Raw genomic sequence first — 57,671 nt, forward strand, 5'->3', positions numbered from 1 at the left:
ACACCTTTGGTGAGGTTGTCGGCATCGCGCGGGTTGAGCACGCTGAACAGTGGTTCGTAGCCGTTGAGCAGGGTGCCGACGTCGAACGACGGATCGGTCTGTTCGACCGGGATGACGCTGCCGGCCGGAAGCGGGCCCGGATCACCGATATTGCCCAGCGACAGGCCGAGATAACGCTGCCCGACGATGTTCTGGTAGGTCACCGAGGCGGCGGTCCGGCCGTACATGGGCTGGTTGTCCTGCACCACGAACGACACCTTGGCCAGCGCGCCCTGCAGTTCGATCTTCTCGACACGCCCGACCCGCACCCCGGCCATCCGGACATCGTCGCCCTCGCGCAAGCCGAACACATCGGAGAACAAGGCGGCGTACGGCACGGTCCTGCCTGCCACGTCACGGCGCAGCGTGACGTACACCAGCCAGGTCAGACCCAGTGCGACCACCATGAACAGTGAGAGGCCGATCATTGCACCGCGGTACTTCATCGGCCTCCCTCTCCTGGAACAGGTTGTGCGGCAGCGGGTGCGGCCTCGGCGGGCAGCAGCGGGCCGCCCGGTGCGGGAGCCGATCCGGGTACCGAGGCCGCCGGGGGCGCGCCGGCCGGCCGAGGCGCCACCGGAGCGAGCGGCGACAGCGGCACGGGCGGCGGCGGCGTCGGCATCAGCGCGGGATTCGCCGTTCCCGGCACCGGTCCGGACGGCGGCATCCACGGCGGCAGCGGCGGATTCGGGTCGGCCAGGTTGGGGTTCGGGTTGACCAGCGGAGGGCCGACGGCGACCAGGTTGCCGTTGGCTCCCAGTGCCGTTCCGGGTGGTGGGGCCAGATCTGCCGGCGGCTGAAAGTTCTCCGGCAACAGCACATCCGGCAGCGATGGCCGGGTGGGGACCAGCGGAGCGGTGAAGCAGCTCGGCCCCTTGAGCCCGGAATACTGCGGGCAGTCGGCACGGGTGTAGGCGTAGCTCGGCGTCAGCGACAGGTTCACCCGCATGTTGCCGAAGTCATGTTCGGGTATCCAGACGTGCTCGAAGAACTTGCCGGACAACTGATTGAGCTTCACAAAGGCCGGCACCCAATTGTTGGAGGTGTCGGCCAGCACTCCCAGAACCGGCGTCAGGTTCGCGGTGGTCTTGACCAGTTGGTCGGTGTGGTTGTCCAGCGCCGTGTGCGTCGTACCCACGGTGTTGATCCCGCCGTTGATCATCGTGTTCAGCTGTGACCGTTGCTCGACCAGGGTCTGCATCGGCTGCACCGCCTTGTGCAGGGCGTCGAGGAGATCCGGCGCGGTCTGCTGCAGCCCCTGGGTCGCATCGATCAGCGCCGAGACCGTGGTCGAGTCGGGTTCGCTGGCCACCACCGCATCGAGCTGATCGATCAGCCGGTTCAATTGCGCTCCGCTGGTGAGTAATTCGTTGCGCCGGTTCTCGGTCGCGGCGTTCACCGCGGCCAGGATGCCCACGGTCTTGTCCTCGCGTCCACGCCCGGTGGCGGCCAGTACGTCGCGCAGCTTGCTGATCGTGGTCTGGAACAACACCGTCGGAAGCTCGGTGTCCTCGGGGATCTGGGCGCCCGCGGCGATCGGCGAGCTTGCCGTCCCATCGGCGGGGTCGACGAGTTGCACCGAGGACACCGCGAAGACGTTGCTGGGCACCACACGCGCGGTCACCGTGTTCGGGATGGACGCCGCATATTCGGGTTTGAGGTCGATATGCACGAAGTTGGGATCGCCGTTGGCGGCCGGGAAGACGTCGTCGACCATCCCGACGAGGACGCCGTGGTACTTCACGTCGGACCGCTGGGGCAGACCGTCACCGACATTGACCAGCGCGGCCACCACCGGCACCCGGGCATCGAGCCGCCCGGTCGCCTTCACCAGCAAGACAGTCGAAACCAGTGCTGCCACAACGAGAACCGCCGCGCCGCAGGCGATCAGCTGACGGTCGGACGGGCCCCGCCCATCGGTCTCCAGCGAATTACCCATCTAACCGCCGAACCTCGCTCCTGAATCGACCGTCCACAGGGCCATGGTGAGCAGCATGTTGACGATGATCACCACGGTGATGCTGGCCCGCATGGCATGACCGGCAGCCACACCGACACCCACCGGCCCACCCGAGGCGTAGAACCCGTAGTAGCACTGCACGGTGGAGGCGATCCAGACGAAGATGACCGCCTTGAGCACCGAGTAGAGGATGTCCTGGCCGGACAGCATGAGGCTGAAATAGTGCAGATAGGAGCCGCTGGAGCCACCGCTGATCAAGTAGACGACCACCTGGGTGGTCAGATAACTCACCGCGAGGCACAAGGCGTAGAGCGGAACCACCGCGACCACCGCGGCCATCAGCCGTGTGGTGACCAGATACGGGATCGGGCGGATGGCGATGGAATCGAGCGCGTCGATCTCCTCGGCGATGCGCATCGAGCCCAACTGTGCGGTGAACCGGCAACCGGCCTGGGTCGCGAAAGCGAGTGAGGCGGCGATCGGCGCCAGCTCACGCGTGTTCACCAGGGACGAGATGATGCCGGTGGCCGGCCCAAGCCCGAGCAGATCGAGGAAGTTGTATCCCTCGATGCCGACGAGTGCACCCACGGTGATGCCCAGCACCACCGCCACCCCGACGGTTCCGCCGCCGACCACGAGTGAGCCGTTGCCCCAGGCGATGTCGGAGAGCAGCCGGACGAATTCGCCGCGATAGTGGCGCAACGCGATGGGCACAGCCGTCAATGCCCGGACGAAGAACACCATCATGTGGCCCAGGCGCATCACCGGCTTGGAGACCCGCTTGTACAGCCGGACCCACGGTCCGAGCAGCGGTGGGACGAAAGTCGATGCCGTCATGTCACAGCCCGACTCGGGGGAACAACATGATGTAGAGCTGGCTGATCGCCACGTTGACCACCATCAGCAACAGGATCGACTCGACCACCGCCGCGTTCACGGAGTTCGCGACGCCGGTCGGGCCGCCCTTGGTCGACAGCCCCTTCTGGCACGACACCACGGCCACGATGGCACCGAAGATCACCGCCTTCAACAGCGCAACGATCATGTCGCCGGTCGTGGCGAACGAGGCGAAGGTTGCCACGAAGCTGCCGGGGGCGCCGTTCTGGAAGTAGACGTTGAACAGGAAGCTCGCCAGGAAGCCGACGAAACAGACCACGCCGGTGAGCGCGACGCCGATCATGATCGCGGCGACGAAGCGCGGCACCACCAACCGCTGAATCACCGAGACGCCCATGACCTCCATGGCATCGGTTTCCTCGCGCATGGTCCGCGAACCCAGATCGGCGGTGATCGCCGACCCGACCGCTGCGGCCATGAGAACGGCCGCGACCAGCGAGGCGGCCTGCCGGATCACGGCCAGGCCACTGGCCGCACCGGCCAGTGACGTCGCACCGACCTGCCCGGCCAGCAGGGCGAACTGAATAGAAAGGGTGACGCCGATCGGCAGGGCCACCAACACGGTGGGAAGCACGGCCGTACCTGCCATGAAGGCGCCCTGGCGGACGAACTCCTGCCATTGGAAGCGACCCGTGACAAGGTCGAGGAAGAGAATCTGGACGGTCCGGACTCCGAGCACGAACTGGTCCCCCACCGTGGTGAGCGACGCCAGCGGATGACGCCTGACATAGCCGGTGGCCCAGTTCTCGATGGCGTCGATTCCCCGCTCCGGTTCGACCCCATCAGACACGCTCTCGGGCGGCGCCGTCATCCTCTCTCATTAAGCAGCAGACCAGACAAGATCAATCCCTCCCGAAGCCGAGGCACGGCCGCCTTCGGCCGGATAACTCGCAGTGGTTGGCACGGTAGCGTCGGAGCTCATCCCCCGTCAACGTTTTGCCGAATAATCATTCACTTAGCGAGATTGGCTCATCAATTTCGAGCAAATCCGTCGTGGATGCCGGCGCACCGCCACTGCCGTCGATCGCGCGAGCGACGACTTGTCACTTCTCGTATCACGTGTAAATGCAGCGCATTCAGGCCACGGCGGGCGTCGATCGCATTGACGTTGACGTAAGGCCGTACCCCGACCAGACCGGGATCCGCGCCCGGCGGACGAAGTCGCCACGGAATCAGTGCCAGGTATGGGCATTAACTTTGCCGATCGTGCCCAGATCGGGGGAAGCGTGGCCGAATTTTGCCGACGGGTACCTCGCGCGCCGTTGGGCCGAAGTCTAGGTGACTACAGGCGATGTCAGTCGGGTTTCCGAACAAATCGTGTCCGTGCCGACCGACCCAGTTCGACAACTTGGGCTCGGCAACGGCGTCTCGGCAATACGCTGATCGCCATGGCACCAGCGCAACGCGAACCCAACGTCGTCGTCCTCGGCGGAGGATCCTGGGGCACCACCGTCGCCTCCATCTGCGCTCGGCGCGGGCCGACCCTGCAGTGGGTGCGCTCGGAGGAGACCGCCAAGGACATCAACGACAATCACCGCAATTCGCGCTATCTGGGCGATGAGGTGGCACTGCCCGAAAACCTCAAGGCCACAAACGATTTCAGCGAGGCCGCCAACTGTGCCGACGTGATCGTGATGGGTGTGCCGTCGCACGGCTTCCGCGGGGTGCTGACCGAACTGGCCCGCGAGCTGCGGCCGTGGGTCCCGGTGGTGTCCCTGGTCAAAGGTCTCGAGCAGGGCACCAACCGGCGGATGAGCGAGATCGTCGACGAGGTGCTGCCCGGGCACCCGGCAGGCATCCTGGCCGGACCGAACATCGCCCGCGAGGTCGCCGAAGGCTATGCCGCCGCCGCCGTGTTGGCCATGCCCGACCAGCATCTGGCCGCCAACCTGGCACAGCTGTTCCGCACCAAGCGGTTTCGCACGTACACCACCGACGACGTGATCGGGGTGGAGATGGCCGGGGCGCTCAAGAACGTCTACGCCATCGCTGTCGGCATGGGCTATTCACTGGGCATCGGCGAGAACACCCGTGCCATGGTGATGGCCCGCGCGGTGCGGGAGATGTCCAAACTGGGCGAGGCGATGGGCGGGCACCGTGACACCTTCGCCGGCCTGGCCGGCATGGGAGACCTCATCGTCACCTGCACCAGCCAGCGCAGCCGCAACCGCCATGTGGGCGAGCAACTCGGCTTGGGCAAGACGGTCGACGAGATCATAGAGTCGATGAATCAGGTCGCAGAGGGCGTCAAGGCGGCCAGCGTGATCATGGAATTCGCCGACAAATACGGGCTGAACATGCCGATCGCCCGCGAGGTGGACAGCGTGATCAACCACGGCGCCAAGGTCGAGGACGCCTACTACGGCCTGATGGTCGAAAAGCCAGGCCACGAGGTGCACGGCTCGGGGTTCTGACCTCAGCCGGTCTGCGCCGTTCACACCCGAGAGTGACGCCATGGTCGCGACGCCTCGCTTCGATTCAAGGGCTGACAGCGACCCTCACGTCACTTTCGCGGGAGCAGCGCTCATTCCCCGCGCACCGCGGCGCGGAAGTCCTCGGCACCGACCGGCGGGGCGATGGTCCAGAGCACCTCGGCCTCACCTTCGGTGGGGTTGTGCCAGTCATGCAGCTGGGTCGCACCGAAGGTCATGCTGTCGCCGGTGTCCAACAATGTGGTCTGTCCCTCCACGGTGATGCTGAGCTCACCCTTGAGCACGTAGACGAAAACCGTTGCGGCGTCGAGCCGGTAGGCCCCGCCGGAACCACCGCCCGGCCGCATGACGGTGTGCATCACCTGCACATGGTGTTCGGACTTCGGGGTCAGCAGCTCCTCCCGGACCCCGTGCCCACCCATCTCCAGCGGAGCCCCGGCTCCGCTGCGCACCACCGGCGCCGACGGGTACTCGAACAGGTCGCCGATGCCGATACCCAGCGCCTCGCAGATTCGCATCAACACCGGGACCGACACGTTGGTCATCCCCCGCTCGGCCAGGCTCAGGAAGCCCTTGGTCACCTCGGCCCGGGCGGCCACCTCGGTCAGGCTCAATCCGCGTTGACCGCGAACCTCACGCAGCCGTGCCCCGGCCCGCCCCATGCCGGTTTCCGTGCCGGTCTGCCGACCGTCCGCCACTGACGCTCCCCTTCTGTTGACGCCCACGCGTTTAGTGGTGTAAAACACGTTCAACGTTTTATAGCATTGAACACTACATGTGGGCGTGCCCCCCGAAGCGCAGAAAGGCAAGCGGTGTCTGCACCTGCAACCGAACCCAACGGCGAATCGACGCGGATTCAGGCCGCCGTCCTCGACGGCGACAGAACCATCAGCATCGAGCACGTCGACCTCGCCGCCCCCGGGCCCGGCGAGGTGCAGGTGGAGATCGCCGCGGCCGGCGTGTGCCACTCCGACCTGCACGTCACCACCGGGGCCTGGGACGTCCCGGCGCCGGTGGTGCTGGGACACGAGGGCTCCGGCGTGGTCACCGCCGTCGGCCCCGGCGTCGACGACCTCGAGCCCGGCGACCACGTGGTGCTCAGCTGGGTACCCGGCTGCGGCGAATGCCGCGCTTGTCAGGCCGGGCGGCCGGCCCAGTGCGCACTGGTGGCCTCGGTCGTGGCCACCGGAGGCACCCTGTACGACGGAACCACGCGGCTGTCCAACGAACGCGGCCAGATCCACCACTACCTCGGGGTGTCCTCCTACGCCGAGCAGGTCGTGGTTCCGCGCAGCGGCGCGGTCAAGGTCCGCAAGGACGCCCCGCTGCAGGACATCGCCATCGTCGGCTGCGCCATCGCCACCGGTGTCGGCGCCGTCCGCAACACCGCCGGAGTGGAGCCCGGTTCGACCGTCGCGGTGATCGGCTGCGGCGGGGTCGGCCTGGCGTGTGTCCAGGGCGCCCGACTGGCCGGAGCCGCACGCATCGTGGCCGTCGACGTGGTCGCCGAGAAACTCGACCTGGCCCGCACCCTCGGGGCCACCGACACCGTCGACGCCTCGGCGGTCGAGGACGTCGTGGCCGCCCTCCGCGAGGTGCTGCCCGACGGATACGACTACGTCTTCGACGCCATCGGCAAGATCGCCACCACCGAGCAGGCAATCGCCGCGCTGGGCCTCGGCGGGGCCGCCGTCATCGTCGGTCTCCCGCCGGCCGGCGAACGCGCCACCTTCGACCCGCTCGCGCTGGCCGAGGCCGATCAACGGATCCTTGGCTCCAATTACGGCTCGGCGGTGCCCGAGCGCGACATCCCCCAGCTGGTCGACGAGGTGATGGCAGGCAACCTCGACCTGGCGTCGATGATCTCCGCGCGGCGGCCATTGGCAGAAGCCGCGGCCGCCCTCGACGATCTGGCCGCCGGCCACGCATTGCGCCAACTACTCGTCCCGAACGCCTGAGAAGAATCGAGATCCCAAGTGACCGAAGATCTTCAGACCCGGGCCGAGGCCTCGAGCGGAGATGCCGGCCTGCGCCGCGGCGTGATGGGCGGCGGCGAACTCGCCGCACAGGCCATTGCCAACATCGCGCCCAGCGCCGTCATCGCGTTCACCGCCGCCGCCATCTACACCACCGCCAGTAACGGCACCTGGGTCTCGTTCGCGCTGGCCACCGTCGTCATCCTCTCGGTGGGTTACTGCATCTCGCAATTCGCCAAGCGCCGTTCGAGTGCGGGCTCGCTGTACAGCTATGCCGCGACCGCACTCGGACCTTTCGGCGCCTACCTGACCGGCGTCAGCCTCATCATCGGATGCTTCGGGATTGCCGCGGGCTCCCTGAGCGGCTCGGTGGCCTACACCGCCACCCTGCTCAACCAACTCGGCATCCCGGTCCACGGGGTGGCCGCACAGATCGTGCTGGCCGTCGTCCTCGGCGCACTGGCCACCTTGTTCACCATCCGCGGTATCCGGCTTTCGGCACGGGTTTCCCTTGTGCTGGAACTGATTTCGGTGTCCATCATCATCCTGTTGCTGGTCTTCACCCTGGTCCACCTCGGCGCGGACGCATTCGACGCCGACCAGTTCGACCTGAGTGGCGCCAAGCCGTCGGGAATCGCGGTGGGCATGGTGCTGGCGATCCTGGGCTTCGTCGGCTTCTCCAGCGCCGATGCCCTGGCCCGAGAGGCCAAGGACCCCTACCGCGCGGTGCCACGCGCCATCATGTGGAGCGCGGCCGGCGTCGGTGTGCTGTACGTCTTCGCCGCCTACACCCAGGTGGCCGCATTGGGATCCGGTCTCGGCGAATCCGCCCAGCCGCTCAACGATCTCGCGACCCTGGTGGGCATGCCGGGGTGGTTCAACCCGATCCTCAACTTCGGTATCGCCGCATCGTTTTTCGCCGTGGTGGTCGCACCGATGAACGTCATCGGCCGCATCCTCTACGTGATGGGCAAAGAGGGTGTGGTTCCGTCCGCGATCGGCCGGACCCACCCGACGCACCTGACCCCGCACCGCGCGCTGATCTCGGTCAGCCCACTCGTGATCGCGGTGCCCGTCGTGCTGTATCTGCTCGGCGTCGACGCGATGGATGTCGTGACCTGGGTGGACACCTACGGGACCTACGGTTACATGGTGGCCTACGCCGCCGCGGCGATCGCTGCTGTTGTTTTCCTACGCAGCATCAAGGTTCGCGTTCCGCTCGTGTGGCCCGCCGCCGCGTTGGCCATCGGATCGATGGCATATGTGTTCTACGCCAACGTTTATCCGGTGCCTGCGTATCCGCTCAACGTGATCCCGTGGCTGTTCCTGGCCACGGTTGCCGCCGCGCTGGCGTGGTACTGGATACTGCGCCGCCGGTCACCGGAAGTGATCGCGAAGATCGGGACCAGCGACATGGAGACGCTCGAAGGAATCGGCTGAGGCCTCCGAAGAGTGCGTGGCTCGGCCGGCGGTGTGGCTCAGCCGATCTGGAAGGTCGGCTTGAAGTCGGACTCCTGCTGCCCGATGACGAAGCTGCCCGCCGGGCTGATCACGAAACCGGACTGGTTGCGCCCGTCGATGCATGACGTCGACACGCCATCGGTGCCGCAGCTGATCGTCTGATAGCTGATCCGTGAATTGGGCGGCAACGGCTTGGGATTCTCGACCACGCCGAACACCGGTGCCGGCGAACTGGCGAAGCCGGGAACCCCGGGTCCACCGCTGACCAGGTTGGCCCCGTTCGGCGCTGCCGGGATCGGTCCGCTGCAGCCGTAGCTGCCGCTGCGCTGCAGTACGCAGGTGATGCCCTCGGCGATGCTGAAGGCGTACCAGTTGTTGTCCATCACCGCGTATTCAGACGTCTTGACCGGCGGATACGCGTTGACATTGGGGACGGCCGGCGCCGGATCCGGCTCCGCGGCCGCCAAGGGCGGCATGCTCATCGCTGCCGCCCCCGCGGCGCTCACCAGGCCAATCACCACTCTGTTCAGCACGCCGTCACCCTAACCCGGGGCGGTAGTGCGGTCCACCGCTCCGAGATCGTGTCAGCCGCAGTGCAGGTCCACGTAGACCGTGGTGTAGCGGACCCGCTCCTCGGTGTTGCCACGCGGCGCGGCCTTGAGTTCCGTGACGTCGCGGCCCGGCCGCACCGCACTGACCCGACAGTTCTCGATCGAGCCGGTACCGACCCGACTCTGGATGACGCGGTAGCCGTCGTCCTGCAACTGCTTGATGGTCTGCTGGGCCGATCCCGTTCCACTGGGTGCCGCGGCGGCCGGACCGGCCAGCGCGAGCGCACCGACGGCCAGGCCGGTGGCGGCGGTGGCGGCAATGACATTTTTGACGGAGTTCCTCATTGAACTACCTGCCTTTCTTGCTGAATTACTTTCAGCCTATGCAGGTATTTCGGCCAGGTCCACCAACTCATATTGAACACATACGAATGAGTGCATACGAATCGGGAGCCGGACAAAGGCCGCGAAAGTCGGCGAAAATCATTGAATATTCAGGCCGAATTCATATTGTTCGGTTACCCGCCGACGGGATCCGAAGCAGCTTCGCCCGCCAGCGGTATCCGCACAGTAAACACTGTCTCACCAGGCTTGGAAGCGACCGCCACGGTACCTTGGTGCGCCTCGACGATCGATGCCACGATGGCCAGACCCAGCCCGGTGCTGTCCAATTCCCGCGACCGCGATTTATCCGCCCTGACAAATCTCCCGAAAAGATTCGGCAACAATTCGGCATCTATCCCCGGACCGTCGTCGGTCACCGTCAATTCCGCGAATTCAGCGGTCTCGGTCAATGCGACCGTTACGGTCACACCGGGCGGGGTGTGCACCCTGGCATTGGTCAACAGATTGCTCACCACTTGGTGCAGCCGGGCCAGATCGCCGCGCACCCACAGCGGGTCGTCGGGCAGCTCGGCCACCCAGTGATGTTCGGGCGCGGCCACCGCTACGTCGTTGACCGCGTCGACCACCAGATCACTCAGGTCGATGTCGTCGGTCTCCAGATCCTGGCCCTCACTCAACCGCGACAACAGCAGCAGATCGCTGACCAGTCCCGTCATCCGCCGCGCCTCGGCCTCGATGCGGGCCAGCGCGTATTCGGTGGTCGGCGGCAGGGTCGCGCTGTCCTGCCGAGTGAGCTCGGCATATCCCTGGATGGCGGCCAGCGGAGTACGCAGCTCATGGCTGGCATCGGTGAGGAACTGCCGGGTGCGCCGATCGGAGGCGGCCAGCTCGGCCAGCGCGCTGTCGACGTTGGCCAGCAGCTGGTTGAGCGTCTCCCCCACGATGCCGACTTCGTTGTCCGGATCGGTGTCCTTGTCGCGCACCCGCGCGGTGATGCGGTGATCGTCACCGTCCAACCGCAACGTCGCGACCTTGGCGGCGGTGGCCGCGACCCGGCGCAACGGGCGCAGGGCGATACGGACCACCGCGACGGTGCTCAACGCGGTCGCGACGAGCGCGATGACGATCATCACCGCGACGGTCACCGTCTTGCGCGCGATCACCCGGTTTGCGCTGTCCAGCGACACCCCGGACACCAGCACATCGCCGTTGCCCGCCGATTGGCTGGCCAGCCGGTACGCGCCGAGCACCGGCAGCTTCACCGAGCGCGGGTGCCCGTCGGTCCAGCGGTACTGGTCGAGCGCGCGGGTCACCGCGACCGGCGCGGTACGCGGCTCTCCGTCGGAGAACACAGCCGACTGGACCACCTCACCGTCGTGCAGCACCGCGATCAGATTGCCGGGGGCCTGGCCGACGAATGCGGTGAGCGCCTCGGCGTCCGCGGTGAGCTCGTGCCCGGCCTGGGCTTCGCGCCACTTGTCGAAGGAGTGGCTGAACGCCGCGAGCGACCGCGACACCTCGTTGTCGCTCATCGTCGACACATAGGTGTGCAGGCTGTACACGGACAACGCCCCGACCGCGGCCAATGCCACCGTGACGATCGCACTGACGCCCAGCACCAGCTGCCGGCGCAGCGACCGGGGCCACCACCACCTGGATCTCGGTGGCATCAGCGGGTCACGGCGCGGGCCGCAGCATGTACCCCACGCCGCGAACGGTGTGGATCATCGGCTCGCGATCGGCGTCGACCTTCTTACGCAGGTACGAGATGTAGAGGTCGACGATGCTGGACTTGCCGCCGAATCCGTAGTTCCACACGCGATCGAGTATCTCTGCCCGGCTCAGGGCCCGGCGCGGATTGCGCATCAAGTAGCGCAACAGTTCGAATTCCGTCACGGTCAGGCTGATCGGCTCGCCGCCGCGAGTGACCTCGCGGCTCGCCCCGTCGAGCACCATGTCGCCGACCTTGAGCGTCTCGTCGGACGGCGGCGTGGTGTGGCTCGACCGGCGCAGCAACCCGCGCAGGCGGGCCACCAACTCCTCGAGGCTGAACGGTTTGGTCATGTAGTCATCGGCGCCGGCCGTCAGCCCGGAAACCCGGTCCAGCACGGAATCCCTGGCGGTCAGGAACAGCGTGGGCGTGTAGCCGTCGGCCTCGCGTACCCGCTGCAGAATCTGCAGTCCGTCGATATCGGGCAGCATGATGTCGAGCACCACGACATCGGGTTCGATCTCGTCGAACTTGGCCACCGCGTCATGGCCGTTGTGGGCCACGTCGACTTCCCAGCCCTCATAGTGCAGGGCCATCTTCACCAGGTTGGTCAGCGCCGGCTCGTCATCGACCAGCAGTACGCGAATCGCAGACCCGTCGGCGCGGTGGATCTTCGGCAACTGTCCGAGGATGGCCTGCCGCGGCTGCTGAGCACGGGGAGAAACCGACATCGTCGTCATATTTCCATTGTGCGGAGTACACAGATCGTTGTCACGGAGTTCATATGGAGTTCTAAGGGAATGCCGTTCATATGAGTCTTCTATGACGCTCGTCACCTTCGCGGGCCATGGTGATCCAGGCCAGAATTGTTGCAATACATACCGTTTCAAAACGAGTAGGTGAACACTTGGTGACACCACAAACTTCGATTCATCGATTTAGCCTGCACACCAGGCATATTCACGGTCAGACACCTCTATGAAACATTTGGGTTCTCTATGTGTGCGGCAAACTTCCTTGCGCCTGCTCACAGCGATAAATACTCTCGCTCAAAGTAATTGGGTGTAACCGAGCCACAAATGAGCCATAAGTCGACTTGTGTCGCACTGCGCTCCAACACCTTTCGAAGTTGCCCACCGGCAACGGCGTCAATATCTCCGTGCGGACCCGCAACGAGGCGAGTCCGCACATCACCAACTCCAGACGGAGGCGCACGATGCAGCAAACTACTGATTTCGTAGAACGGGCCCGCGCCGTTCTACGTTATGACCTACCCGCCTCACTGGTGGTGTTCCTGGTCGCCCTACCTTTGTCACTGGGTATCGCGGTGGCATCGGGCGCTCCCGTACTGGCCGGCATCATCGCCGCCATCGTCGGCGGCATCATCGCGGGCGCCCTGGGCGGATCGCCGCTACAGGTCAGCGGTCCCGCGGCCGGGCTGACCGTGATCGTCGCCGGCCTGATCTCACAATTCGGCTGGGCGGTCACCTGCGCCATCACCGTGTGCGCGGGCGTGCTGCAGGTCCTGTTCGGACTGAGCCGGGTGGCGCGCGCAGCACTGGCCATCTCCCCCGTCGTCGTGCACGCGATGCTCGCCGGTATCGGCATCACCATCGCGTTGCAGCAGGTCCACGTGCTGCTCGGCGGCAGCTCCAACAGCTCCGCCTGGGCCAACGTCACCGAACTGCCTGGTCAGCTGATCAACGCCCACGGTCACGGCGTCGTGCTGGGTGCGCTGGTGATCGCCATCCTGGTGGGGTGGCGCTGGGCGCCCAAGGCCGTCAAGAAGGTGCCCGGTCCGCTGGTGGCCATCGTCGGCGTCACGGCGCTGTCGCTGCTGGCGCCGTTCAGCGACGTCACCCGCATCCAGATCAACGGTTCCCTGCTGGACGCGCTGGCCCTGCCCAGCCTTCCCGAGGGCAACTGGGGCGCATTCGCCGCCGGCGTGCTGACCGTGGCCCTGATCGCCAGCGTCGAGAGCCTGCTCTCGGCCGTGTCGGTGGACCGCATGCACACCGGCCCGCGGACCAACTTCGATCGCGAGATGATCGGCCAGGGCACGGCCAACATGGTCTCCGGCGCCATCGGCGGCCTGCCCGTCACCGGTGTCATCGTGCGTAGCTCCACCAACGTCGCCGCCGGGGCCCGCACCCGGGCATCGGCCATCATGCACGGTGTGTGGATCCTGGTCTTCGCCGTGCCGTTCGCCGGCCTGGCCCAGATGATTCCGACCGCTGCCCTGGCCGGCCTGCTCATCGTCATCGGCTGCCAGCTGGTCAAGCGGGCTCACATCGAAACTGCCAGGCGCACCGGTGATCTCGCGATCTACGCGGTGACTGTGACCGGCGTGGTGTTCCTCAACCTGCTCGAAGGTGTGCTGATCGGACTGGCCCTGGCGATCGCCCTGACCGTCTGGCGGGTGGTACGTACCAACATCGTCTCCGAGCCCACCGGTGAGAACACCTGGCGCGTCGCCATCGAGGGCTCGTGCACCTTCCTGTCCCTGCCGACGCTGACCAGCGCCCTGGCAAAGGTGCCCGCGGGATCGACGGCGACCGTCGAGCTGTCGGTCGACTTCATCGACCATGCCGCTCACGAGACCATCGAAGAGTGGCGGCGCCAGCACGTGGCCACCGGCGGCACCGTCGACATCCATGATGTCGGTGCGGTCGAGATGGGCAGCGCCGTCACCGGTCCGCCGATGCGCGGCTTCACCCCGTTCGACAAGCGCTCCGGCGTGGTGCCGTGGAGCTCGTGGCAGCGTGAGGAGTCGGCTTCCGTCCTGCACGGCCTGGCCGCCTACCACCGTCGCACCGCCCCGGTGCTGCGCCCGCACATGCAGGAGCTGGTGCATGCGCAACGACCCGAGACGCTGTTCCTCACCTGCGCCGATTCGCGGGTGGTGCCCAACGTCATCACCAGCAGCGGCCCGGGCGATCTGTTCACCGTGCGCAATGTCGGCAACATGGTCCCCGCGGACCAGGCCGACGCCTCGATCGAAGCGGCCATCGCGTTCGCGGTCGACAAGCTCGGTGTCTCCTCGATCGTGGTGTGCGGCCACTCCAGCTGCGGCGCGATGACCGCGATGCTCGGCAAGACCGATGCGGGCGACAAACACCTGGAATCCTGGCTGGCCCATGGCAATCCGTCGGTCGAGGCGTTCGACGAGGGTCGCCACCCGGTTGCGGTGTCTGCGGCCGAGGCGGGATTCGGCACGGTGGATCAGCTGTCGATGGTCAACATCGCCGTCCAGGTGCAGACCCTGCAGGCACATCCCTTGGCGCGGCGGGTCAACGTGATCGGCCTGTTCTACGACATCGCCAGTGCCGGCGTGCTGCGGGTGACGCCCACCCATGTCGAGACCCTGGCTGACGCCGCTTAGCCGCACCTGACACCGCGAGCGACCGCGATGAACACGCGGTCGCTCGCGGCGCGGGACTAGAAGCGGCCGGGAGTCGATCCTCCATGGCCGGCCATGTCCTCCAGCCGGCGGATCCGCTCTTCCATCGGCGGGTGCGTCGAGAAGAGCTTGCCGATGCGCTCGCCGGCCCGGAACGGGCTGGCGATCATCAGATGCGCTTGATCGGCCAACTGGGGTTGCGGAGGCAGGGGCGCCGCCTCGACGCCACCGGAGATCTTGCGCAGCGCAGAGGCCAATGCCAGTGGGTCGCCGGTCAATTCGGCGCCGGACTGGTCGGCCTGATACTCACGCGAGCGTGACACGGCCATCCGCACGACAGTCGCCGCAATCGGGCCGAGCAGCGAAACCAGAAGCATGGCAAGCGGATTCGAGCCTTCACGGTTGCCGCCGAACATTCCCGCGAACATGGCCATGTTGGCCAGAGCGGTGATCACCGACGCCATCGCGCCGGCCACGCACGAGATCAGGATGTCGCGGTTGTAGACGTGGGAGAGCTCGTGGCCGAGAACCGCACGCAACTCACGCTCGTTGAGGAGCTGCAGGATGCCGGTGGTACAGCACACCGCGGCATTGCGCGGATTGCGTCCGGTGGCGAATGCGTTCGGGTTTGCGGTGTCCGAGATGTAGAGGCGCGGCATCGGCTGATGCGCCGTGGTGGCCAACTCCCGCACAATCCGGTAGATCTCGGGCGCTTGTACCTCCGTGATGGGCTGGGCGTGCATCGCGCGCAGCGCCATCTTGTCGCTGTTGAAGTACACGTAGGCGTTCATGCCGACGGCGAACAGCACCGCCAGGTACATCACGTTGCGGCCGAACAATGAACCGACGAACACGATCAGTGCCGACATTCCGACCAGCAACAAGAATGTCTTGATCCGGTTCGCGTGCGGGTTCCACGTCATCGCAGTTTCCTCCTAGGCACCTACTCGGCAACCATCGCTGATTAAACGCTCAGTTACCGTCCGTGGTTCCGGAATCAGCCGTGACGGTTCACCGTGTAGTCGACGAGGGTGGCCAGTGCGTCGCGCCCGGGGCCGGCCGGAAGGCCCGCCAACTCCTCCCGTGCCTGCGCCGCGTACTCGGCCACCGTCTCCTTGGCGCGCGCCATGCCGGCCGAGCGTCGCAACAACGTCAGCGCCTCGGCGACGTCCTCATCGCGCTCGACCGGGCCGGCCAGCAACGCGCGCAACCGATCGGAATCCGGGCCGGACTCACGCAGCGCGTAGAGCACCGGCAGGGTGTGCACGCCCTCGCGCAGGTCAGTGCCGGGAACCTTGCCCGATTCATCGGGATCGCTGTCGATGTCGATGATGTCGTCGGAGATCTGAAACGCGGTGCCGACGATCCCGCCGAGCCGGTGAAGCCGGTCGATCTGCTCGGCGTCGGCACCGGAGAAGGTCGCGCCGAACCGCCCGGAGGCGGCGATCAGGCACGCGGTCTTCTCGTAGACCACCTTGAGGTAATGGTCGACGGAGTCGACATGTTCGGCCGCGCCACGCGTCTCGCGCATCTGGCCGGTGACGAGTTGGGCGAACGTGTCGGCAATCACACGCACCGCATCGGGCCCGAGCAGGGAAACCAGCCGCGAAGCCGTGGCGAACAGGTAGTCGCCGGCCAAGATCGCGATGTTGTTGCCCCAGCGGGCATTGGCGCTGGGCGCCCCGCGACGCATCTGCGCCTCGTCCATCACGTCGTCGTGATACAGCGTGGCCAGGTGCACCAGCTCGATCACCGCACCGGCGATCGCGACCTGCGGATCGTCGGGCCGTGGGCCCAGCGACGCCGAAAGCACGGTGAACAGCGGGCGGAAGCGTTTTCCGCCGGCCTGGAACAGGTGCTGGACGGCCTCGGCCATGAGCTCGTCGGCTTTGCCCAGCTCATCAGACATCAGTTGTTCGATCCTGGCCACGCTGTCCCGGACGTCGGCGGCGAACGCCGCGTCCCCGAAATCAACGCCTGCCACCACAGTCGCTGGTGTCCTCATTCGTCCAACATACTGGGAGCAATGGATATCAAGGCAGACGTGGTCGTCGTGGGCGCCGGACCGGCCGGGTCGGCGGCCGCCGCCTGGGCGGCTCGCGCTGGTCGCGACGTGCTGGTGATCGACGCGGCGGAATTCCCCCGGGACAAGTCCTGCGGCGACGGACTGACGCCGCGGGCGGTGGCCGAGCTGGAACGCCTCGGCATGGGCCCATGGCTCGACACCCGGATCCGGCACCACGGCCTGCGGATGTCGGGATTCGGCGCCGACGTCGAAGTGCGGTGGCCCGGGCCGTCGTTCCCGTCCACCGGAAGCGCTGTCCCGCGCACCGAACTCGACGACCGGATCCGCTCGGTCGCCGCCGACGACGGCGCCAAGATGCGACTGGGAACCAAAGCCGTTGGGGTCAACTATGATTCGCGCGGTCGGGTCGAATCGGTGCTGCTCGACGACGGCGCCACGGTGCGCTGCGACCACTTGATCGTGGCCGACGGTGCGCGTTCGACGCTGGGCCGCGTGCTCGGCCGCGAGTGGCACAAGCAGACCGTCTACGGCACCGCGATCCGTGGCTACATCGCCACACCGCGCTCCGACGAGCCGTGGATCACCTCACACCTGGAGCTGCGCTCCCCCGAAGGCCAGGTGTTGCCCGGTTACGGCTGGATCTTCCCGCTGGGCAACGGCGAGGTGAACATCGGCGTTGGCGCCCTGGCGACCGCCAAGCGCCCGGCCCACGCCGCGCTGCGGCCGCTGCTGTCGTACTACACCCAGCTGCGCCGCGAGGAATGGGGATTTTCCGGGGAGCCGCGGGCCGCGCTCTCGGCGCTGCTGCCGATGGGCGGCGCGGTATCCGGGGTGGCCGGGCCGAACTGGATGCTGGTCGGCGACGCGGCAGCCTGCATAAACCCACTCAACGGCGAGGGCATCGATTACGGACTGGAGACCGGACGACTGGCCGCCGAGCTGGTCGGGTCCGGCGACTATTCGCTGGCCTGGCCCGCGCTGTTGCAAGACCACTACGCCCAGGGGTTCTCGATCGCCCGCCGGCTGGCATTGCTGCTCACGCTGCCCCGGTTCCTACCGGCCTCCGGTCCTCTGGCAGTCCGCTCGTCGTTCCTGATGACCATCGCCGTACGGGTGATGGGCAATCTGGTCACCGAGGAGGACGACGACTGGGTCGCGCGGGTGTGGCGCACGGCCGGTCTGGCCTCACGACGGCTGGATCAGCGCAAGCCGTTCAGCTGATCGAGGTCACCTGCGGTTGAGCATCCAGATGCGGGTGGACAGCGCCGTCGCGAAGGCGCACCACAGCGGGTAGGGCGTCAGCAGCGCGCCCGGGGCACCCTGGACCTGGACCGAACGACGGGTCAGGTCGGCACTGCTGGCGGTCAACGCGGCGGCTGTGACGGCCGCTGCTCCGAGCTGGCGCTGCGAGAAGAACACCCACGACCACGCGGCGTTGACCGCCAGATTGCCGCCCAGCGCCACGGCGTAGGCGCGGGCCTGATCGTCCTCACCTTCGGTCCGCAGCCGGTCGAGGGTGCGGGCCGATACCACTGCGATGCCGGCGTAGAGGATCGGCCAGACGATCGGAAACGCTTGCCGCGGAGGCTGAAAGGACGGCTTGCGCAATGACTCGTACCACTTGGACTGCGCGGGCCTGCTGGCCAGCCCGCCGACAAGTGCAGTGGTCAAAGTCGCAGTGGCCGTCTTGGCCAGGGTGATCGGTCGCATGGCCGAGTACATACCCCCATTCCCGTGGCCGCACACGTTCGACGCGTTCGCCGATTTCTACCCCAGGGTCACTCTCCCGAGGGCGCCACAGCCCTGAGGTGGAAAGCGGCGCACCAGAGCTCGCGTCAAAGGTCTCGGGAAGCCGGCACCTGTGCGACGACCTGCGCCGCCGGGGTGTAGTACCGGCCCTTGGTCGCCACGGTCATCGCAATGTGGATGACGGGCCCGACGAACATCGCGAGGAACGATGCATACGCCACGGGATAGACCTCGAGAATGCCGAGCGCACCGACGAACACCGCAATGGCCAACGACGTCAGACCGCACGGATTCCATTCCCGGACTTCGCCTTCGCGGTACTCGATGTTCTCCGCGCGGCCGAGCTTCAGCCAGCGCCGGCAGATGAAATAGTCGGCGAGGATGATCAGCACCCACGTGTTGGTCAACACACCCGTGATCGCGAGGAACGTGCCGAGGTGGTTGATCACGTTGGTGGCGTAGAAGATCACGCCGAACAACCACACCGCGAACATCCACCACGGCCGGCCCGGGCGGAAGTGTGCGATGACGTCGAATCCACTCGACAATGTGATCGATCCGCCGTAGAGGTTCATCACGTTGATGCGGATCTGGGTGACCAACACGAAGACGACACCCGCCAACCCCATCAGGTGGACGAAGACGAAACCGGGATCCTGCGCCTTCTCCGTCCCGAATTCACCGACCAGCGAGGCGCCCAACATCGCGCCGAGGAAGATGACGGCGAACATCGGGACGAGTTCGAGCAGCATGATCGACGCGGTACCGCGGTAGCGGATCGCGCGCTTGGCGAACCGCCCGTAATCGGTTGCCATCAAACCCTGGAAGATCATCTGCCCGTTGGCGAAACTCATCGCGGTCCACAAGGCCGCACCACCGGACATCCCGGTGGCCTGCCAGCCGCTGGGGCCGACCACTGTGTGTTTGGAGCCCAATGAGATCAATGCCCACACCAGCAGGCCTATGAAGATCGGGAAGCCCCAGGTTTGCAGGGCCGACATCGCGTACATGCCCCGCCACACGAAACCGATTGTGACCAAACCGATCAGCGCGAAGATCGCGACTCCGGCCAGTGAGCCGATCGGAATGTCGAAGTAGAACGCCAGCGCATGGGACACGATGGTGCCCTCGAACAGGAAGTAATACACGAAGTTGATGGCGTAGATGAACGAGGTCACCGCGGCTCCGCGGCTGCCGAAACCGAGCCCACGGGAAATCAGGCTCTGCGACAGTCCTTCTCGGCTCGCCATACGCATCGTCAGCGCGCCGATGAGGATCGCGCCGAAGAAGAAGTACCCGATCGGGATGAGCATCATCGGCCAACCGACGAGGAAGGTCTGCTGGGCGCCGAACGAGAAGAAGAACATCGCCGTGGCATTGCCGAGGAGGACAAGGCTGATCGCGGGGATCGGCCACCGTTTGTTGTCCGGAACCCGGTCGATGGCATAGCTCTCGATCTGGTCGTCGATCGAGGCCTCCGGACCGCGGAACAGGCTGCGTAAAGACATCACACTCCGTTGTTGAAAGGGATTTTCCGGACGGTTCAGACAGTGGCGGCGACCGACCAGCGTGGGTCGACAGGGCGTTGGGGATCGGCGCCGAATCGTTCGATGAGCTCGGTCGCGGTACGCGTGGCCGCGCCGAGACAGTAGTCCGTGAAGGCTGCGAGCTCGGCCGGATCCGGCTTCACATCTGCACTCGCTACGAGCCAGTCACGTTCGAGTTCATCGAATTCTCGCCGGATGGCGGCCGCACGGCCGGCGAAATCGCGCGCCGCGGGGTCCTTGGCGACGTCGAGGAGCTGCTGCCATCGCCACCATGTGGACAGCGGATCGTGGGCCGCTTCACTGTGATCGCGGGGATCCCACGAGGTCCCGGCGGGCAGCGGCCGCTGAACGTTGTCGGGCAGCCGTCCGGATTCGACGAAGTACGGAACGTACACGCCGGTGCACGGCGTGACCGGGCACCACCACAGCGCCACCGGACGATCCGGGTCGGCATGCAGCTCGACGACGAGTGAGGCCGCGGTATTTCCCCAGGTGAACCCCGAGGGGTGCTCATGCATGCACAGAGTGAGGAAATCAGGGCGCGACGCGTCGAACGTCGGCCCGCCCAGGAACGTGCTCTCCAGGTGATCCCGCAGGACCCCGAACGCCGCAGGCACGTCGAGTCCGCCACCGGCGCGGGCTGCCGCGAGCAGATCTTCGGCGCGTCGCCGGCGGATGTGCGAAACCTGGAGCGGTGTGCCCGGATCGGTGTATGCGTCGGCGACATCGAAGGTCCGATCGGCCGGGTACCAACCGGCGTCGACGGCGCGGCGCGGGAGCCCGTCGCTCATGAGATCGGGGTCCGTGCGGATCGAGAGCTCGTTGCTGATCGCATATGAGCCGCTGCGAACGCGCCTGGCCGCCCAGTCCCGCCCGGCTGTCTCCAGGATCCACACCTCGTTCGGATCGGCGATCAGATACGCGTTGTCGTAGGCCCCCGGCCCGTGTTCCTTGCCCACGACCGCCGAGCCCCACTGCCCGTGCCGTTCGAGCAAGCGCGTCATGACCGTCAGCGCCTCATAGGCGGTCGCGCCGCGCTCGAGGCCCAGACGCACCAGTTCCATGCCCAACAGGCCGGGTTGTGGTCCGCGACCGGCACTCTCGGCTTCGACCGCCTCGGCCCAGGCGCGGGTGAAAACGGCTTCGTTGCCGATCGCGACCCGATGTTCGTTGACGCCGATCTCGTAGCCCCAGCACCAGAACGGCGCGGAACCGATGTGGGCATAGGCGTCGGCATCGTCGATGGTGAGGTACGCGAGCCTCAGTGGCGCGCCCGCGGTACGAGCCGGGTTGCGCCGCAACGGTTGCGCTTCGCCGGCGGGCCGGTCGCTGTTCTTGCCGAAGATGGTCGCGCCGCCGCGCGTCGCATCCGGCAATGCGACGAACGTATCGCAGCTCCACGGTCTCTGGATCATCTAGCGCGCTCCTTCGAACTCGGGTGACAGGGCATGTCGGACCACCAGGTCCGCCGCGGCTCGGCGCAGCAGGGCACGGGTGAGCTCGGGGTCGTCGGCACAGCGGGAATCGATCCGATCCAGTGCGCGTACCTCCGTGAACGATGAGCCGGCACGGGCCGTCAAACGATTCGTCCCGACCACCGCCACGCTTCGCACGCCCAGCTCCGCCGCCAGGGCAGCCACCGCGACCGGCCCCTTGCCCCGCAGACTCTGCTCATCGAGGCACCCTTCCCCGGTGAGGAGGAGCCTGGACCCGGCGATCAGGTCGCGGGCGCCGAGCATTTCCAGGAAAAGGTCGGCGCCGGAGCGCAATTCGGCGCCGAGGACCATACCCGCCCAGGCCAGGCCACCGGCCGCACCGGAACCGGGTGAACAGTGTAGACCGACGCGATCGACGACCGGTTCGACCATCGCCGCCACGTGGGCGAGCGCAGCGGACAGCATCCGGATGGCTTCGTCGTCTGCACCCTTCTGGCGGGCAAAGACCTCGGCCGAGCCGTCGATGCCGACCATCGGATTGTCCACGTCGCAGGCCATCGTCAGGCGCGCTGAGGCCAGCCGCGGATGCAGGCCGGCGGTGTCGACGGCAGCCAGTGACAGCAGCCGGATGCCCGCCGGTTCGATCGCGTCGCCACCGGCGTCGACAAGTCTCATGCCGAGCGCCGCGAGCATCCCGGCGCCGCCGTCCGTGGTTGCCGAGCCGCCGAGACCGACTGTGATGTCATCGAATCCGTCATCGAGCAATGCGGCGATGACCATACCGACACCGAAACTGGACGCGGTCAGCGCGCGGTGCGGACTCAGCCGCAATCCGGCCATGCCGCAGATGGTGGCAACCTCGACGATGGCGCGCTTCCCTGCGACCGCGACTGTCGTGGTGCCCGCCTGTCCCCACGCATCGACCACCGGCACCCGGCGCGCGTCCCATCCCGACCGCAGCGCTGCTTCGACGCTGCCGTCACCGCCATCCGCGATCGCGAGTGGCACACACCGTTCCCGTATTCCGAGATCAGCGCACCCGAGAGCCATCGACTCGACCACTTCGGCGGCGGTCAGGCTGCCCTTGAACTTGTCGGGCGCGAGCACGATCCGCGTGCATTCCGGGTTCAACGTGTCCTCCGTCACTTGGATATTGTTCGTCAAGTTAGCACAACGGGCAGATTGGTTGTCGGTTGATCGGACGACCGCCGATACACTGATGCCCTCACGCTGGGAAGGACTGTCGGGAATGACGTTCGAGCTCGATACGCGGTCCGTGGGAGAAGCACTGGTGGTGTCGCTGCGACAGCGGATACTCACCGAGGACATTCCTGCCGGACGTCCCGTGACGGAGGCGGCGGTGGCGAGCGACTACGGCGTCGCTCGTCAGACGGCGAAAGCGGCGATCGAGCACCTGGTAGCAGAAGGGCTGCTCAAACGCACCGCTCACCGCAGTGCTCGGGTGCCCGTTCTCGATATCGAGCAGGTGCGAGATCTGTACTTCGCCCGGCGATTCATCGAGAGCCAGGCTTACGGTCTACTCGCCCGCGAACGGACGTATTCGGATGCCGCACGGGAGGCCCACGAGGCATTTCGCTCTGCCATCGCGGGGAATGACCTCGTCACCGTGGTCGAGGCTGACATCTGTCTGCACACCGAGTTGGTGCACAGCCTCGGCAGCCCGCACCTGGATCGGGCTCATCGGCTGGTGGTAAACGAGATGCGCCTGTGCCTGGCCCAGGTGCAGAGCCATCATCTTCTCGACCCGGCGGTGATCCATGAGGAGCACACCGGCATCTTGACGGCGATCACAGAGGGAGACCACGAACGCGCGGCACGGGTGGGAGACGAGCATCTCCAGCATGCCGAGCAACGGTTGCTCGATTACCTCAGGAACCGCTAGACGTACGCGCCGTTTCCTGCACGAGGGTCGTGGTTCGCGTCGCGGGACAGCCCTGAGGCGGAAAGCGGCGCAGCGAAGGACCAGTAGAGCGTCAGGTCAGCGGTACTCGCACAGGTAGGCCGTCTCGGTCTCGACGCGGACCTGGAACTTGTTGTCGGCGGGGACGGTGAATTGTGTTCCCGCCGCGAAGGTTTCCCATTCCTGACTACCGGGCAGCTTGACTGTCAGCGCACCGGAAACCACCCGCATGATCTCGAGCTGCGAGGTACCGAACTCGTACTCACCGACAGCCATGACGCCGACAGTCGCGGGCCCCTCCGGCGTCGCGAACGCGATCGATGCGACGTTGCCATCGAAGTACTCGTTGACCTTGAACAATGCGGCTCCTTGAACTGGGGTGAGCGGTCAGGATACCGGGGCGAAAGCCGGCCGCCGGCAGCTACACCACGTACTTGAGCACCCCGAGCATCGCGTTCTCGTCGGCCGGCTCGGCGGTGCACCGCTGGAGTGCGGCCTCTACCGCCGCGGGGTCCATCCCCGTGCCGATCAGCACCAGCTCGGTGCCGCCCGCGCGCCGCTTCTCGAAGCGCAACGAGCTGCCCACGAGCTGAAGCAGGAAACGCTGAGCGCCGAAGTCGACGAAACCTTTTGCCCGGTAAAGACCTTCGGGGCGGTCCCGCAGGAACTCCATGAACAGGCGCGGGTTCACCGCGGCATCGGTGCGGAACTCCACGCTCTGATACTCGGGATGGTCGTGGTCATGATGGTCGTACAGCAGCTCGTCGAAGGACAGTTGAGCTTGGGGCGCCCGCTCCGGCGGATCGATCAGCAGCTCCGGGTCGATACGGGCAAAGTCGGTGGGCAACACCGGAACCCGAGCATTGAACTCGCGGATCCGGGTGACCAGGCCGTCGACGTCGGTGCACGAGGACGCCTTGTTGAGCACCACCAGATCGGCGATCGGCAACCCGTGGCTCAGGTCGGGTTGCAGACCGTCGAGCATCAGGACGAGGCCGGCGTAGTGGAATCGAGGATCGTCGGCCACGACGAGCGTGCGGGCCAGCGCGGCCGGTTCGGCCACCCCACTGGCCTCAACCACGATCAGATCCAGCCTTGGTTTGACGGCGGCGAGCTTGCCCAACATCTCGCTGACTTCGTCGTCGTCGACCGCACAGCAGATGCATCCGTTGGACAATGAGGCCATCGCATCGACCTGCCCCGCCACCAGCATGGCGTCGATATTGACCGCACCGAAGTCGTTGACCAGGGCGCCGATACGGACACCGCGACTGTTGCGCAGCAGGTGATTGAGCAGCGTGGTCTTGCCGGCGCCGAGATGCCCGGCGACCGCCAGCACGGGTACCGATCCGGTCGTCACCGGGCCATCGTAGGGTTATTGGGAACGGTTTTCATCTGAGCAGGTCAGGTCGGCCACCGGGTATCGGCGATGTCGAGCGCGTTGGGCAGCTTGGCCCGGTACCGAGCCTTGTCGGCGGCCTTGAACGGGCCCCACCACGGCGCCTGGAACAGCTCGACGATCTTCACCTTCGGCCCTTGGTAGCCCGACGCCATCAGCACCCCGTTGGCGGCGTAGCGGCCGCCCTCGTTGGCGCCCTCCATCGTCGTGACGTTCTGGTCGGTCTTGATCCACTCGCCGGCCAGGAACAGATTGTCGATCCCGGTCGTCGCCTCCGGCCTGCGTGCCCACGAACCCGGGTCCTGGATGAACAGCGGCTCGTCGTTGCGCACGTTGGGCGTGCCGGAGTCGATGATCGACGGGTCGAGAAACCACGAGTGCACCATCGCGTCGGTGACCACGATGCTGGTGTCGTTGAGGTGGGCCTTGATCTGATGCCAGGCCTCGGCCGCGATCTGCGGTGGCGTGCACTGCCGGGCGCTGAGCCCGTTGAAATTACCCGGGGTGCTCCAGTCGGAGATGATCGCCGACAGACAGTCTTTGACGGTTCCGTCCCCATAGGACGTCAGCGGTCGCTTCCAGAACTGCGCCTCACTGATGGAGGTGAGCCCCCAACCGGAGTCGACATAGTTGACGTGGCCTTTGGTGACATCGACGCGTTCTCGCAGAAAGAACATCAGACCGTTCATCCACTCGGTGCGCAGCGCGGCCACCGTGGCCAGCTTGGGATCTGCGGCGATGACATCGGGGGTGAGCACCGCCGCCAACTTCTCACACGGCACCGCTGAGATGTACCAGTCGGCAACCACCGGCTGGGCCACCCCATTACCGTCCACGACTGTGGCAGAGGCGATGTGGCGCCCGTTGGGGGTGAGCCGGGCCAACGCCTGCCCGACGCGGAACGTCACTCCCAGCGACTGCAGGTGCGCCACCCAGGGATCCAGCCATTGCAGGCTGGTTGGGCCGTTGAGCACCCGGTCGAATCCCTTGTTGTCGATGTCGTTGCCCAACAGCAGGATCGACCAGATCGAGGCCTCCCCGACCAGGCCGATCGAATGTGCGCTGGCGTCCCTGGACTTGGAGGCGGCCAGGTTGCGGATGATGCCGTCGGCCAGGTATCGGTTGTACTCCTTGCTCTTGTGGTCCGCCCCGATGTATTTCTCCCAGGTCATGTTGTCCCACTGGCCGAGTTTGCGCTCGTCGCAACTGGTCACGTACACCGCGAGTTTCTGCGCGGCGTACACCGCCTCCAACGGAGGCAGCCGCAGCAACGTCTGGAACACCGCGGCCACCGATTCGATGAACGCCTTCGGTGTGATCGGATTGGGCAGCGTGGGAATCGGAAACGGCAGCGGGATGGTCAGATCCGCCCGCCCCAGCCCCGAGTGCAGATACGCCGTGGCCCGGGTCAGGTTCTGCCAGACTCCGAAGGTGTTGCCGGCGAACGGTATCCGCCGCATGGTGTCGGTGACGTTGCGATAGAAGCCCGGGAAGAACCGGAAGCCGTGTTCGGCCGGCAACGGGCTCCCCGACGCGGACGGCGCCGGGATCGAGCGTGCCTTGCCGCCCAACGCCTTTCGTTCGAACACCGTGACGCGATACCCGCGCTCGGCCAGTTCGTGCGCGGCGGTCAGGCCGGCCACCCCGGCGCCGAATATCGCGACCGTCGACCCCGGAGCGGCGCGCGCTGGTCCCGGCCCGCTCAGCGCCGCAGTGGCCATCCCCGCGGTGGCCACCCCCGCCGTGCCCGCCAGAAACGACCGACGTGAAATGTGACGTTCCCCGACCCCACCCGACATACCGACACCACCTCAGCTCGGCAACCCCTGGGGCGATAAGTTAATCGCGATTCTTCGCCGTGCCGGGCTGACACGCCGAGCGGAATGGAGTTGACGGGTGTCGAGTAACCGGTCACAAACTGATGGCCGGAATGGCTCTGGACCTCAGAGAACATCTCCATGGGACTCGAGAATGCTCATTCACTTAATTCTTGCGGACATGTCACGAAATGTGACATGCTCCACAGACGACCGGGGGGTCGAAAGTGCTCCGCACAACCGGTATCCGCCGGGCGGCCCCGCGCATGGAACGACCGCGCGGAAGGAACTCGATGACCTACGAGCTACCAGCATCCAAGGGCCCGGTACGGGACGTCCTGGTCCAGGGCGGCTACGTGCTCGGCTTTTCGGTGCAGGCGCTCGTCAGCGTTGTCACCGCGTTGGTCCGCCGGCGTCTGGTACTCGACGAGGTCGTCACGCAGACCCTGTTCATCGGCCGGGTGTGTACCGGGCCCGCCCTGTTGCTGATGATGCCCATCGGCGTGTTCATCGCAGTGTCGGTCGGCGAATTGGCCGGACGCATCGGCGCCGGTGGCTACTCGGGCGCGGTGGTGGCATTCATCATCGTCGGTCAGGCCGCGGCCCTGGTGTGCGCCTTGATGATGGCCGGTGTCGCCGGCTCGGCGATCTGCACCGACCTGGGATCGCGCACCATCCGCGAGGAGATCGATGCCATGGAGGTCATGGGCCTCGACGTGATCGAGCGGCTCGTCGCGCCACGTGTGGTCGCCGCCGTCATCGTGGCCCTGGCCCTGTGCTCCATCGTGACTTTCGGCGGCGTGATGGCCTGCTACCTGTACCACATCAGCGTGCAGCACCTGCCCGCCGGAACGTTCCTGGCCACCTTCAGTCAATACGGTCAGGTGTCGGATTTCGTTATGGCCCTGATCAAGTCAGCGGTGTTCGGCCTCACCGCGACCCTGGTCGCCACGTTCAAGGGCCTGCACGCCAAGGGCGGGGCGGGCGGCGTGGCCAACGCGGTGAACGAGGCCGTGGTGCTGGCCTTCGCCCTGGTCTTCGTCCTCAACACCACCATGTCGGCGCTGTACACCGTGGTGGTTCCGGCTGTGGGCAGCTACCGGTGACCGCCATCGCCGGCAGTGCTGCTCTGCACCGGATTTCGCGGCCGGCGGTCGCCGGGTACGACGCCCTCGCCGTCGCCGGCCAGCACGTCACCTTCTACGCGAAGGTCCTCGCGTCCCTGCCGTACGCCCTGGTGCGTTACCGCAAGCACACTCTCGGCCAGATCGGCGAGGTCACCTTCGGCACCAGCTCACTGCTGTCCGGCGGTGGAACCATCGGCATCGTGTTCGCCATGTCACTGGCCGCGGCCATGATGCTGGGCGTCGAGACCCAGCGCGGCCTGGACCTGGTGGGGATGAACACGCTCTCGGGCATGCTCGCCGCGATCGCCAACACCCGCGAACTCGCACCCGTCGTCGTGGCAATCGCGTTGGCGGCCAAGGTCGGAACAGGCTTCACCGCCCAGATCGGTGCCATGCGGATCTCCGATGAGATCGATGCCATCGACGCCATGGCACTGCGCTCCATTCCCTACCTGGTGGGCACCCGGGTGGTGGCCTCCGTCGTCTGCGTCATCCCGATCTACATGATCGGGCTGCTGGCGAGTTATCTGTCCACCCGCACCGTGGTGGTGATCTTCAACGGCGCCTCCCCCGGCACCTACGACTACTTCTTCCACCTGGCTCTGGGCCCGCGCGATCTGCTCTACTCCGGGATCAAGGCGATCGTCTTCGCCATCGTGGTGGCGTTGGTGCACTGCACCTACGGCTACTTCGCCTCGGGCGGGCCTGCCGGGGTGGGACAGGCCGCCGGCCGCGCCCTGCGCACTGCGATCCTGGCCGTCGGCATCCTCGACGTGCTGCTGACCTTCGCGCTGTGGGGCCTGGTTCCCGAGATCCCCGGGATGGGAATGTGAAGCGGCGCACCGAGCCCGGCCGGGCCCGTCTGGCACTGCGCGGCCTGGCCGCGGCAACCGTGGCCGTGGCGGTGGCGGTCGTCCTGGTGGCCCGGGCCTCGGGACATCTGGACCGCAGCGCCGACGTGTTCGTCGGAGTTCCGGTGTCCGCCGGGCTGATCACCGGCGGCTCCCCGGTCCGCTACCACGGCGTCAACGTCGGACGCATCGCCGACATCGAATCGGGCACCCGCACGTCCCGGGTCCGGCTGGCCATCGAACCCGACAGCCTCGGCATCATCCCGTCTTCCGCTGTCGCGCGGATCGTGCCACGCACCTTCTTCGGCGACATCTACCTGCAGCTCGTCGACCCGCAAGGGCACCGCGCGGCGACGGGCCTGAGACCCGGTGACACCGTGGAGATCGACGACAGCCCGGACGCGATGGCCCTCTACGACGTGTTCACCAAGATCGTCGACCTGTTCTCCCAGATCAAACCCGAGCGCATGCAGACCGCGCTCACGGCCATCGGCCAGTCGCTGCGCAACCGCGGCACCGAATTGGGCACCACGATCGACAACCTCAGCGCGAGCGCGGACGTGCTGACCCCGTCGCTGGTGCGATTCCTCGACACCACACCGCAATTCCGGGATGTGATGACCTCGCTGAACACCGCCACCCCGGACATCATCTCGACGCTGTCGGCGGCGACGTCGGTGTCCAACCGGATGGTCGACGACCAGAAGAAGTTCGCCTCGGCCATGGACGGTTTCGCCCGGTTCTCGTCGGTGCTCACCTCGTTCATGTCCGATCACCGCGAACAGTTGATCACCGTCGTGGACTCGGCGGGCAAGATCATGGCCACCACCGCCGCCCAGCCTTTGGGATTGGTCGACACCCTGGCCGGCGCGCAGTCGTTCGGTGAGGCCGGCGCCAAGGTGTTCGCGACCGGCAAGTTCAGCATCACCGCGGTCGCGACGTTCGCCGGCCCGATGCCGTACTCGCTGCAGGACTGTCCGGTGTACGCCGACACAGAGGGCGCCCGCTGCGCGGAATCGGCACCGTCCGGTGAGGTGCCGACGCAGCCGGAAGACGTGCTGTCCCGGCCGGCCGCCGACCTCCCCATCACGCCGTTCACTCCGCCGGCACCGCATATGCCGACACACTCCTCGCTTCCTCCGGGGCCCGGCCTGCCGCAGTCGGCGCCGATGCCCACCGAACCCGGACCGGTTCCGGCGCCAGATGTTCCGGGTCCCGGCGCCGCACCGGCGTCAACCATCACCGAGGCCGCGCCCGCAGGGGCAGTCGTCGACGCCGAAGGCCAGGCCCACGCCCTCGCCGTGTTGCAGGACGAACTGGTGCCCCCGGCCGGTGGTCCGTCGGGACGTCCGAACATCGCCACCGTGCTGATGCTGGGCCCGCTGGTGCGCGGCACGGAAGTGCGGGTCTCATGAACCGCAACGGTCGGTGGCAGTCGTGGGCCAGACTGGGCGCGTTCTGCACTGCGGGTGTACTGAGCGCGGTGTTGGTGATCAACACCCTGTCGGTTCCGGTCCGCGGTAGCACCGTGACCTACCAGGCGCAGTTCACCAGCGTCGAGGGACTCAATGTCGGAAACCCGGTGAGCATGAACGGCATTCGGATCGGGCGTGTGGATTCGATCCGGTTCGCGCCCAATCCCGACGGCACCAGCCGGGCCGACGTCGACATCGAGGTCAACTCCGATTTCACCCTGACCAGCAATGTCACCGCGGCGGTGCGCTACGGCGACATGCTAGGGGCCCGCTATGTGGCGCTGTCCGACCCCGGTGGCGCCATCATGGACGTCTCCACCGGCGAACCGCCCGCGCGACTGGCCGCCGGTGGAGTGATCCCACTGGCCCGAACCTCGCCCGCGGTGGATCTGACCGCACTGCTCAACGGTTTCAAGCCGCTGTTCGACGCGCTGGCACCAGAACAGGTCAACACCCTCACCCGGGGATTCGTCGAGACCTTCAGCGGCCAGGCGCAGACGCTGACGACGCTGCTCACCCAGATCGCCGCCATGACATCGAGTTTGAGCAACAACGCAGGGATATTCACCCAGCTGATCGACAACATGTCGATCCTGATGCGCACCATGAACACCCACCAACCCCAACTGGAAGAGATGCTGCACGGGCTCAACCGGCTCAGCGCCGCGGTGACCTCCGGCGACCGGCAGTTCGAGATGCTCATCGACCAGGGCAACGCCGTGCTGGCCACCCTGGCCAACACGGTCGAAAACTCCAGCGCCGCTTACGGAGAAACCATCACCAACCTCAACGGCATGCTACAGACCTGGCAACCCAGCACCGAGGAATTCACCACGCTGCTGGCCCGGCTTCCCGAGTTCGGCGACGCGATCAACCGGGCGTCCAGCTACGGCGGTTTCGTCAGCCTGTACCTGTGCAACTTCACGCTCAAGATCCGTAGCCACGAAGCCAACATCTTCGGCAGCCGACATTCCGAGGTGTGTCTGTAGATGTTCCTCGTCAAACTGATCGACCTCTTCGTCGGCGCGGTGATCTTCCTCTTCGTGAAGGATCAACGCAAGCACAACCCGTCAATCCCCTTGGCACTCGGCATGTTCGGCACCGTCACCCTGGTCGCCATCATGGTGACCTCGATCGGGATTCCCCGTGCCGTCTACCACGTGCGGACCAACGCGTATGCCGCCGAACTCGCCAACGCCAGCGGCCTTTCCGGTGGCGACCCCGTGTACGTCGCCGGGGTGCCGGCCGGGCGCGTGGAAGATGTGGCATTGGCCGGTGACCGCGTGCGGGTCGGCTTCCGGATGGACAAAGCCCAGGCCCTGGGCAACCGCACCACGGTCACCGTGCGGCTGCGCACCGTACTGGGCAAGCGGTTCCTCGACGTCATGCCGGCCGGAACGATCAATGGTCTGGATTCCAACGTCATCCCGTTGTCGCGCACCACAGTCCCCTACAGCCTCGACGAGGTGGGGCGCAAGGCCGCCGACACCGCCGAGCACGTGGACCGGCAGCCGCTGACGGCGATGATGAACACTCTGGCCGAGACCATGCCGGGCAACAGCACCGAACTCGGCCAGGCACTGGCCGGGATCAGTGCCGCCAGTTCGGCATTCGCCGACAACGGCGACAAGATCGACGAAATCCTGCGGATCAGCCGCTCGATGGCGGAAATGCTGTCGCACCAGACCGATTCACTGGCCGACACCGCCGCCAACGCTCAGTACATCGTGGCCTCACTGGCCGCGCGCCGCCAGGCTCTGACCGACATCGTCACCAACCTGACGGCGATCATGCGGCACCTGGCCACGATCTACACCGAGAAACAGGCCGATTTCGGCAATCTGATCGCCGGCCTCACCACGGTCACCCGCACCCTGAAAGCCAACGTGGACAAGATCGACCAAACCCTGCTCAAGATGCCGCCGGCGATCCGTGCCGTCACCAACTCCACCGGCAACGGCAACTGGGCCGACGTGAACTCACCGTCGGTGGTGATGCCCGACAACCTGTTGTGCTTCCTCAACGTTCAGCGGGAATGCCGATGAGGCGACAGATTTCGATGCTGCTCATCGTCGCCCTATGCCTGGGCGCCGGTGGCTGGTACGTGTTCGGCCGCACCGACCGGGCCCGCACCGTGCATGCCGACTTCGGCTACATCAACGGCATCTATCCGGGCAGCAAGGTCACCGTCCTCGGGGTACCGGTGGGCAGGGTCACCGCGGTGACGCCCCAGGGCACCACGGTGCGGGTCACCATGACCCTGCCCGACGACGTCGCACTGCCCGCCGAACCCGACGCCTATGTGGTGAGCCCGGCACTGATCAGTGACCGCAGTGTCGAACTCGGCCCGGCCTACAGCGGGACGGGACCCACCCTGGCCGACGGGCACATCATCGGAGCCGATCACAGCCACTCCCCGATCACCTTCGACAGCATGCTGGGCAGCCTGAGCACACTGACCTCGGCGATCGGTCCGCAGCAGGGCGACATCGGGGCTGTGCTGACCCGCGGCGCCGACCAGTGGCGCGATCAGGGCAAGCTGTTCAACTCGGCGATGCGGAACCTCAGCGCGGCCAGTGGCGTGCTCGGCGCCAGGGCCGAGGACATCGGCGCGGTGGTCGACAACCTCAGCACACTGATGGCGGCGTTCAACCAGCGGCAGGTGTCACTGAACCAGATGGTCGACGAACTCGGCCAGGTCGGCGGCAGTTGGGCTGACGCAAACGTCGACATCGCCCAGCCCATGGCCGATCTCAAGGTGGTGCTCGACCAGGTCGACACGTTCGTCGCCCAGCACGGCGACGACCTCGGCACCATCGCGGCCAACCTCAACGCCGTCGGCGACGTCCTGACCGCCAAGCAACCCGAGCTCGCCGAGTTCATGGATCTGGTGCCGCTGATGATGCAGAACCTGTCCAACACCATCGGCCCCGACCGGCGCGGCCGGATCCGGTTGAACGTCTCCACGGTGCTGACCCAGTTCGCCGCCGCCCAGAACTTCTGCGACCGCAACATGCTCCCGATGTGTGTGGGCGCGGGGATCACCAACCCGATCTCGTACCCGATCAGTCGCTCGGACCCGCTGGGCATCGTCTCCGCCGTCACGGGCAACGCCCCGCCGTCCAACCCGAAGTACCCGAGGTGACCGGCCATGCGTAGATCCCTGCCCCGCACGCTCGCCGGATGCGCGGTGGTCGTCGCCGCCGTGAGCGTATGGGCGTTGAGCGACAGCATTTTCGAGGTGGGCATTCAGGATCTTCCGCTGGGCCGCACCTCCCCGACCGACACCATGGCCGTCACCGTGGTACTGCCCACTGCCGACGGCATCACCATCGGCGCCGACGTCCGCAACGGGCAGAAGGTGGTGGGCCGGGTCAGCGGGATGAGCCTGGACGCCTCAGGAGCCTCGGTCCGGCTGAGCCTTGCCGACGCCGGCGGTCTGGATTCCGGAACCGTGGCCAGCGTGGAATTGCCGTCCGCACTGGGCAACCCGTTCGTCCGGCTCAGCAGCCCGCAGCCCGCACCTCAGCGGGCGCTGCGCGACGGCGACGTGATCCCACCCAGCCACACCGAGCTCGGTCCGCAGATCGAGAGTGCGCTGGCCACATTCGGGGCGTTGCTGTCCCGCAGCGGCGTCGATCAGCTGGCCACGATCGTCACCGAACTGGACAAGGCCTTCGCCGGACGGGCCGACAAGGTGCGCGGACTGATCGAATCGATGTCGTTGCTGGCCGCCAAGGCGTCCGAACACCAGGGCGAGTTCGATCAGGCGATGAGCCTGGCCGCCGACATCGCCGGGCAGTTCGGCCACCAGCAGAAAACCGTGGCCGGCTACCTGGATGCGGTGCCCAAGGTGGTGGCCATGCTCGATGTGCAGCGCGAGAAGCTGAGGACGCTGTTCTCCTCGACCACCGCGCTGGCCGCCACCGCCAACAGCGTGCTGTCCTCGACCGACCTCGACGCCATGGTGACCGACGCAGACACCGTCGTCGGAATGATGGGCACGTTCAACGACCGGCTCGGCGGGATGCTCACCGCGATGAACACCTTCCTCGAGAAATTCGGCAGATCGGTGCACGGCGACTACCTGATGTTCGATGGCGCCCTGGATATTCCGGGCACCATCGACAAACTCCTCACCGGAGGTTTGATCGTGAACGGCACGCCGATCACCGGTGATGTCGCCCTGGAGGGGTTCTTGTCGGGAGGTCTGAATTGAGGCGCCTGGTAGTGGTTCAGCTGGCGATCTTCGCGGCGATCGCCGTGATCGTCATCCCGTTCGGCATTCGCTATGTGGCCGGGCCGCAAGGCTTCCGGACACCGATGACCCTGACCGCGACGATGTCCGACGCATTCGGACTGACCGCCGGTACCAGCGTCACCGTGCGCGGAGTACAGGTCGGCACCGTCGACGACGTGTGGCTGGCCCCCGACGGCACCGCGATGGTGCGGTTGGCGATCGACGCGGACACCCGCATTCCCCGTGACGCGCTCCTGACGGTCGGGATGGGCACGGCCGCGGGAATCCAGAGCGTCGACATCATGCCGCAGTCCGATGGCGGGCCGTATCTGGCATCAGGGGACACCATCGCCGCACCGGCCGACCGCCAGCCCATCCAGATGGACCGGATCATGGGCGACACCGCGCACCTGGTGAAAGGCATTGACACCCGGGCGGTTCGGGACGTCGGCACCGAATTGTCGAACGCCTTCGAGGGGTTGGGGCCCGACCTGGCCATGCTGATCGACAACGCGTCGGACATGTCCAGCCGCATCCGCAACCAGACCGGCCAACTACAGCCGCTCATCGAGGGCACCGCGGCGCTGGTCACCACCATGGCCGGCCAGGGCGACGCGTTTGTGCGCGGCATGGGCGCCAGTGCACGGCTGGCCAATCAGCTCGACGGCAGCGGCCCGGCGTTCCTGTACCTGACCGACCGGTCACCGGGGGCGCTGAAGTCCCTGCAACGGGTCCTCGACACCTATCAGGGCACCTTCGGCGCCACCCTGGCCAACCTGGCGACCGTCACCCCGATCATCGGGGACCGCACCGACTCACTGCAGACCGGTCTGTCCACGATCCCCAAGGGGCTGCAGGATCTGACCTCGATCGTCAAGGTCGACGCCACCGGCCAGACGCGGGCGGACTTCTCGCTGATCGCCACCCAGGGACCGGTGTGCAACTACGACGTGGACCGGCGAGCCATCGGCGACGTCAGCCCGACCGAACCCAACTTGGTGATGTACTGCCCGCCGGCACCCGACATGCTCATGCGGGGCGCGGTCAACGCACCCCGCCCCAATGATCTCGGCCTGCGGAACTCACAGACCCCCGGATATCCGATCGGACCTGAGGTGGTCAACGATCCGGTCAAGATCCCGACCCTGGCCGAGCTGGCCTACAAGTGGCGCAGCATCCTGAAAGGTGGCCCGCAGTGAGCAATTCCGATGATGACGGCCAGGCAGGCGAAGCCGTTCTGACATTGGAGGATCCCTCTGAAGACGAAGCCGGTGAACTCGACGCTCAGGTAGACCCCGAGCCCGAGCCCACCCCGCCCGCGCGCCTCAAACGCCGACTGGTGGCGGGCCTGCTGGCGCTGGTCGCTGTCGCCGCCACGGTGGCTCTGGTGCTGTTGTCGATCAGCGAGTTCCACCACCGCCAGGACGGGGCACGGCGCACCGAGGCCGTGCAGATGTCGCGTGACTATCTGGTGGCGATGGCCGCATTCGACTACCAGAAGATGGACGCCAACCGCGACCACATCGTCGCCAACTCCACCCCCGGGTTCGCGGCCAAGTACGACGAGATGGTCAAGGCGCTTCGCGACATCGTGGTGACCAGCAAGGGCGTCGCGACGGCAACGGCCGATCACGTGGTCGTCGACTCGCTCGACGGCGACACCGCAACCGTCGTCGCGTTCGTCGATCAACATGTCACCAATGTGACAGCGCCACAAGGCACCAACCAGAAGTACCGGATGGTGGTCAAGCTCGTGCGCAGCGGCGACCACTGGATCGTCGACGACGTACAGACCGTGTAGTTCCCTGTTCACGCCACGTAAGGAGTGCCATGCCCGCCACTTACCTCGATCTGGCCGCCGAGCCCAGGTTGAGCACCGCCGAGACCCGGATCACCATCACGCAGCAGATTCCGCGGTGGATCCGCAAGAAGGATGTCGACCTCACCGACGCCCTGGACTTCTGGTCGGCGGCCGGCGCGGCGGCCAACGTCATCATGCAGATGAGCTGGCCCGAGGTCGGCTACGGCGTGGCCGAAAGCCGGGTCGAATCGGGAAGTTTGGTGCACCACCCGTGGAAGCGGCTACGCACCACCGCTCAGTACCTGACCGTCGCGATCCTCGGCACCGACGAGGAACGGGCCGCCTACCGCGAGGCGGTCAACGTGGCTCACCGGCAGGTCCGGTCCACCGAGGACAGCCCCGTCAAGTACAACGCGTTCAACCGTGAGCTGCAATTGTGGGTGGCGGCCTGCCTGTTCATCTTCTACGAGGACACGCACCAACTGCTGTACGGCAAGATGACCGACGAACAGGCCGAAGGCTTCTACCAGAGCGCCATGACGATCGGCACCACGCTGCAGGTGCTCGAAGAGCAATGGCCCGCCACCCGGGCCGACTTCGATGCGTACTGGAACACCGCTTGCGAGCGCGTGCAGATGACCCCCTTCGTACGCGAATACCTCATGGTGCTCGTGGAATTGAGGATGATCAACTGGCCGATGCGGATCATCCTCGCTCCGCTGCTGCGGTTTCTGACCATCGGGTTCTTGGCCCCGGTGTTCCGCGATGCGATGGAACTGGAGTGGACCGATACCGATCGGCGCCGCTTCGAGCACTTGTTCCTGTTCGTCGCGGTCGTCAACCGATTTCTGCCCAAATCACTGCGCACCGGTAACTACGCGGTGCTGATGAAGGATGTGCGCCGACGGATCCGCCGCAAGAAGGCGCTGATCTGACGGCTGGGCCGCCAACGCGACGATCGGCCCTATCGACCCACGGCCACCAGGTGATACGCCAGCTTGATGATCGAATAGTCCGCGCCACCACACATTCGGACGTCGACCTTGAGACGGATGCGTTCCATGTTGCTCTGGTCGCCGGTCAACCCGACCGTGTCCCATGTGCAGCTGCGGATCTCGGTTCCCGACGCATCGGCCGAATCATTGTCCTTGAACGAGAATCCCGCGACAGCGACGATCGGCGAAACGTCGCGCACGCTCCGCCACGGAGGACCGACCTCCATGTGGACCTCGTGAGTCCTCCACGTCTTGTCGTCGTCGTTCGGATAGAAGTCGCCACTGAGCGGGAGTGGGTCCAGGACATCACTTCCCGGGGGCGGTCCGAGCCCGATCGGCGCGCCGTACACATTGGTGTTGCCCTTGTCGAAGAAATTGGCGTAACCGGAGATGACCCGGCACTGGGTTCCGCTGCTCGCCACCGGAATGTTCATGATCTCTTCGGTCTCAAACGATTCCGGCGTGATGATTCCAGCCATCTTCTCCCCCTCGTGGACGTGATCGAAGGGTATGGCTGGTGAACCGGGAAAGTCTCAGGTAGTCGAGTACCTGATTTTCCACCGCGAGGGCGGGCTACACCGCGCGGTGCGGCCCCGCGCTACTCCGGCTTGGTCGCCGCGTGCAGCGCCACGATGCCACCGGTCAGATTGCGCCACTTGACGTGTGACCAGCCGGCCTCACCGATGCGCCGAGCCAGCTCGGCCTGATCCGGCCAGGCCCGGATCGACTCGGCCAGATATACGTAGGCATCGGGGTTGCTCGACACCGCGGTGGCGATCCGCGGCAGCGCCTGCATCAGGTACTCCTTGTACAGCGTGGCGAACGCCCGGTTGGACGGCGTCGAGAACTCGCACACCACCAGCCGTCCGCCGGGCCGGGTCACCCGGGCCATCTCGCGAAGGCCTGCGACATGGTCGACCACGTTGCGCAGCCCGAAGCTGATGGTGACCGCGTCGAACACCCCGTCGGCGAACGGCAGCCGGGTGGCGTCGGCGCCCACCTTGGGCACCGGGCGGGACGCTCCCGCGGCGAGCATGCCCACCGAGAAATCCGCGGCCACACACCAGGCACCCGACGTCGCCAGCTCGACCGTCGACACCGCGGTGCCCGCGGCCAGGTCCAGCACCTTGTCGCCGGGGCCGATCCCGAGCGCAGCACGTGTCTGCCGGCGCCAGAACCGGTCCTGCCCGAGCGACAGCACCGTATTGGTCAGGTCGTAGCGCCGCGCCACGGCATCGAACATCGATGCCACTTCGTGGGGGTTCTTCTCCAGGCTCGCTCGACTCACGCCGCCGACGCTACCCGTAGCGATCGCTGTGAACTTTCCGCGACCGGGAATTGGCGCCCGCCACGATGACTTGTTCCAGATCATGAGCGAAAAAGTGTGGTTCATCACCGGCGCATCACGAGGCTTCGGACGGGAGTGGGCGCTCGCGGCCCTGGAGCGCGGCGACAAGGTGGCCGCCACCGCGCGGGACACCGCGACCTTGGCCGACCTGGCCGACAAGTACGGCGACGCGCTGCTACCGATCAAGCTGGATGTCACCGACCGCGAAGCGGACTTCGCCGCCGTCCGAGAAGCCCACGATCGTTTCGGCCGGCTGGACGTCGTCGTCAACAACGCGGGCTACGGCCAGTTCGGGTTCATCGAGGAGTTGTCGGAGGCCGACGCGCGCGATCAGATCGAGACGAATGTCTTCGGCGCGCTGTGGGTCACCCAGGCCGCACTGCCGTACCTGCGGGCCCAGGGCAGCGGGCACATCATCCAGGTGTCGTCCATCGGCGGCATCACCGCGTTCCCGTTGGTCGGCATGTACCACGCGTCCAAGTGGGCACTCGAAGGGTTCTCGCAGTCGCTGGCCCAGGAGGTGGCGCCCTTCGGGGTCCACGTGACATTGATCGAGCCGGGTGGGTTCTCCACCGACTGGGCCGGGTCGTCGGCCAGACACGCTGCCCCGCTTGCGGATTACGACGAGGCCCGAGCGGCCGCACAACGCGCCAGGGCGCAGCGCAGCGCCAAGCCCGGCGATCCCAAGGCCTCGGCGGACGCGGTGCTCAAGATCGTCGACGCCGAAAACCCGCCGCTGCGAGTGTTCTTCGGCGAGCTGCCACTGCAGTTGGCGAAGGCCGACTACGAGAGCCGGCTGGCCACGTGGGAGCAGTGGCAGCCCGTATCGGTCCTGGCACAGGGCTGAATTTTCCTCGGCGAGATCGGGTCTGCCGGGCAGCCGATCCGCGTACCGTTGAGCCATGCCAACGATCACGACCTCCGACAACGTCGAGATCTTCTACAAGGACTGGGGCTCGGGGCAGCCGATCGTGTTCAGTCACGGTTGGCCCCTGTCCGCCGACGACTGGGACACCCAGATGCTGTATTTCCTGCAGCACGGCTACCGGGTCGTCGCACCCGACAGGCGCGGTCACGGCCGTTCGGAACAGGTGGCCGACGGCCACGACATGGATCACTACGCCGACGACCTCGCCGCGGTGATCGAGCATCTCGATCTGCACGACGTCATCCACGTCGGGCACTCGACCGGCGGTGGTGAGCTGACCCGCTACCTGGCCCGCCACGGCCTGGGCCGGGCTGCCAAAGCGGTGCTGATCAGCTCGGTCCCACCGTTGATGGTGCAGACCGAGGCCAACCCGGGCGGCCTGCCGAAATCGGTGTTCGATGATCTGCAGGCCCAGTTGGCGGCCAACCGCTCGGTGTTCTACCGCGCCCTGCCGTCCGGCCCGTTCTACGGATTCAACCGGGACAACGGCGACATCCCGCAGCCCTACCGTGAAGCGATCATCGCCAACTGGTGGCGTCAGGGCATGATGGGCGGCGCCAAGGCCCACTACGACGGCATCGTGGCGTTCTCACAGACGGACTTCACCGAAGACCTCAAGAAGATCACCGTGCCGTCGTTGGTGATGCACGGTGACGACGATCAGATCGTGCCGTACGCGGACGCGGGCGTACTGTCGGCCAAGCTTCTGCCGAACTCGTCACTCAAGATCTACCCAGGCTTCCCGCACGGTATGCCGACCACCCAGTCCCACATCATCAACCCAGATCTGCTGGAGTTCATCCGCTCCTGAAACCCGTTGGGGCCGAAGGGAACTCAGGCGGCGCGCAGCTGCCGGAGACCCTGCACCGCCTCGTAGTGCCCGATCAGCTCGTCGCAGATGGCCGGCCAGGTGCGGCCCAGTACGCTGCGGCGCGCGGCCAGCGAGTAGCGCGCCCGCTCGGCGATCAGGTGCTCGACGGATGCGGGCAGCGCCGACTCGAACTCGTCGACCGGAAGCAACAACCCGCTGCGGTACGGCGCCACCAGATCCCTCGGCCCGCCCGCGTCGGGTGCGATCACCGGCAGGCCGGAGGCCATCGCCTCCTGCACGGCCTGGCAGAACGTCTCATGCTCACCAGGGTGGACGAACACGTCCATGCTGGCGTAGGCCGCCGCCAGTGCCTCACCGTGCAGTTCACCGGTGAAAATGGCTGTGGGCAGGACTCTTTCGAGCTTGTCGCGGTCCACCCCGTCGCCCACCACCACCAGTTGCACGTCGTCGCGCCCGGCCAATGCGGCCAGTCGCTCCACGTGCTTCTCCGGCGCCAACCGCCCCACGAATCCGACGATCGGCTTACCGTCCGGCGACCACGAGGTGCGCAGTCGCTCGTCACGGGCCGACGGCGCGAACCCGGTGATGTCGACCCCACGCCCCCACTTGAAGACACGGGGAATGCGATGTGCCTCAAGGTTTTCCATCGCCGACGTGGACGGCGCCAGGGTCCGGTCGGCCTTACTGTGCAGGCGCCGCGTCCAGGCCCACGAAACCCGCGACAAGACGCCCACCCCGTAGCTCTCGGCGAAGCCGGCGACATCGGTCTGGAACACCGCGACCGTCGGCACGCCCAGGTAACGGGCGGCATGCACGCCACCCCAGCCGAGCAATGCCGGCGACGCCAGATGCACGACGTCGGGGTCGAAACCTCGCAGCACGTTCACGATCCGGGGCCGCGGTACGCCCAGCGGCAACGAGGTCACTTTGGGAAACATTCGCGAGGGCACCCGATGCACCCGCACACCGTCATGCACGCGTTCGGCCGGCGGCTGGCCGCGCGGGGTGTCCGGAGCGATGACGAGGACCTCGTGACCGGTGCGACGGAGATGCTCGATCACCCGAAGCACCGAGTTGGTGACGCCGTTGACATTCGGGAGGAAGGACTCTGCAACGATTGCAACGCGCACACCTGGATGGTCTCAGCGGGACCTGTCGCCGAGGTAGCGTCCGGGGATACGACACGCTAAAACCTGATGCGCGGGGATAGGGTTGGCGCATGCGATTGTCCCGCGTTGCTGCAGCGATGCTGGCCGTGCTGGCCTTGTCCGCCGCCGGAGCCACCGCGGGCTGTACCCGGCTGGTCGACGGCGCCGCCCAGGCCAACGGAAACAAGCCAGGCAGCGAGATCACCGAGGACGGCTGGGGCATTCAGATCGGCTATCCGGACGCGCCCGCCCAGATCGAGTTCTTCACCGAACCGCAGTGCCCGGCATGTGCGCACCTGCAACATGAGGCCGGCGACGCCATCGCCGCCGCCGTCGGCCAGGGCCGGCTCGCGGTGACCTACCGGCCGCTGACCTTCCTGGACGGGTCCGTCACCGAATATTCGGCCCATGTCGCCAATGCCCTGTTCCTGGCTGCGGGACCGAACACCACGGGAACGGCGTTCCAGGCCTTCGTCGAGGACCTGTGGGGCCACCAGCAACCCGAGGGTTCGCCGGGGCCGACCGACGAGGAGATCGCCGCCATGGCCTCCGACAACGGGATCGGGGCCGAGCAGACCGACAAGATCGCCGCCGGTGAGCACGCGATCGATTCCGAGCAGCTCAACGACGCCAACGCCGAACTGCTCAGCGAGACCCAGTACGAGGTGTCCACCCCGACGGTCTACGACCTGGTCGGCGAACAAGTGGTCGACACCAGCGATCCTGACTGGCTCGCCAAACTGCTGGCTACGCCGCAGAGCTGATCCGGCTCAGCCGGCGCTGCAGGAACTCCAGCAGTGCCAGCGCCGCAGCCGCAACCAGCCAGCCCACCACTGCGATCGACCCGGCCGGGATGATCGCCAATGATGCATCGCGATCGCGGACCCGCACCAGATCCGGGTTGTTCTTGTCGTACTCGACATAGATCCGCATCCCGGCGTCGAGTTCGGACGGATACAGCACACCCAGCTCGGGCCGGTAGGTCACGCGATCGGGCGTGACGAATTCGATCGTCGAGCGCCGTGGTCCGGCACTGAGCACCTCGGCGGCCGCCACGCCCATGTTGCGCTCGATCTGCTGGTCATTGCGCCAGGCACCGAACACCAGCAGCACCGACTGAAGTGTGACCAGACAGGCGGTGATCACCACCCCGATCCGCACCCGGCGGATGATCCGCTGCGACCGCGTCTCACCCGGTTCGCCGTACAGGTGCGGAACCAGCGGTTGCACCAGCGCCCGCACCCGCGCCGCGATCTGCGTGGGCCTCACAGGGCCGCCTTGATCGACGCGTGCAGGGCGCGGAGCGAGGACCGGTCCGCCTTCACCTCCAGCACCCGCATGCCGTCGAAGGGTTCGGCGAGCGCCGCGGCAAGATCGCCGACCTCCAACTGCCTGCTGTCCACGTGATAAGCGCGGCACAGCGCCGCGACGTCGACATCGTGCGGGGTGCCGAAGATGCGCGACGAGACGTCGGAGAACCTCGGATCGCCCTGCTCGAGCAGCTCGAAGATGCCGCCGCCGTTGTCGTTGGACACGACGATCGTCAGGTTGCGCGGCGTCGGCTCGGTGGGCCCGATCAACAGCCCCGAGCTGTCGTGCACGAAGGTCAGGTCACCGATCAACGCGATGGTCCGGCGCGGTCCGTTCTCGCCATCCGCCCGATCGTGCGCCAGTGCCGCGCCGATCGCCGTCGACACGGTGCCGTCGATGCCGGCCACACCGCGGTTGGAGCGCACCTTGACGCCCTCGGTGCTCAGCCCCACCAGCGCGGCGTCGCGCACCGGATTGGACGCGCCGAGCACCAACTGATCCCCCGGGCGCAGCGCGTCGGCGACCACCGAGGCCACGTGCAGACCGGTGGTCATGGGGTGCGAAGCGAGTTGATCGCGGACCGCCGCGACGGCGTGCTTGTTGAGGTCGGCGCAGCGACCCAGCCAGGCCGGATCCGGGGTGCCGACCGTCACCGCGCGAGTGCCGGTGGCCATCGAGTTGCCTGACACATCGGGCCAACGCGGGCCGGTGGTCAGGGCGTACACCGGAACGGCCGCATCGGCCAGCAGCGCCGAGACCGGCCGGTGCAGCGTGGGCCGGCCCAGCATGATGACCTGCTTGGGATGCACGAGGCGCAACGCCAGCGGGTGCAGCGGGTTCTGCGGAAGCGGCGCGGTGGGCTCGGCCACCGTCGGCAGCGCCGCCAAGTTGGGGTGTACGCCGGCGCCGTGCCCGGCGATCACCACGGTGTCCGGGGTGAGATCGATCTCCAGCGGCTGGTCGAAACTGACCGGAGGCGTGTAGGTCCATGGCCTGCCGTCCGGGCGGCCTTGCGACGAGCGCTCGCGCGAGGAGCCGACAAGCCCCGGGAACGACGAGTCCCCGTGCGCGCTGTCGGGGACCAGCGGTTCGCGCAGCGGGATGTCGAACTGCACCGGACCGGCGTTGGCCGTGCGTGATCCGGTGGCCGCCGCCAGCACCCGGCAGGTCGCCGAGCGCCACTGCGCGTTGACGGTGTCCAGCTCGCCCGGATGGCCCGCCGTCAGATCCGGGGCCAGGCCCAGACTGATGTTGGCCCGTACCTGGGTACCGAAATATCCCAGCTGCTCGAAGGTCTGGTTGGCACCGGTGCCCAACATTTCATAGGGCCGGTTGGCGCTCAGCACGATCAGCGGCACCCGGGCGTAGTTGGCCTCGACGACCGCGGGGCCGAGGTTGGCCACCGCCGTGCCCGAGGTCATCGCGATGCACACGGGGGACCGCTCGTCCGTACTTCCTCCGACGGCGAGCCCGATGGCCAGATAGCCGGCGGTGCGCTCGTCGATGCGGACATGCAGCCTGATGCGGCCGGCCCGGTCGGCGTCGGACAACGCGAACGCCAGCGGAGCGTTGCGCGAGCCCGGGCACAGCACGACATCGCGGACACCGCCGCGGATCAGTTCGTCGACGACTACGCGCGCCTGTGTCGTCGAGGGATTCACCACTCCACCTTATTCGTCTTGCTCGTCAGGTCTGAGCGGCCAAGAACTCGAGCAGCGCAGCGTTGACTTCCTCGGGCTTCTCGATGAAGCCCAGGTGACCGGTGTCGGGGATCTCCAGGTAGCGCGCCTTGGGAATCGCGTCGGCCACCTCGCGCCCCAGATGTGCGGGCAACACCACATCGTCGGCGAAACTGATGACCAAGACCGGCGCGGTGATGGACCGGTAGGCCGGCAGCCGATTCTCGGCCGGGCCCGCGTCGAGCTGGGCCAGCAGACCCGGGGTCTGTTTGGTGGGCCACATGGTGAACATCTCGCTCCAGTCCCGCACCAGGCGGTCGTCGTTGAGCGTCTTGGGCGAGAAACTCTCCAACATCCGCAGCTTGGCATCGAACTTCGGCGGCAGCTGAACACCCGAGACCGCGAAGTCGCGCTCGGCATCGCGGAAGAACTCGCGAGCCCGATCGTGACGACCGCGGGTGGCCATCAGCACCGCCGATCGCACCAGGTCGGGCCGGGCCAACATCAGTTCCTGGGCGATGTACGAGCCCATCGACACACCCACGATGTGTGCGGGTGCAGCGCCGAGCTTCTCGATCAACTGCGCGGTGTCGGCCACCATCTGATCGGCGCCGAAACCGTGGGCGTTCTCCGTCGCACCGACCCCACGATTGTCGAAGGTGATGACGCGGTAGCCCGCCCGCTGCAACGCAGGCACCTGATGCAGGTGCCAGGTGCGGCCCGCGCCGCCGCGCCCGGCGATGAACAGCACCGGGACACCCTTGCCTCGCTCTTCGTATGCCAGATTCACGTGGCCGACCCTACGTCAGGGGCTTCGATGGGCACCTTGTAGGACGACCCGGTCGCTGACTCTCAGCGGAGCGCGCGCACCTTGCGGATCGCCTGATCCCACGCCAGCAGCACGCCGGCCTTCAGTGGTTCGGGCTTGATCATGTCCTTGCTCAACAGCGCGGCGGCGCCGGCCTTGGTGGACGCGGACGCCTTGGACATGTGCCCGGAATCGAACGGTGGCTGTGGGTCGTACTCGATCATCAGCTGGATGGCCTTGGCCTTCGCCTCACCGCCGATCTGCCCGGCCAGCCACACGCCCAGGTCGATGCCCGCCGACACCCCGGCTGCGGTGATCACCTTTCCGTCGGGATCGGCACGCACAATGCGCTCATCCCCCACCGGCGTGGCGCCCATCAGCTTCAACGCGCTCAACACCGACCAATGCGAAGTAGCGGGTTTTCCCTCGAGCAGGCCCGCTGCGGCCAACACAACCGAACCCGAGCACACCGAAGCCATCCAGGCCGTGCCCGGATAAACCTGACGCAGCCACTCGAGCACCTTCTCGTCGCGGGCGGCCATGGTGGTGCCCGGGCCTCCGGGCACGAGCACCACATCGGGCGAGGGCGTTTCGTCGAAGCTATGGGTGGCTCCCACCACGAGCACACCGGAATCCGCGGTGACCGGCCCTGGTTCGTGCCAGACGAACCGCACCTGCGCGTCGGGCAGGTTACGCAGCACCTCGTACGGACCGATGAAGTCGAGTGCGGTGAAGCTCGGGTACAAGACGATGGCGATCTGCATGTTGGTTCCTCTCATGCTGAAGTTTCTCTGCTCCTCCTCGCGTGCGCGGAAGTCTTGCGATATTGGTCGGGCGAAATGCCAAGGCGTCGAATGAAATTGCGCCGCATGGTCTCGGCGGTGCCGAATCCGCACCGGGCGGCGATGACGGTGACGGTGTCGTCGGATTCCTCGAGCTGGCGTCGCGCGGCATCGGTGCGAATGCGTTCTACGTAGGCGCCCGGCGCCTCGCCGACCTCTTCGGTGAACACCCGGGTGAAATGCCGCGGGCTCATCGCGGCGCGGCCCGCCAGCTCGGGAATCGTGTGCGCTCCAGCCGGTTGGGTCTCAATGGACTCCTGCACCGCGCGGATCGGGGCCCGTTTGGCCCGCGGCATCCACACCGGCGCCGCGAACTGGGTCTGCCCGCCGGGACGGCGCAGGTAGAGCACCAGGTACCGGGCGACGGTCTGGGCGATATCGGTGCCGTAGTCGTCCTCGACCAGTGACAACGCCAGGTCGATGCCCGCGGTCACCCCGGCCGCCGTCCACACCCGCTCGGAACTTCTGACGAAGATCCGCTCGGGATCGACTGCGACCGAAGGGAATTCATCGGCCATCCGGCGGGCCGAAGACCAGTGGGTGGTGGCCGGGCAGCCGTCGAGCAGTCCGGCCTGAGCAGCCAGGAACGCACCCGTGCAGACGCTGACGACGCGGCGGGCCTGGCGTGAGGCGGTGCTGATCCAGTCGATCACCGCCGGGTTGGCCCGGGCGGCGTCGGCGCCGATACCGCCGGGGATGACGATCGTGTCGATCGGGACGTCGGGCTCGGGCAGCGCTGCGGCGACGAACTCCAGGCCGGTGAGCGTGGTGACGGGCCGGCCATCCACGGAAGTCAGGGTGACGGCATAGCCGTCGTCGGGTCTGCCCAGACCGGCCAGGGCCAGCGTGGCGGTGGAGAACACGTCGAAAGGCCCGACCAAGTCCAGGCCCTGCACCCCGGCGTAGCCGAGGATCACCACCGATCGCGTCACGTCTTCAGTGTTCGCGACCTCGGCGATGGCGTCTATGACATGTACCCCACAGATCAGGACATGGGTCGGATTGTCGGACCGCGTCGCGAGGATCGGTGGCATGACGGAGTACACGTACCGCGCGCAATGGTCGTACGAGGACCGCTGGTATCAGGGGTTATGTCTGGAGTTCCCGAACCTGGTGACGAATGGGCTCACGGCGCACGAAGCAATTGCGGCTGTCGAAAAGTTGGTCGCCGAAGAGGTGGCAATGATCCAGGCCGCCGATGACATCCCACCGAAATCGCTGACCGACCATCGGTACAGCGGCAAATTCGTGGTGCGGGTCTCACCGTCGCTGCACGCCAGGCTCGTTGTCGAGGCCACTGAACAGGGAGTGTCGTTGAACCAGTGGGTGGTTCAGAAGCTTGTCGGCCGGCCCTCGGTGTCGCTGGCTGATCTGTACTGACCGATGTCCGCTTCGGCGGCACAGCCGTCACTTGGTACCGCGGGCGATATCACCATCTCCGAGGACATGACCGATCTCGAAACCTGGTACTGCCGGCGGTACTACATTTGCAGAGCGCATATCCCCTGACTTCCCGGTGCTGATGTGACAGGTGTGGCGCTAGGCGCTCGGAGTAGGCCCTACTCGATCAGCGGATAACACTCCCGCACGCGGTCGATCCACCATTGCCGACGCTCCGGCGTCGCTGCCAACGCGGACAGCCGGGCGGGGTCCGGCACCACGTTCCCGACGGCCAGGTACCCGTCGACCGGCGGGGACACCTCGGCGACATCCTCGATGAAGAACCCACCCGTGCCCAGCCCGCAGGCATGCCGCAACTCGGGCAACGCAGCAGCGGCCAGCAGCCCACGGGCAATTCCCACCGCGGAATCCAGAGCACTGGACACCACGATCGGGATGTCGATCTGCGCGGCGATATCGAGCATCCGCGCCACCCCGCCCAGTGGCGCCACCTTGAGCACGGCGACGTCGGCCGCGCGGGCCCGCACCACCCGCAGAGGATCGTCGGCCTTGCGGATCGACTCGTCCGCGGCGATCGGCACGTTCACCTGCCGCCGCAGCGCGGCCAACTCCTCGACCGTCGCGCACGGCTGCTCCAGATACTCCAGCGGCCCGTCGGCGGTCAGCGCCGCGGCCGCCGCCACGGCCTGCTGCAGTGTCCAGCCTCCGTTGGCATCGACGCGCACCACCGGGACCTGTGCGCGCACCGCGTTGACCCGTGCGACGTCGTCGGCCAAGCTCTGCCCGGGCTCGGCGACTTTGACCTTGGCCGTCCGCGCACCGGGGAACCGCGCCAGCACTTCGGGCACCTGCCCGGCCGGCACCGCTGGCACGGTGGCGTTGATCGGGACACGGTCGCGGTACACCCTCAGGGCCGGCCGGTATGCAGCCTCGACTCCGGCGGCCAACCAGGCCGCGGCCTCCGGCGGTTCATACTCGAGGAAGGCGCCGAACTCACCCCAGCCTGCGGGGCCGTCGATCAGCGCCACCTCACGAACCGTGATGCCACGGAAGCGGACCCGCATCGGCATGGCGACGACATGCAGGCGGTCCAGGATGTCGTCGAGGGCGGGCACAGGGTCAATGATGCCTAACCGGCACCGAGCACCCGCTGGATGTCGGGTTTCATCGCTTGCAGCTGTGCACCCCAGTAACCCCAGGTGTGAGTGCCGGTCGGCGGGAAGTTGAACACCGCGTTGTTGCCACCGGCGGCCACGTACCGGTCGCGGAAATTGAAATTGCTCTGCAGCGCAGTGCCTTCGAGGAACGTGGCCGGTAGGTCCCCACCGCCCAACTCACCCGGCGTACCCGAACCGCAGTAGACCCAGATGCGGGTGTGGTTGGCCACCAGGCGCCCCACCTGAAGCGTCGGATCGTTGCGCGCCCACGCCGGATCACCGGGTGGACCCCACATGGCCGCCGGGCTGAAGCCGCCGGAATCGCCCATGGCGAGCCCGATCAACCCGGGCCACGGGTCGGCCGACGGATTCAAGAACGCCGACAACGACCCCGCGTAGATGAACTGCTGCGGGTGAAAGGCAGCCAGGATCATCGCCGAGTTGCCCGACATGGACAGACCCACCACCGCATTACCGGACCTGGACACCTTGCGGTTGGCGGCCAGCCATTGCGGGAGTTCGCTGGTCAAGAACGTTTCCCACTTGTACGTCCAGACCCCACCGTTTCCCGCCGCCTGCTGGTACCAGTCCGTGTAGAAACTCGACATGCCCCCGACGGGCATGACCACCGAAACGCCCGATTGGTAGAACCACTCGAACGCCGGCGTTTCGATGTCCCAGCCGTTGAAGTCGTCACGGGCCCGCAAACCGTCCAGCAGATAGACCGCATGCGATCCCCCGCCCTGGAACTGCACCTGAATATCCCGGCCCATGGCCGCTGACGGCACCGACAGCATCTCGACCGGTAGACCAGCTCGTGACCAGGCACTCGCTGTCGGTGGCGGTCCGAGGAGGCCGAGCGTGAGAGCTACCGCCAGGGCTGTCAGGAAGACAGTCACGCGACGGTATGCACTTGTTTCCGGCGTTGAACGTTTGTGCACCATGTCGGCACCCCACATCTCGCGCACACGTATGGAGCCGAAGCTACTCCGCTCGGAACGGGAAAAACAGAGGTGTGGGGCGCCGATTCCTACACCGTGGCGCGGTCGCGCCCCTCCCAGTACGGCTTGCGCAGATCCTTCTTGAGGACCTTACCGGTGGGGTTGCGGGGCAACTCGTCGACGATGTCAACCGTTTTGGGGCATTTGTAGGCCGCCAGGTGCTCGCGGGCAAACGCGATCAGATCCCGTTCGGAAACGTTCCCATCCAGTGTCACAACGGCTTTCACGGATTCGCCCCATTTTTCGTCGGGCACGCCGATCACCGCGACCTCGGTGACCGCGGGGTGTTCGGCCAGCACCCGCTCGACCTCGATCGAATAGATGTTCTCGCCACCGGAGATGATCATGTCCTTGAGCCGGTCTTCGACGAAGATGTACCCGCCGTCGTCGACGCGTCCGATGTCGCCGGTGCGGAACCAGCCCTCCGGCGTGATCGACTCCGCCGTAGCCTCCGGCCGGTTGAGATATCCCTTCATCAATTGCGGTGTGCGGAACCACAATTCACCCTGTTCGCCGATCGGAACGTCGGCACCGGTGTCGGGGTCGACCACCTTGACCTCCCCGCCGGGGACAACGGTGCCCGCACTCCTGAGCCGCGCCTCGCTCGCCGCGCGGTGATCTTCCGGGCCCAGCCGGCTGATCGCGCCCGCCACCTCCGTCAACCCGTAAACCTGGATGAATTCCGTTTCCGGCCACGCGTCGAGCGCAGAACGCAACAGCGGCAACGGCATCGGCGACGCGCCGTAGGCGAACGTCTTGAGCGCACCGAACAGCTTGACCGCGTCCTCGCCCGTGTCGAACACCTTGGCCAGCACGGCAGGCACGAGGAAGGTCCGGTTGGCGCCCGCCAGGATTCCGCCGGCCAGTGCCATGCCGTCCACATCGCGCGTCATGTACGTCGGCGCCCCGTGGTGCAGCCCCCACTGCATGTAGGACGACCCGCCGACATGGAACAGCGGCATGGCGACAAGACTCTTGTCCCCTTCACTGAGGGTCCAGCCATCGAATGCGTTGAGGGTGTGGGCGATGACGTTGCCGTGCGTGAGCGCAATACCTTTCGGCCGGCCGGTGGTGCCCGAGGAGTACATGATGATGCATGGGTCGTCAGGCTGTACTTCCGGCGAACGACCGACCGCGCAGGCATCGGCAAGGAGCGCTTCGTACTCGTCCCCCTCGCCGCCCTCGGGGGTCACCGTGACGATGTGCTCGACGGACGTGAGCCGGTCAGCGATCGCGTCGATGCCCGGCCGGAGCTCCTCGCCGACCACCAGTACCTTGGCCCCGCAGTCGTTGAGCACGTAATCTAACTCGTCGGCGGCGAGCCGGAAGTTGATGATGGCGTTGGCTGCCCCGAGCGACGCGGCCGCCAGGGTCAGCTCGACGCACGCGGGGTGGTTCTTGTCGAGGAACGCGACCACGTCGCCACGCCCCACACCCCACGCACTCAACGCGCCGGCCAGCCGCCGGATCCGGTCGTCGAACTGCGACCAGGTCCACGTGCGGCTCAAATAGGTGACCGCCTCGGCGTCAGGTTCGGTCGCCGCCCAGTGGGCGACACGTTCGTCCAGAAACTTCGGTGCCGGCAAATCTGACATGCCCAGAGCGTGCCACGACGCGCGAGCCGTCAACCGGCTTTCGGGTAAACCTGGCGCCCGGCCAGGAACGTGGCCTGTACCTCCAGGTCCGCGATGCTCTGCGGGGCGGTCGCGCGGGGGTCCGCCGACACGATCACCAGGTCGGCGTACTTGCCGACCTCGAGCGAGCCGATCACGTTGTCGGCGAACAACTGCCATGCCGCGTCGATGGTCTGCGCCCGGATCCCCTGCTCGACGGTCAGCCGCTCTTCGGGCGCCATGACGCGACCGCTCGGCGCGGTCCGCGTGACCGCCACGCTGATGTTGCGCAACGGCTCCTCCGGGGTGACCGGCGGATCGTTGTGCAGCGAGATCCGCATACCGGTCGCCACCGCCGACCCCGCCGGCATCCAGCGTCCGCCGTGCTCGGGGCCGAACAACCCGTCGACGAGCACGTCTCCCCAGTAATGCAGGTGATCGACGAACAGACTGCACGTCACACCGAGGGCATGCGCACGCCGCAACTGCTCGGGTGTGATGGCGCCGACGTGTTCCAGGCGCAAGCGGTGATCATCGCGAGGATGCGCGCGCAAGGCTTCTTCGTAGACGTCGAGGATGGTGTCGACCCCGGCATCGCCGTGCACGTGGCAGGCCAGCTGCCAGCCGTGCGGAAAGAACGTACCGACGATCTCGGCGAGCTGCTCTTTCGTGTAGTTGGCGTGCCCGCAGGAGCCGGGCACCACGCCGATGGTCCGGGTGGCGTCGGTATCCAGGTACGGAAACGTCAGGTCGATGTTGCCGATCCACGGCGACCCGTCGACCCAGATCTTGATGCCGACCTGGCGCACCATGTCGTCACCCTCGGACGGGCTGGCGTCGGTGTGCAGCGCCGCCGTGGACATCTCGTAGGTGCGCAGCCGCACCGTCAACTGATCGTGCAACTGCGCCAGCAACGGCCGGAACATCGGGTCGAACGCCATCTCCGAGCATGTGGTCAGCCCGGCGCGGTTCAGCCGTGCGCATTCGGCGGCCAGCATGGCCGGATAGTCGCTCACCGAGATGGCATCGCCCAGCAGCGGGAACACCGCCCCGGTCTCCTCGGCCGTGCCGTCGAGATTGCCTTCGGCATCGCGGCCGTACTTGGCGCCCTTGGGATCCGGAGTATCTCTGGTCAACTCCGCGCGCCGGGCAGCCGCGGTGTTGAAGTACGCCTTGTGGCCCGAGTTGTGCACGATCACCAACGGGGTGTCGGGTGCGACGCTATCCAGCCAGGCCAGGGTCGGATCCGGCAATCCGTTCTGCAGCAAGGGGTCCCAGCCGTTGAGAAAGGCGCCGTCGGCACCGCGTTGGGCAACCTCGGCATGAATCGCGTCGAGCACCGCATCCGCATCGGGCAGGGTGACCGGACGGATGTCGACGATGCGCCCGGACAGCGCCACCGCCTCCATCAACGGATGCCCGTGCGCCTCAACGAAACCCGGCATGACACAGCCCTCGACCTCGCGGACATCGGTATCCGCGCCGATCCACGGCGTCACCTCCGAGCGGGAGCCGACCGCGACGATGCGTCCGTCGGACACCGCGATCGCCTCGGCAGTGGGCCGCGCGGTGTCGACGGTGAGGATGGTTCCGTAGAGAACGAGATCAGCTGACTGCATAGGGCTGGTCATGCTCGGATGCTAGAGCGTGGTGACGTTCGCCCGGGTGCGTCCCCAGAAATCCGTGACGCCGATCTGACACGAACACCTGCCACAGCGGAGGCTTCCCCTTGAACATGGATCCACATGTATCCGCGGCGTCTAAGGACTGCTTGGCGTGCGGATTCGAAAAACTTCAAAAAGATCCCGGGCACCGTGTCGATTTCGTGGGGGTGCCGTTCGACGTCATAACGAGGGCCACTTGAACAACAATCGACGGGCCCTTCCCGACACCAGAAGGAGACACACCATGTCGCGTTACATGCTGATCATGCGGTCCACCCCCGAGGCGGAGATCGCGATGGCCGAGCAGAACATCGATTTCGACGAGATCATCGCGTCGATGGGCCGGTACAACGAGGAGCTCATCAAGGCCGGCGTACTGCTGGCCGGCGAGGGATTGACCGACCCGGACGAAGGCTTCGTCGTCGATTTCAACGCCGATCCGCCGGTGGTCACCGACGGCCCGTACACCGAGGCCAAGGAGCTGTTCAACGGGTTCTGGATCCTCGAGGTGTCCTCCAAGGAGGAGGCCAAGCAGTGGGCGCGGAAATGCCCACTGGGCTGCGGCGTGAAGCTGGAGGTCCGCCGGGTGAGTGAAACCGACGAGTTTCCGCAGGATAACGAGTGGGTTCAGAAGGAGATCCAGTGGAAGGCCGAGGTGGCCGAGAAGCTGGCCCAACAGGCCCGTGAGGCCGCCAACCGCTGATCGGGGCACAGGCCCCGGCGGTCCCTAACCCACCGGGGTCTGGCTCCCACCCCCCACATCAGTGACATTAAGCAACGCCGAGCGACCCGGCGCGCGTAGCGAACTACCTGTATTTCGGTCCCCGCGGACCTGGTGTTACGCCCACATCGGGGGATCGGCTCAACAATTTCTGGAACACGTTCTAATCTGGACCCCATGAGTGATGATCTTCTGCACCATCCGCTCCATTCCGGCCACCTCACCGTCGGCGCGCTCAAGCGCAACAGAGACAAACCCGTGCTGTTCCTCGGCGAGACCACCCTGACCGGTGGCGAGCTCGCAGAGCGCATCAGCCAGTACATTCAGGCCTTCGAAGCGCTCGGCGCGGGTAGCGGAGAAGGCGTCGGCCTGCTGTCGCTGAACCGGCCAGAGGTGCTGATGATCATCGGCGCCGGCCAGACCCAGGGGTACCGCCGCACCGCACTACACCCTCTCGGCTCGCTGGACGATCACGCCTACGTGCTGTCCGACGCCGAGGTGACGACGCTGATCATCGATCCCACGCCGGCATTCGTCGAGCGTGCCGTCGGCCTGTTGGAGAAGGTGCCCTCGCTGCGGCAGATCCTGACCATCGGCCCGGTACCGCCGGCCCTCGACGGCGTAGCGACCGACCTGGTCGCCGAGGCCGCCAAGTACTCCCCTGTCCCGCTGGTCGCCGCCGAGCTTCCACCGGACCACGTCGGTGGCCTGACCTACACCGGTGGCACCACCGGTAAGCCCAAGGGCGTGATGGGCACCGTGCGGTCGATCACCACCATGACCACGATCCAGCTCGCCGAATGGGAGTGGCCGGAGAACCCGCGCTTCCTGATGTGCACCCCGCTCTCGCACGCCGGTGCCGCGTTCTTCGTCCCGACGATCGTCAAGGGCGGCGAGATGATCGTGCTGCCCAAGTTCGACCCGGCCGAGGTGCTGCGGGTGATCGAGGAGCGCCGCATCACCGCGACCATGCTGGTGCCGTCGATGATCTACGCGCTGATGGACCACCCGGATTCCCACACCCGCGACCTGTCCTCGCTGGAGACCGTGTACTACGGCGCTTCGGCGATGAATCCGGTGCGGCTGGCCGAGGCGCTCAAGCGCTTCGGGCCGATCTTCGCGCAGTACTACGGCCAGTCCGAGGCCCCGATGGTGATCTCGTATCTGGGCAAGAAGGACCATGACGAGAAGCGGCTGACCTCCTGCGGGCGGCCGACGCTGTTCGCGCGGACCGCACTGCTGGACGCCGAGGGCAACCCGGTGCCGCGCGGCGAGGTCGGCGAGATCTGCGTGTCCGGGCCGCTGCTGGCCGGCGGCTACTGGAAGCTGCCCGACGCCACGTCGGAGACGTTCAAAGACGGCTGGTTGCACACCGGTGACATGGCCCGCGAGGACGAGGACGGCTACTGGTTCATCGTCGACCGGGTCAAGGACATGATCGTCACCGGCGGGTTCAACGTGTTCCCGCGTGAGGTGGAAGACGTTGTGGCCGAACATCCCTCGGTGGCCCAGGTGTGTGTGATCGGCACCCCCGACGAGAAGTGGGGTGAGGCCGTGACCGCGGTGATCGTGCTGCGCCCCGACGCCGCGACCGATGACGAGGCAGTCGCCAAGGTGACGGCCGAGATCCAGGCCGCGGTCAAGGAGCGCAAGGGCTCGGTGCAATCGCCCAAGCAGGTGATCGTCGTCGACTCTGTGCCGGTGACCGCGCTGGGCAAGCCCGACAAGAAGGCCGTGCGGGCCCAGTTCTGGGAGGGCGCTGCCCGCGCGATCGGCTAGTTCTCGCGCGAGCAGACACAGAACTGCCCTTTTCTCTTGGGGAATGGGCAGTTTTGCGTCTGCTCGGCAGAATGGCGGGGTGGCTACGGACCTCCGGCAGACGCTCGACGCGGTGTGGCGGATGGAGGCAGCCAAGATCCTGGCCACGCTGACGCGCACGGTCGGCGATGTCGCCCTGGCAGAGGATCTGGCATCCGAAGCGCTGCTGGACGCGCTCACGCAGTGGCCGCAGACCGGCGTGCCGCGCAATCCCGGCGCCTGGCTCACCACGGTGGCCAAACGCAAGGCCATCGATCGCTGGCGGCGCGCGGAGAACCTGGACGCCAAGTACGCCGTGTTGGCCCGCGATCTGGCCGAACACGTCGAGGAAACCTGGGATCCCGACCGGATCGATGATGACGTGCTGCGGCTGATCTTCATCGCCGCCCACCCGGTGCTGTCCCGCGAGGCTCAGATCGCGCTGACGCTACGCATGGTCGGCGGGTTGAGCACCGACGAGATCGCCCGCGCCTTCCTGATCTCGACCGGCACCGCGGCCGCCCGCATCACTCGGGCCAAGAAGGCTCTGGCCCAGGCCAACCCGCCGTTCGAGGTGCCGCCCCGCGACGAATACCCACAGCGGCTGTCGGCGGTGCTGTCGGTCGTCTATCTGATCTACAACGGGGGCTACTCGGCGTCCTTCGGACAGCGCTGGATCCGCGACGAGTTGTGCACCGAAGCACTGCGATTGGGCCGCGTGCTGGCCGCGCTGGTGCCCGATGAACCCGAGGTCCACAGCCTGGTGGCGCTCATGGAATTCCAGTCCTCGCGCTTTGCGGCCCGCACCGACGCCGAGGGCCGGCCCATCCTGTTGGAAGACCAGGACCGGACCCGCTGGGACCGTGCGCAGATCCAACGTGGTGTCGCCGCTCTTGAGCGCTCCAGTGCCGCACGGCAGCAACGGGGTTGGGGCCCTTATGCGCTACAGGCCGCGCTCGCCGAATGCCACGCGGTAGCCCCCACGGCCGCCGATACCGATTGGGCTCGCATCGTCGCCCTCTATGACGCTCTGCTGCAGATCGCGCCCTCCCCCGTGGTGCAGCTCAACCGCGCGGTGGCCGTCGCGATGCGCTCGGGTCCACAGGAGGCACTGACAATCGTCGACGGCATCGAGGGTCTGGACGACTCATATCTGCTGCCCAGTGTCCGCGGCGAGCTGTTGTCCCGACTGGGCCGACACCGCGAGGCCGCCGAACAGTTCGACCGGGCCGCGGCCCTGGCCGACAACGAACGGGAGCGACAGGTACTGGTGGACAAGGCAATCCGCGAACGTGGCTGATACCCGGCCGACACATGGCACGATGGCTGACATGGTGTCGGCCGTGTTGTTCGACTTCTCCGGGACACTGTTCCGCCTCGAGGAACAGGACAGCTGGTTCGCCGGGATGTCCGTCGACGAACGCGAGGTCGACGGACATGTCCAGACAGAGCTGATGCGCCGGCTCACCGCGCCGACCGGACGATCCGTGGCGATGACCGACGAGCAGTACCGGGCCTGGGCGAACCGCGACCTGGCGCCTCATCTGCACCGTGAGGCGTACCTGCACGTGCTGCGGGAATCCGGGCTACCCGACCACCACGCCGAATCGCTGTACAACCGGGTGATCGATCCGGCCAGTTGGACGGCCTACCCGGACACCGCGCGGGTGTTCAAAAGCCTGAACGCACAAGGAATCCGGACGGCCGTCGTCTCCAACATCGCGTTCGACGTGCGGCCGGCCTTCACCGCGATCGGTGCGGCCGAGCATGTCGACGAGTTCGTGCTGTCCTTCGAAGTCGGTGCGGTCAAACCCGACCCGGCGATCTTCACCACGGCCCTGACCCGGCTGGCTGTCGCGGCCGCCGACACACTGATGGTCGGCGACAGCGAGGAAGCCGACGGCGGCGCCCGCGTGGTGGGTTGCCAGTTCGCACTCGTCGACCCGCTGCCGACCGCCGAGCGGCCCGACGGACTGGTCGCGGCCCTGCGCGGTGTCGGTATCCGCACCTAGGGTGGAGCCATGGCTGACGACCGCATCAAGCCGCCGTGGTGGCTGAAGTACGTCAACAAGGTGATGATCGGGCTGAACAAGCTCGGCGTCGGCGGTGACAAGGGGCCGGTGGTGCTCACCGTTCGGGGCCGCAAGACCGGGAAACCGCGGACGACGCCGGTCACCCCGATGACCATCGACGGCCACCGCTACATCGTGGGCGGCCTGCCGAAGGGTGATTGGGCGGCCAACGCCCGGGCTGCCGGCGAGGCCA

Annotated in this window: 55 protein-coding genes (2 of these 55 only partly in view); 25 read left to right on the plus strand and 30 right to left on the minus strand. The window is 66.7% G+C overall.

All coding sequences use genetic code 11. The features are described 5' to 3' along the window. The 4 genes in view from H977_RS0125980 to H977_RS0125995 are tightly spaced (at most 1 nt apart) and all read right to left on the minus strand, a layout consistent with a single transcriptional unit that may run on beyond the window. A protein-coding gene (locus H977_RS0125980) for an MlaD family protein (protein ID WP_029110598.1) crosses the window boundary here: on the minus strand, positions 1–485 show its 5' end (the start). The gene continues 571 nt to the left of window position 1, outside the view; only the first 485 of its 1,056 coding nucleotides appear in the window; its start codon is at positions 483–485; the stop codon falls past the left edge of the window. Continuing rightward, a complete protein-coding gene (locus H977_RS33945) occupies positions 482–1,978 on the minus strand; it encodes an MlaD family protein (protein ID WP_036477261.1) in 1,497 nt (498 codons plus the stop codon). Before H977_RS33945 ends, H977_RS0125980 begins: the two co-directional genes overlap by 4 nt. Then, on the minus strand, positions 1,979–2,836 hold the full coding sequence (locus tag H977_RS0125990; protein WP_029110599.1) for an MlaE family ABC transporter permease: 858 nt from the start codon (positions 2,834–2,836) through the stop codon (positions 1,979–1,981). It abuts the gene before it with no gap. Between the two features lies 1 nt (position 2,837). After that, complete coding sequence (locus H977_RS0125995; protein ID WP_029110600.1) at positions 2,838–3,707, minus strand: MlaE family ABC transporter permease; 870 nt, start codon at positions 3,705–3,707, stop codon at positions 2,838–2,840. A 577-nt stretch (positions 3,708–4,284) separates the two neighbouring features. Here H977_RS0125995 and H977_RS0126005 point away from each other — a divergent pair. Further along, complete coding sequence (locus tag H977_RS0126005) at positions 4,285–5,310, plus strand: NAD(P)H-dependent glycerol-3-phosphate dehydrogenase (protein WP_029110659.1); 1,026 nt, start codon at positions 4,285–4,287, stop codon at positions 5,308–5,310. Positions 5,311–5,420: 110 nt separating this feature from the next. Here H977_RS0126005 and H977_RS0126010 read toward each other — a convergent pair whose 3' ends face one another. After that, positions 5,421–6,026, minus strand: coding sequence for a helix-turn-helix domain-containing protein (locus H977_RS0126010; protein ID WP_029110601.1), 606 nt, complete (start codon positions 6,024–6,026; stop codon positions 5,421–5,423). 114 nt (positions 6,027–6,140) lie between these two features. Between H977_RS0126010 and H977_RS0126015 the strand changes: the two genes are divergently transcribed. Further along, positions 6,141–7,286, plus strand: coding sequence for a zinc-binding dehydrogenase (locus tag H977_RS0126015; protein ID WP_029110602.1), 1,146 nt, complete (start codon positions 6,141–6,143; stop codon positions 7,284–7,286). A gap of 18 nt (positions 7,287–7,304) precedes the next feature. Next, positions 7,305–8,744 (plus strand): APC family permease, encoded by a 1,440-nt coding sequence (locus tag H977_RS0126020; RefSeq protein ID WP_029110603.1) that lies wholly within the window; start codon positions 7,305–7,307, stop codon positions 8,742–8,744. A gap of 38 nt (positions 8,745–8,782) precedes the next feature. Here H977_RS0126020 and H977_RS0126025 read toward each other — a convergent pair whose 3' ends face one another. The 4 genes from H977_RS0126025 to H977_RS0126040 all read right to left on the minus strand — a co-directional run bounded on the left by H977_RS0126025 (position 8,783) and on the right by H977_RS0126040 (position 12,112). After that, positions 8,783–9,247 (minus strand): hypothetical protein, encoded by a 465-nt coding sequence (locus tag H977_RS0126025; protein ID WP_502691210.1) that lies wholly within the window; start codon positions 9,245–9,247, stop codon positions 8,783–8,785. A gap of 102 nt (positions 9,248–9,349) precedes the next feature. Beyond that, a complete protein-coding gene (locus tag H977_RS0126030; protein WP_029110605.1) occupies positions 9,350–9,661 on the minus strand; it encodes a hypothetical protein in 312 nt (103 codons plus the stop codon). Positions 9,662–9,834: 173 nt separating this feature from the next. Next, positions 9,835–11,331 (minus strand): sensor histidine kinase, encoded by a 1,497-nt coding sequence (locus H977_RS0126035; RefSeq protein ID WP_029110606.1) that lies wholly within the window; start codon positions 11,329–11,331, stop codon positions 9,835–9,837. A gap of 7 nt (positions 11,332–11,338) precedes the next feature. Next, positions 11,339–12,112, minus strand: a complete 774-nt coding sequence (locus H977_RS0126040) for a response regulator transcription factor (protein WP_029110607.1) — start codon at positions 12,110–12,112, stop codon at positions 11,339–11,341. Between the two features lie 476 nt (positions 12,113–12,588). Between H977_RS0126040 and H977_RS0126045 the strand changes: the two genes are divergently transcribed. Next, positions 12,589–14,754, plus strand: a complete 2,166-nt coding sequence (locus tag H977_RS0126045) for a SulP family inorganic anion transporter (protein ID WP_029110608.1) — start codon at positions 12,589–12,591, stop codon at positions 14,752–14,754. Between the two features lie 56 nt (positions 14,755–14,810). On the opposite strand, the gene htpX is transcribed toward H977_RS0126045, so the two are convergent. Both htpX and grcC1 read right to left on the minus strand, forming a co-directional pair. After that, positions 14,811–15,695 (minus strand): zinc metalloprotease HtpX, encoded by an 885-nt coding sequence (gene htpX / locus H977_RS0126050; protein ID WP_029110609.1) that lies wholly within the window; start codon positions 15,693–15,695, stop codon positions 14,811–14,813. A gap of 74 nt (positions 15,696–15,769) precedes the next feature. Then, positions 15,770–16,777 (minus strand): nonaprenyl/(2E,6E)-farnesyl/geranylgeranyl diphosphat synthase, encoded by a 1,008-nt coding sequence (gene grcC1 / locus H977_RS0126055; RefSeq protein ID WP_196808328.1) that lies wholly within the window; start codon positions 16,775–16,777, stop codon positions 15,770–15,772. A 21-nt stretch (positions 16,778–16,798) separates the two neighbouring features. Here grcC1 and menJ point away from each other — a divergent pair, with 21 nt between their 5' ends. After that, on the plus strand, positions 16,799–18,019 hold the full coding sequence (gene menJ / locus H977_RS0126060) for a menaquinone reductase MenJ (protein ID WP_029110611.1): 1,221 nt from the start codon (positions 16,799–16,801) through the stop codon (positions 18,017–18,019). A 6-nt stretch (positions 18,020–18,025) separates the two neighbouring features. Here the strand turns inward: menJ and H977_RS0126065 are convergent, their stop codons facing one another. From H977_RS0126065 to H977_RS0126080, 4 genes are all read right to left on the minus strand, one after another. Next, positions 18,026–18,508 (minus strand): TspO/MBR family protein, encoded by a 483-nt coding sequence (locus tag H977_RS0126065; protein ID WP_029110612.1) that lies wholly within the window; start codon positions 18,506–18,508, stop codon positions 18,026–18,028. Positions 18,509–18,633: 125 nt separating this feature from the next. Further along, on the minus strand, positions 18,634–20,055 hold the full coding sequence (locus H977_RS0126070; protein ID WP_029110613.1) for a purine-cytosine permease family protein: 1,422 nt from the start codon (positions 20,053–20,055) through the stop codon (positions 18,634–18,636). 35 nt (positions 20,056–20,090) lie between these two features. Next, a complete protein-coding gene (locus tag H977_RS33950) occupies positions 20,091–21,509 on the minus strand; it encodes a C69 family dipeptidase (protein ID WP_051289083.1) in 1,419 nt (472 codons plus the stop codon). Beyond that, positions 21,510–22,676 (minus strand): glycerate kinase, encoded by a 1,167-nt coding sequence (locus H977_RS0126080; protein ID WP_051289085.1) that lies wholly within the window; start codon positions 22,674–22,676, stop codon positions 21,510–21,512. Positions 22,677–22,779: 103 nt separating this feature from the next. On the opposite strand from H977_RS0126080, the gene H977_RS35455 reads away from it, so the two are divergent. Then, entirely contained in the window at positions 22,780–23,433 is a 654-nt protein-coding gene (locus tag H977_RS35455) for a GntR family transcriptional regulator (protein ID WP_029110615.1), read from the plus strand. A gap of 96 nt (positions 23,434–23,529) precedes the next feature. Here H977_RS35455 and ppnP read toward each other — a convergent pair whose 3' ends face one another. The 3 genes from ppnP to H977_RS0126100 form a co-directional block, all read right to left on the minus strand. Next, a complete protein-coding gene (ppnP, locus tag H977_RS0126090; protein ID WP_029110616.1) occupies positions 23,530–23,811 on the minus strand; it encodes a pyrimidine/purine nucleoside phosphorylase in 282 nt (93 codons plus the stop codon). Between the two features lie 61 nt (positions 23,812–23,872). Then, positions 23,873–24,811, minus strand: coding sequence for a CobW family GTP-binding protein (locus H977_RS0126095; protein ID WP_036477265.1), 939 nt, complete (start codon positions 24,809–24,811; stop codon positions 23,873–23,875). 44 nt (positions 24,812–24,855) lie between these two features. Beyond that, positions 24,856–26,649 carry a hydroxysqualene dehydroxylase gene (locus H977_RS0126100; protein WP_029110618.1) on the minus strand — a complete coding sequence of 598 codons (1,794 nt, stop codon included), beginning with the start codon at positions 26,647–26,649 and terminating at the stop codon, positions 24,856–24,858. A gap of 311 nt (positions 26,650–26,960) precedes the next feature. Here H977_RS0126100 and H977_RS0126105 point away from each other — a divergent pair, with 311 nt between their 5' ends. From H977_RS0126105 to H977_RS0126150, 10 genes are read left to right on the plus strand one after another with little or no spacing between them, the layout of a single operon-like run. After that, positions 26,961–27,773, plus strand: coding sequence for an MlaE family ABC transporter permease (locus H977_RS0126105; RefSeq protein ID WP_029110619.1), 813 nt, complete (start codon positions 26,961–26,963; stop codon positions 27,771–27,773). 23 nt (positions 27,774–27,796) lie between these two features. Further along, positions 27,797–28,627, plus strand: coding sequence for an MlaE family ABC transporter permease (locus tag H977_RS0126110; RefSeq protein ID WP_051289103.1), 831 nt, complete (start codon positions 27,797–27,799; stop codon positions 28,625–28,627). After that, positions 28,624–30,060 carry an MCE family protein gene (locus H977_RS0126115; protein WP_051289087.1) on the plus strand — a complete coding sequence of 479 codons (1,437 nt, stop codon included), beginning with the start codon at positions 28,624–28,626 and terminating at the stop codon, positions 30,058–30,060. Before H977_RS0126110 ends, H977_RS0126115 begins: the two co-directional genes overlap by 4 nt. Continuing rightward, complete coding sequence (locus H977_RS0126120; RefSeq protein WP_029110622.1) at positions 30,057–31,109, plus strand: MCE family protein; 1,053 nt, start codon at positions 30,057–30,059, stop codon at positions 31,107–31,109. Before H977_RS0126115 ends, H977_RS0126120 begins: the two co-directional genes overlap by 4 nt. Next, positions 31,110–32,165 carry an MCE family protein gene (locus H977_RS0126125; protein ID WP_029110623.1) on the plus strand — a complete coding sequence of 352 codons (1,056 nt, stop codon included), beginning with the start codon at positions 31,110–31,112 and terminating at the stop codon, positions 32,163–32,165. Then, on the plus strand, positions 32,156–33,265 hold the full coding sequence (locus H977_RS0126130) for an MCE family protein (protein ID WP_029110624.1): 1,110 nt from the start codon (positions 32,156–32,158) through the stop codon (positions 33,263–33,265). Before H977_RS0126125 ends, H977_RS0126130 begins: the two co-directional genes overlap by 10 nt. A gap of 6 nt (positions 33,266–33,271) precedes the next feature. After that, complete coding sequence (locus tag H977_RS33955) at positions 33,272–34,339, plus strand: MlaD family protein (RefSeq protein WP_051289089.1); 1,068 nt, start codon at positions 33,272–33,274, stop codon at positions 34,337–34,339. Further along, positions 34,336–35,559 (plus strand): MlaD family protein, encoded by a 1,224-nt coding sequence (locus H977_RS0126140; protein WP_029110625.1) that lies wholly within the window; start codon positions 34,336–34,338, stop codon positions 35,557–35,559. Before H977_RS33955 ends, H977_RS0126140 begins: the two co-directional genes overlap by 4 nt. Next, on the plus strand, positions 35,556–36,161 hold the full coding sequence (locus tag H977_RS33960; RefSeq protein WP_051289091.1) for an Rv1363c family protein: 606 nt from the start codon (positions 35,556–35,558) through the stop codon (positions 36,159–36,161). The genes H977_RS0126140 and H977_RS33960 overlap by 4 nt, the downstream gene beginning before the upstream one ends. A gap of 29 nt (positions 36,162–36,190) precedes the next feature. Further along, complete coding sequence (locus H977_RS0126150) at positions 36,191–37,096, plus strand: oxygenase MpaB family protein (protein WP_029110626.1); 906 nt, start codon at positions 36,191–36,193, stop codon at positions 37,094–37,096. Positions 37,097–37,125: 29 nt separating this feature from the next. On the opposite strand, the gene H977_RS0126155 is transcribed toward H977_RS0126150, so the two are convergent. Beyond that, positions 37,126–37,635 carry a hypothetical protein gene (locus H977_RS0126155; RefSeq protein WP_029110627.1) on the minus strand — a complete coding sequence of 170 codons (510 nt, stop codon included), beginning with the start codon at positions 37,633–37,635 and terminating at the stop codon, positions 37,126–37,128. Between the two features lie 119 nt (positions 37,636–37,754). Continuing rightward, positions 37,755–38,444 carry a demethylmenaquinone methyltransferase gene (locus H977_RS0126160; protein WP_029110628.1) on the minus strand — a complete coding sequence of 230 codons (690 nt, stop codon included), beginning with the start codon at positions 38,442–38,444 and terminating at the stop codon, positions 37,755–37,757. Positions 38,445–38,526: 82 nt separating this feature from the next. Here H977_RS0126160 and H977_RS0126165 point away from each other — a divergent pair, with 82 nt between their 5' ends. Together H977_RS0126165 and H977_RS0126170 are read left to right on the plus strand one after the other, a co-directional pair. Next, positions 38,527–39,351: an SDR family oxidoreductase gene (locus tag H977_RS0126165; protein ID WP_029110629.1), complete on the plus strand. Its 825-nt coding sequence runs from the start codon at positions 38,527–38,529 to the stop codon at positions 39,349–39,351. Between the two features lie 55 nt (positions 39,352–39,406). After that, positions 39,407–40,243: an alpha/beta fold hydrolase gene (locus tag H977_RS0126170; RefSeq protein WP_029110630.1), complete on the plus strand. Its 837-nt coding sequence runs from the start codon at positions 39,407–39,409 to the stop codon at positions 40,241–40,243. A 23-nt stretch (positions 40,244–40,266) separates the two neighbouring features. Here H977_RS0126170 and H977_RS0126175 read toward each other — a convergent pair whose 3' ends face one another. Then, a complete protein-coding gene (locus H977_RS0126175; protein WP_029110631.1) occupies positions 40,267–41,394 on the minus strand; it encodes a glycosyltransferase family 4 protein in 1,128 nt (375 codons plus the stop codon). Between the two features lie 89 nt (positions 41,395–41,483). Here H977_RS0126175 and H977_RS0126180 point away from each other — a divergent pair, with 89 nt between their 5' ends. Next, a complete protein-coding gene (locus H977_RS0126180) occupies positions 41,484–42,176 on the plus strand; it encodes a DsbA family protein (RefSeq protein WP_029110632.1) in 693 nt (230 codons plus the stop codon). Here H977_RS0126180 and H977_RS0126185 read toward each other — a convergent pair. The 5 genes from H977_RS0126185 to H977_RS0126205 all read right to left on the minus strand — a co-directional run bounded on the left by H977_RS0126185 (position 42,160) and on the right by H977_RS0126205 (position 46,984). Continuing rightward, positions 42,160–42,681: a DUF3592 domain-containing protein gene (locus H977_RS0126185; RefSeq protein ID WP_029110633.1), complete on the minus strand. Its 522-nt coding sequence runs from the start codon at positions 42,679–42,681 to the stop codon at positions 42,160–42,162. The two genes, H977_RS0126180 and H977_RS0126185, sit on opposite strands and share 17 nt — an antisense overlap. After that, entirely contained in the window at positions 42,678–44,384 is a 1,707-nt protein-coding gene (gene menD, locus H977_RS0126190) for a 2-succinyl-5-enolpyruvyl-6-hydroxy-3-cyclohexene-1-carboxylic-acid synthase (RefSeq protein ID WP_029110634.1), read from the minus strand. The genes H977_RS0126185 and menD overlap by 4 nt, the downstream gene beginning before the upstream one ends. Positions 44,385–44,409: 25 nt before the next feature. Further along, positions 44,410–45,192 carry an alpha/beta fold hydrolase gene (locus tag H977_RS0126195; RefSeq protein ID WP_029110635.1) on the minus strand — a complete coding sequence of 261 codons (783 nt, stop codon included), beginning with the start codon at positions 45,190–45,192 and terminating at the stop codon, positions 44,410–44,412. A 62-nt stretch (positions 45,193–45,254) separates the two neighbouring features. Further along, positions 45,255–45,989 (minus strand): DJ-1/PfpI family protein, encoded by a 735-nt coding sequence (locus H977_RS0126200; protein ID WP_029110636.1) that lies wholly within the window; start codon positions 45,987–45,989, stop codon positions 45,255–45,257. Next, on the minus strand, positions 45,986–46,984 hold the full coding sequence (locus H977_RS0126205) for a GlxA family transcriptional regulator (protein WP_029110637.1): 999 nt from the start codon (positions 46,982–46,984) through the stop codon (positions 45,986–45,988). The genes H977_RS0126200 and H977_RS0126205 overlap by 4 nt, the downstream gene beginning before the upstream one ends. 100 nt (positions 46,985–47,084) lie before the next feature. Here H977_RS0126205 and H977_RS0126210 point away from each other — a divergent pair, with 100 nt between their 5' ends. Beyond that, positions 47,085–47,432, plus strand: coding sequence for a type II toxin-antitoxin system HicB family antitoxin (locus H977_RS0126210; RefSeq protein WP_029110638.1), 348 nt, complete (start codon positions 47,085–47,087; stop codon positions 47,430–47,432). Between the two features lie 179 nt (positions 47,433–47,611). Here H977_RS0126210 and H977_RS0126215 read toward each other — a convergent pair whose 3' ends face one another. From H977_RS0126215 to H977_RS0126230, 4 genes are all read right to left on the minus strand, one after another. Next, a complete protein-coding gene (locus tag H977_RS0126215) occupies positions 47,612–48,580 on the minus strand; it encodes an o-succinylbenzoate synthase (RefSeq protein WP_029110639.1) in 969 nt (322 codons plus the stop codon). 2 nt (positions 48,581–48,582) lie between these two features. Continuing rightward, entirely contained in the window at positions 48,583–49,554 is a 972-nt protein-coding gene (locus H977_RS0126220; RefSeq protein WP_029110640.1) for an esterase family protein, read from the minus strand. 86 nt (positions 49,555–49,640) lie between these two features. After that, on the minus strand, positions 49,641–51,206 hold the full coding sequence (locus H977_RS0126225) for a long-chain-fatty-acid--CoA ligase (protein ID WP_029110641.1): 1,566 nt from the start codon (positions 51,204–51,206) through the stop codon (positions 49,641–49,643). Positions 51,207–51,235: 29 nt separating this feature from the next. Next, positions 51,236–52,843 (minus strand): amidohydrolase, encoded by a 1,608-nt coding sequence (locus tag H977_RS0126230; RefSeq protein ID WP_029110642.1) that lies wholly within the window; start codon positions 52,841–52,843, stop codon positions 51,236–51,238. Between the two features lie 289 nt (positions 52,844–53,132). On the opposite strand from H977_RS0126230, the gene H977_RS0126235 reads away from it, so the two are divergent. From H977_RS0126235 to H977_RS0126255, 5 genes are all read left to right on the plus strand, one after another. Then, positions 53,133–53,591, plus strand: a complete 459-nt coding sequence (locus tag H977_RS0126235; RefSeq protein WP_029110643.1) for a YciI family protein — start codon at positions 53,133–53,135, stop codon at positions 53,589–53,591. 195 nt (positions 53,592–53,786) lie between these two features. Beyond that, the gene (gene fadD8 / locus H977_RS0126240) at positions 53,787–55,388 is read left to right on the plus strand and encodes a fatty-acid--CoA ligase FadD8 (protein ID WP_029110644.1); all 1,602 of its coding nucleotides are present in this window, start codon (positions 53,787–53,789) and stop codon (positions 55,386–55,388) included. Positions 55,389–55,509: 121 nt separating this feature from the next. Next, positions 55,510–56,706 carry an RNA polymerase sigma factor gene (locus H977_RS0126245; RefSeq protein WP_502691211.1) on the plus strand — a complete coding sequence of 399 codons (1,197 nt, stop codon included), beginning with the start codon at positions 55,510–55,512 and terminating at the stop codon, positions 56,704–56,706. 22 nt (positions 56,707–56,728) lie between these two features. Then, the gene (locus H977_RS0126250; protein WP_029110646.1) at positions 56,729–57,418 is read left to right on the plus strand and encodes an HAD family hydrolase; all 690 of its coding nucleotides are present in this window, start codon (positions 56,729–56,731) and stop codon (positions 57,416–57,418) included. A gap of 9 nt (positions 57,419–57,427) precedes the next feature. After that, positions 57,428–57,671 carry the 5' portion of a nitroreductase family deazaflavin-dependent oxidoreductase gene (locus H977_RS0126255; protein ID WP_029110647.1) on the plus strand. It continues 206 nt past the right edge of the window, so 244 of the gene's 450 nt are visible here — the first part of the coding sequence; it begins with the start codon at positions 57,428–57,430; its stop codon lies off the right edge, out of view.

Source organism: Mycobacterium sp. URHD0025 (assembly GCF_000426065.1).
Taxonomy (GTDB): Bacteria; Actinomycetota; Actinomycetes; order Mycobacteriales; family Mycobacteriaceae; genus Mycobacterium.

Excerpts from the sequence above, each read along its gene's own strand:
- H977_RS33945 (WP_036477261.1), bottom strand. The coding sequence starts at position 1,978 with ATGGGTAATTCGCTGGAGACCGATGGGCGGGGCCCGTCCGACCGTCAG.
- H977_RS0125990 (WP_029110599.1), bottom strand. The coding sequence starts at position 2,836 with ATGACGGCATCGACTTTCGTCCCACCGCTGCTCGGACCGTGGGTCCGG.
- H977_RS0125995 (WP_029110600.1), bottom strand. The coding sequence starts at position 3,707 with ATGACGGCGCCGCCCGAGAGCGTGTCTGATGGGGTCGAACCGGAGCGG.
- H977_RS0126005 (WP_029110659.1), top strand. The coding sequence starts at position 4,285 with ATGGCACCAGCGCAACGCGAACCCAACGTCGTCGTCCTCGGCGGAGGA.
- H977_RS0126025 (WP_502691210.1), bottom strand. The coding sequence starts at position 9,247 with ATGAGCATGCCGCCCTTGGCGGCCGCGGAGCCGGATCCGGCGCCGGCC.
- H977_RS0126030 (WP_029110605.1), bottom strand. The coding sequence starts at position 9,661 with ATGAGGAACTCCGTCAAAAATGTCATTGCCGCCACCGCCGCCACCGGC.
- H977_RS0126035 (WP_029110606.1), bottom strand. The coding sequence starts at position 11,331 with ATGCCACCGAGATCCAGGTGGTGGTGGCCCCGGTCGCTGCGCCGGCAG.
- H977_RS0126040 (WP_029110607.1), bottom strand. The coding sequence starts at position 12,112 with ATGACGACGATGTCGGTTTCTCCCCGTGCTCAGCAGCCGCGGCAGGCC.
- H977_RS0126045 (WP_029110608.1), top strand. The coding sequence starts at position 12,589 with ATGCAGCAAACTACTGATTTCGTAGAACGGGCCCGCGCCGTTCTACGT.
- htpX (WP_029110609.1), bottom strand. The coding sequence starts at position 15,695 with ATGACGTGGAACCCGCACGCGAACCGGATCAAGACATTCTTGTTGCTG.
- grcC1 (WP_196808328.1), bottom strand. The coding sequence starts at position 16,777 with ATGAGGACACCAGCGACTGTGGTGGCAGGCGTTGATTTCGGGGACGCG.
- menJ (WP_029110611.1), top strand. The coding sequence starts at position 16,799 with ATGGATATCAAGGCAGACGTGGTCGTCGTGGGCGCCGGACCGGCCGGG.
- H977_RS0126065 (WP_029110612.1), bottom strand. The coding sequence starts at position 18,508 with ATGCGACCGATCACCCTGGCCAAGACGGCCACTGCGACTTTGACCACT.
- H977_RS0126070 (WP_029110613.1), bottom strand. The coding sequence starts at position 20,055 with ATGTCTTTACGCAGCCTGTTCCGCGGTCCGGAGGCCTCGATCGACGAC.
- H977_RS33950 (WP_051289083.1), bottom strand. The coding sequence starts at position 21,509 with ATGATCCAGAGACCGTGGAGCTGCGATACGTTCGTCGCATTGCCGGAT.
- H977_RS35455 (WP_029110615.1), top strand. The coding sequence starts at position 22,780 with ATGACGTTCGAGCTCGATACGCGGTCCGTGGGAGAAGCACTGGTGGTG.
- H977_RS0126100 (WP_029110618.1), bottom strand. The coding sequence starts at position 26,649 with ATGTCGGGTGGGGTCGGGGAACGTCACATTTCACGTCGGTCGTTTCTG.
- H977_RS0126105 (WP_029110619.1), top strand. The coding sequence starts at position 26,961 with ATGACCTACGAGCTACCAGCATCCAAGGGCCCGGTACGGGACGTCCTG.
- H977_RS0126120 (WP_029110622.1), top strand. The coding sequence starts at position 30,057 with ATGAACCGCAACGGTCGGTGGCAGTCGTGGGCCAGACTGGGCGCGTTC.
- H977_RS0126125 (WP_029110623.1), top strand. The coding sequence starts at position 31,110 with ATGTTCCTCGTCAAACTGATCGACCTCTTCGTCGGCGCGGTGATCTTC.
- H977_RS0126130 (WP_029110624.1), top strand. The coding sequence starts at position 32,156 with ATGCCGATGAGGCGACAGATTTCGATGCTGCTCATCGTCGCCCTATGC.
- H977_RS33955 (WP_051289089.1), top strand. The coding sequence starts at position 33,272 with ATGCGTAGATCCCTGCCCCGCACGCTCGCCGGATGCGCGGTGGTCGTC.
- H977_RS0126150 (WP_029110626.1), top strand. The coding sequence starts at position 36,191 with ATGCCCGCCACTTACCTCGATCTGGCCGCCGAGCCCAGGTTGAGCACC.
- H977_RS0126155 (WP_029110627.1), bottom strand. The coding sequence starts at position 37,635 with ATGGCTGGAATCATCACGCCGGAATCGTTTGAGACCGAAGAGATCATG.
- H977_RS0126165 (WP_029110629.1), top strand. The coding sequence starts at position 38,527 with ATGAGCGAAAAAGTGTGGTTCATCACCGGCGCATCACGAGGCTTCGGA.
- H977_RS0126170 (WP_029110630.1), top strand. The coding sequence starts at position 39,407 with ATGCCAACGATCACGACCTCCGACAACGTCGAGATCTTCTACAAGGAC.
- H977_RS0126180 (WP_029110632.1), top strand. The coding sequence starts at position 41,484 with ATGCGATTGTCCCGCGTTGCTGCAGCGATGCTGGCCGTGCTGGCCTTG.
- H977_RS0126200 (WP_029110636.1), bottom strand. The coding sequence starts at position 45,989 with ATGAGAGGAACCAACATGCAGATCGCCATCGTCTTGTACCCGAGCTTC.
- H977_RS0126210 (WP_029110638.1), top strand. The coding sequence starts at position 47,085 with ATGACGGAGTACACGTACCGCGCGCAATGGTCGTACGAGGACCGCTGG.
- H977_RS0126220 (WP_029110640.1), bottom strand. The coding sequence starts at position 49,554 with ATGGTGCACAAACGTTCAACGCCGGAAACAAGTGCATACCGTCGCGTG.
- H977_RS0126225 (WP_029110641.1), bottom strand. The coding sequence starts at position 51,206 with ATGTCAGATTTGCCGGCACCGAAGTTTCTGGACGAACGTGTCGCCCAC.
- H977_RS0126230 (WP_029110642.1), bottom strand. The coding sequence starts at position 52,843 with ATGCAGTCAGCTGATCTCGTTCTCTACGGAACCATCCTCACCGTCGAC.
- H977_RS0126235 (WP_029110643.1), top strand. The coding sequence starts at position 53,133 with ATGTCGCGTTACATGCTGATCATGCGGTCCACCCCCGAGGCGGAGATC.
- fadD8 (WP_029110644.1), top strand. The coding sequence starts at position 53,787 with ATGAGTGATGATCTTCTGCACCATCCGCTCCATTCCGGCCACCTCACC.
- H977_RS0126245 (WP_502691211.1), top strand. The coding sequence starts at position 55,510 with ATGGAGGCAGCCAAGATCCTGGCCACGCTGACGCGCACGGTCGGCGAT.
- H977_RS0126250 (WP_029110646.1), top strand. The coding sequence starts at position 56,729 with ATGGCTGACATGGTGTCGGCCGTGTTGTTCGACTTCTCCGGGACACTG.